Annotated in this window: 49 protein-coding genes and 5 tRNA genes (1 of these 54 cut by a window edge); 24 read left to right on the forward strand and 30 right to left on the reverse strand. The window is 68.0% G+C overall.

Translation table 11 applies throughout. The annotated features are described in order from the left end of the window. On the forward strand, positions 1-897 hold the 3' portion of the coding sequence (gene purM / locus ACFTS5_RS17175) for a phosphoribosylformylglycinamidine cyclo-ligase (protein ID WP_101464588.1). It extends 183 nt beyond the left edge of the window; only the last 897 of its 1,080 coding nucleotides appear in the window; its start codon lies beyond the left edge, outside the window; it ends in the stop codon at positions 895-897. 288 nt (positions 898-1,185) lie between these two features. Here purM and ACFTS5_RS17180 read toward each other — a convergent pair whose 3' ends face one another. From ACFTS5_RS17180 to ACFTS5_RS17195, 4 genes are all read right to left on the reverse strand, one after another. Continuing rightward, positions 1,186-1,413 (reverse strand): DUF3073 domain-containing protein, encoded by a 228-nt coding sequence (locus ACFTS5_RS17180; RefSeq protein WP_301904780.1) that lies wholly within the window; start codon positions 1,411-1,413, stop codon positions 1,186-1,188. A gap of 175 nt (positions 1,414-1,588) precedes the next feature. Continuing rightward, positions 1,589-2,539, reverse strand: a complete 951-nt coding sequence (locus ACFTS5_RS17185) for an asparaginase (protein WP_378631789.1) — start codon at positions 2,537-2,539, stop codon at positions 1,589-1,591. 67 nt (positions 2,540-2,606) lie between these two features. Beyond that, positions 2,607-3,266: an MOSC domain-containing protein gene (locus ACFTS5_RS17190; protein ID WP_378631790.1), complete on the reverse strand. Its 660-nt coding sequence runs from the start codon at positions 3,264-3,266 to the stop codon at positions 2,607-2,609. 11 nt (positions 3,267-3,277) lie between these two features. After that, positions 3,278-4,381, reverse strand: a complete 1,104-nt coding sequence (locus tag ACFTS5_RS17195) for a YgfZ/GcvT domain-containing protein (RefSeq protein ID WP_378631793.1) — start codon at positions 4,379-4,381, stop codon at positions 3,278-3,280. A 122-nt stretch (positions 4,382-4,503) separates the two neighbouring features. On the opposite strand from ACFTS5_RS17195, the gene ACFTS5_RS17200 reads away from it, so the two are divergent. The 5 genes from ACFTS5_RS17200 (at position 4,504) to cydC (ending at position 11,534) form a co-directional block, all read left to right on the forward strand. Further along, a complete protein-coding gene (locus ACFTS5_RS17200; protein ID WP_378631794.1) occupies positions 4,504-5,409 on the forward strand; it encodes an aminodeoxychorismate lyase in 906 nt (301 codons plus the stop codon). A gap of 135 nt (positions 5,410-5,544) precedes the next feature. Beyond that, positions 5,545-6,999, forward strand: a complete 1,455-nt coding sequence (locus tag ACFTS5_RS17205; protein ID WP_378631797.1) for a cytochrome ubiquinol oxidase subunit I — start codon at positions 5,545-5,547, stop codon at positions 6,997-6,999. Positions 7,000-7,008: 9 nt separating this feature from the next. After that, a complete protein-coding gene (gene cydB / locus ACFTS5_RS17210; protein ID WP_378631798.1) occupies positions 7,009-8,037 on the forward strand; it encodes a cytochrome d ubiquinol oxidase subunit II in 1,029 nt (342 codons plus the stop codon). Positions 8,038-8,040: 3 nt separating this feature from the next. Then, positions 8,041-9,906 carry a thiol reductant ABC exporter subunit CydD gene (gene cydD / locus ACFTS5_RS17215; RefSeq protein ID WP_378631801.1) on the forward strand — a complete coding sequence of 622 codons (1,866 nt, stop codon included), beginning with the start codon at positions 8,041-8,043 and terminating at the stop codon, positions 9,904-9,906. Between the two features lie 17 nt (positions 9,907-9,923). Then, a complete protein-coding gene (gene cydC / locus ACFTS5_RS17220) occupies positions 9,924-11,534 on the forward strand; it encodes a thiol reductant ABC exporter subunit CydC (RefSeq protein ID WP_378632455.1) in 1,611 nt (536 codons plus the stop codon). A gap of 330 nt (positions 11,535-11,864) precedes the next feature. On the opposite strand, the gene ACFTS5_RS17225 is transcribed toward cydC, so the two are convergent. The 6 genes from ACFTS5_RS17225 to ACFTS5_RS17250 form a co-directional block, all read right to left on the reverse strand. After that, the gene (locus tag ACFTS5_RS17225) at positions 11,865-12,557 is read right to left on the reverse strand and encodes an FABP family protein (protein ID WP_378631803.1); all 693 of its coding nucleotides are present in this window, start codon (positions 12,555-12,557) and stop codon (positions 11,865-11,867) included. A gap of 179 nt (positions 12,558-12,736) precedes the next feature. Beyond that, positions 12,737-13,042, reverse strand: a complete 306-nt coding sequence (locus tag ACFTS5_RS17230) for a DUF1416 domain-containing protein (RefSeq protein ID WP_056818727.1) — start codon at positions 13,040-13,042, stop codon at positions 12,737-12,739. 5 nt (positions 13,043-13,047) lie between these two features. Next, complete coding sequence (locus ACFTS5_RS17235; RefSeq protein WP_056818725.1) at positions 13,048-13,881, reverse strand: sulfurtransferase; 834 nt, start codon at positions 13,879-13,881, stop codon at positions 13,048-13,050. A 29-nt stretch (positions 13,882-13,910) separates the two neighbouring features. Then, positions 13,911-14,456 carry a DUF4395 domain-containing protein gene (locus ACFTS5_RS17240; RefSeq protein ID WP_378631806.1) on the reverse strand — a complete coding sequence of 182 codons (546 nt, stop codon included), beginning with the start codon at positions 14,454-14,456 and terminating at the stop codon, positions 13,911-13,913. Between the two features lie 272 nt (positions 14,457-14,728). Beyond that, positions 14,729-15,163: a thioredoxin family protein gene (locus tag ACFTS5_RS17245; protein WP_378631809.1), complete on the reverse strand. Its 435-nt coding sequence runs from the start codon at positions 15,161-15,163 to the stop codon at positions 14,729-14,731. Next, complete coding sequence (locus ACFTS5_RS17250) at positions 15,160-16,008, reverse strand: LmeA family phospholipid-binding protein (protein WP_378631811.1); 849 nt, start codon at positions 16,006-16,008, stop codon at positions 15,160-15,162. The genes ACFTS5_RS17245 and ACFTS5_RS17250 overlap by 4 nt, the downstream gene beginning before the upstream one ends. Positions 16,009-16,208: 200 nt before the next feature. Here ACFTS5_RS17250 and ACFTS5_RS17255 point away from each other — a divergent pair, with 200 nt between their 5' ends. The 6 genes from ACFTS5_RS17255 (at position 16,209) to pstB (ending at position 22,085) form a co-directional block, all read left to right on the forward strand. After that, complete coding sequence (locus tag ACFTS5_RS17255; RefSeq protein WP_101464573.1) at positions 16,209-16,973, forward strand: response regulator transcription factor; 765 nt, start codon at positions 16,209-16,211, stop codon at positions 16,971-16,973. 21 nt (positions 16,974-16,994) lie between these two features. Next, a complete protein-coding gene (gene mshD, locus ACFTS5_RS17260) occupies positions 16,995-17,903 on the forward strand; it encodes a mycothiol synthase (RefSeq protein WP_378631814.1) in 909 nt (302 codons plus the stop codon). A gap of 296 nt (positions 17,904-18,199) precedes the next feature. Continuing rightward, on the forward strand, positions 18,200-19,315 hold the full coding sequence (pstS, locus tag ACFTS5_RS17265) for a phosphate ABC transporter substrate-binding protein PstS (RefSeq protein ID WP_378631817.1): 1,116 nt from the start codon (positions 18,200-18,202) through the stop codon (positions 19,313-19,315). Positions 19,316-19,406: 91 nt separating this feature from the next. Then, a complete protein-coding gene (gene pstC, locus ACFTS5_RS17270) occupies positions 19,407-20,384 on the forward strand; it encodes a phosphate ABC transporter permease subunit PstC (RefSeq protein ID WP_378631819.1) in 978 nt (325 codons plus the stop codon). Then, positions 20,384-21,289 (forward strand): phosphate ABC transporter permease PstA, encoded by a 906-nt coding sequence (gene pstA / locus ACFTS5_RS17275; protein ID WP_378631822.1) that lies wholly within the window; start codon positions 20,384-20,386, stop codon positions 21,287-21,289. The genes pstC and pstA overlap by 1 nt, the downstream gene beginning before the upstream one ends. A 19-nt stretch (positions 21,290-21,308) precedes the next feature. Then, positions 21,309-22,085: a phosphate ABC transporter ATP-binding protein PstB gene (pstB, locus tag ACFTS5_RS17280; protein WP_101464568.1), complete on the forward strand. Its 777-nt coding sequence runs from the start codon at positions 21,309-21,311 to the stop codon at positions 22,083-22,085. 623 nt (positions 22,086-22,708) lie between these two features. On the opposite strand, the gene phoU is transcribed toward pstB, so the two are convergent. The 3 genes from phoU to dusB form a co-directional block, all read right to left on the reverse strand. Then, positions 22,709-23,374: a phosphate signaling complex protein PhoU gene (gene phoU, locus ACFTS5_RS17285; RefSeq protein WP_378631826.1), complete on the reverse strand. Its 666-nt coding sequence runs from the start codon at positions 23,372-23,374 to the stop codon at positions 22,709-22,711. 89 nt (positions 23,375-23,463) lie between these two features. Beyond that, positions 23,464-25,551 (reverse strand): LCP family protein, encoded by a 2,088-nt coding sequence (locus ACFTS5_RS17290; RefSeq protein WP_378631828.1) that lies wholly within the window; start codon positions 25,549-25,551, stop codon positions 23,464-23,466. Positions 25,552-25,797: 246 nt separating this feature from the next. Further along, complete coding sequence (gene dusB, locus ACFTS5_RS17295; RefSeq protein WP_378631831.1) at positions 25,798-26,952, reverse strand: tRNA dihydrouridine synthase DusB; 1,155 nt, start codon at positions 26,950-26,952, stop codon at positions 25,798-25,800. A 204-nt stretch (positions 26,953-27,156) separates the two neighbouring features. Here dusB and ACFTS5_RS17300 point away from each other — a divergent pair, with 204 nt between their 5' ends. Further along, positions 27,157-27,726 (forward strand): hypothetical protein, encoded by a 570-nt coding sequence (locus ACFTS5_RS17300; protein ID WP_378631833.1) that lies wholly within the window; start codon positions 27,157-27,159, stop codon positions 27,724-27,726. Positions 27,727-27,818: 92 nt separating this feature from the next. Here the strand turns inward: ACFTS5_RS17300 and ACFTS5_RS17305 are convergent, their stop codons facing one another. The 3 genes from ACFTS5_RS17305 to ACFTS5_RS17315 form a co-directional block, all read right to left on the reverse strand. After that, a complete protein-coding gene (locus ACFTS5_RS17305) occupies positions 27,819-28,775 on the reverse strand; it encodes an acyl-ACP desaturase (protein ID WP_378631836.1) in 957 nt (318 codons plus the stop codon). A gap of 230 nt (positions 28,776-29,005) precedes the next feature. Further along, the gene (locus ACFTS5_RS17310; protein ID WP_378631838.1) at positions 29,006-29,602 is read right to left on the reverse strand and encodes a DUF937 domain-containing protein; all 597 of its coding nucleotides are present in this window, start codon (positions 29,600-29,602) and stop codon (positions 29,006-29,008) included. A 138-nt stretch (positions 29,603-29,740) separates the two neighbouring features. Beyond that, positions 29,741-29,816, reverse strand: a tRNA-Lys gene (locus ACFTS5_RS17315). Between the two features lie 733 nt (positions 29,817-30,549). Between ACFTS5_RS17315 and ACFTS5_RS17320 the strand changes: the two genes are divergently transcribed. The 4 genes from ACFTS5_RS17320 to ACFTS5_RS17335 all read left to right on the forward strand — a co-directional run bounded on the left by ACFTS5_RS17320 (position 30,550) and on the right by ACFTS5_RS17335 (position 31,601). Beyond that, entirely contained in the window at positions 30,550-31,221 is a 672-nt protein-coding gene (locus ACFTS5_RS17320) for a TetR family transcriptional regulator (protein WP_378631841.1), read from the forward strand. A 91-nt stretch (positions 31,222-31,312) separates the two neighbouring features. Beyond that, positions 31,313-31,385, forward strand: a tRNA-Glu gene (locus ACFTS5_RS17325). Between the two features lie 38 nt (positions 31,386-31,423). Further along, positions 31,424-31,497, forward strand: a tRNA-Asp gene (locus tag ACFTS5_RS17330). A gap of 30 nt (positions 31,498-31,527) precedes the next feature. After that, positions 31,528-31,601: transfer RNA gene (locus ACFTS5_RS17335), tRNA-Phe, on the forward strand. Between the two features lie 62 nt (positions 31,602-31,663). On the opposite strand, the gene ACFTS5_RS17340 is transcribed toward ACFTS5_RS17335, so the two are convergent. From ACFTS5_RS17340 to ACFTS5_RS17370, 7 genes are all read right to left on the reverse strand, one after another. Beyond that, positions 31,664-32,353 (reverse strand): TetR/AcrR family transcriptional regulator, encoded by a 690-nt coding sequence (locus tag ACFTS5_RS17340; protein WP_378631844.1) that lies wholly within the window; start codon positions 32,351-32,353, stop codon positions 31,664-31,666. 7 nt (positions 32,354-32,360) lie between these two features. Then, entirely contained in the window at positions 32,361-33,347 is a 987-nt protein-coding gene (locus ACFTS5_RS17345) for an NADPH:quinone oxidoreductase family protein (protein ID WP_378631847.1), read from the reverse strand. A gap of 71 nt (positions 33,348-33,418) precedes the next feature. Beyond that, positions 33,419-34,465: a phosphotransferase family protein gene (locus ACFTS5_RS17350; protein ID WP_378631849.1), complete on the reverse strand. Its 1,047-nt coding sequence runs from the start codon at positions 34,463-34,465 to the stop codon at positions 33,419-33,421. Beyond that, entirely contained in the window at positions 34,458-35,240 is a 783-nt protein-coding gene (locus ACFTS5_RS17355; protein ID WP_378631852.1) for an SDR family oxidoreductase, read from the reverse strand. The genes ACFTS5_RS17350 and ACFTS5_RS17355 overlap by 8 nt, the downstream gene beginning before the upstream one ends. Before the next feature lies 1 nt (position 35,241). After that, positions 35,242-36,456 (reverse strand): acyl-CoA dehydrogenase family protein, encoded by a 1,215-nt coding sequence (locus ACFTS5_RS17360; protein ID WP_378631855.1) that lies wholly within the window; start codon positions 36,454-36,456, stop codon positions 35,242-35,244. A 15-nt stretch (positions 36,457-36,471) separates the two neighbouring features. Beyond that, complete coding sequence (locus ACFTS5_RS17365) at positions 36,472-37,293, reverse strand: SDR family oxidoreductase (protein WP_378631857.1); 822 nt, start codon at positions 37,291-37,293, stop codon at positions 36,472-36,474. 146 nt (positions 37,294-37,439) lie between these two features. Further along, complete coding sequence (locus tag ACFTS5_RS17370; RefSeq protein ID WP_378631860.1) at positions 37,440-40,673, reverse strand: carboxyl transferase domain-containing protein; 3,234 nt, start codon at positions 40,671-40,673, stop codon at positions 37,440-37,442. A gap of 252 nt (positions 40,674-40,925) precedes the next feature. Between ACFTS5_RS17370 and ACFTS5_RS17375 the strand changes: the two genes are divergently transcribed. After that, a tRNA-Asp gene (locus ACFTS5_RS17375) sits at positions 40,926-40,999 on the forward strand. A 62-nt stretch (positions 41,000-41,061) separates the two neighbouring features. Here the strand turns inward: ACFTS5_RS17375 and ACFTS5_RS17380 are convergent. From ACFTS5_RS17380 to ACFTS5_RS17390, 3 genes are read right to left on the reverse strand one after another with little or no spacing between them, the layout of a single operon-like run. Further along, positions 41,062-42,090 (reverse strand): hypothetical protein, encoded by a 1,029-nt coding sequence (locus ACFTS5_RS17380; protein WP_378631862.1) that lies wholly within the window; start codon positions 42,088-42,090, stop codon positions 41,062-41,064. A gap of 9 nt (positions 42,091-42,099) precedes the next feature. Next, positions 42,100-43,410, reverse strand: a complete 1,311-nt coding sequence (locus tag ACFTS5_RS17385) for a hypothetical protein (protein ID WP_378631865.1) — start codon at positions 43,408-43,410, stop codon at positions 42,100-42,102. Continuing rightward, the gene (locus ACFTS5_RS17390; RefSeq protein WP_378631867.1) at positions 43,410-43,727 is read right to left on the reverse strand and encodes a hypothetical protein; all 318 of its coding nucleotides are present in this window, start codon (positions 43,725-43,727) and stop codon (positions 43,410-43,412) included. The genes ACFTS5_RS17385 and ACFTS5_RS17390 overlap by 1 nt, the downstream gene beginning before the upstream one ends. Before the next feature lie 212 nt (positions 43,728-43,939). On the opposite strand from ACFTS5_RS17390, the gene ACFTS5_RS17395 reads away from it, so the two are divergent. Then, positions 43,940-44,626: a GAP family protein gene (locus ACFTS5_RS17395; protein WP_378631870.1), complete on the forward strand. Its 687-nt coding sequence runs from the start codon at positions 43,940-43,942 to the stop codon at positions 44,624-44,626. Between the two features lie 123 nt (positions 44,627-44,749). Next, on the forward strand, positions 44,750-45,469 hold the full coding sequence (locus ACFTS5_RS17400) for a polyprenol monophosphomannose synthase (protein ID WP_228536832.1): 720 nt from the start codon (positions 44,750-44,752) through the stop codon (positions 45,467-45,469). Positions 45,470-45,527: 58 nt separating this feature from the next. Here ACFTS5_RS17400 and ACFTS5_RS17405 read toward each other — a convergent pair whose 3' ends face one another. Then, entirely contained in the window at positions 45,528-45,962 is a 435-nt protein-coding gene (locus tag ACFTS5_RS17405; protein ID WP_378631873.1) for a DUF6069 family protein, read from the reverse strand. A gap of 152 nt (positions 45,963-46,114) precedes the next feature. Here ACFTS5_RS17405 and ACFTS5_RS17410 point away from each other — a divergent pair, with 152 nt between their 5' ends. The 3 genes from ACFTS5_RS17410 (at position 46,115) to ACFTS5_RS17420 (ending at position 48,515) form a co-directional block, all read left to right on the forward strand. Beyond that, positions 46,115-46,663, forward strand: a complete 549-nt coding sequence (locus tag ACFTS5_RS17410) for a hypothetical protein (protein WP_378631876.1) — start codon at positions 46,115-46,117, stop codon at positions 46,661-46,663. A gap of 93 nt (positions 46,664-46,756) precedes the next feature. Beyond that, the gene (locus ACFTS5_RS17415; protein WP_378631878.1) at positions 46,757-47,317 is read left to right on the forward strand and encodes a copper chaperone PCu(A)C; all 561 of its coding nucleotides are present in this window, start codon (positions 46,757-46,759) and stop codon (positions 47,315-47,317) included. Continuing rightward, positions 47,310-48,515, forward strand: coding sequence for a Dyp-type peroxidase (locus ACFTS5_RS17420; RefSeq protein WP_378631881.1), 1,206 nt, complete (start codon positions 47,310-47,312; stop codon positions 48,513-48,515). The genes ACFTS5_RS17415 and ACFTS5_RS17420 overlap by 8 nt, the downstream gene beginning before the upstream one ends. Before the next feature lie 39 nt (positions 48,516-48,554). Here ACFTS5_RS17420 and ACFTS5_RS17425 read toward each other — a convergent pair whose 3' ends face one another. After that, positions 48,555-49,967: an HAD-IB family hydrolase gene (locus ACFTS5_RS17425; RefSeq protein ID WP_378631883.1), complete on the reverse strand. Its 1,413-nt coding sequence runs from the start codon at positions 49,965-49,967 to the stop codon at positions 48,555-48,557. Then, complete coding sequence (locus tag ACFTS5_RS17430; RefSeq protein WP_378631886.1) at positions 49,967-52,384, reverse strand: glycerol-3-phosphate 1-O-acyltransferase; 2,418 nt, start codon at positions 52,382-52,384, stop codon at positions 49,967-49,969. The genes ACFTS5_RS17425 and ACFTS5_RS17430 overlap by 1 nt, the downstream gene beginning before the upstream one ends. A gap of 248 nt (positions 52,385-52,632) precedes the next feature. On the opposite strand from ACFTS5_RS17430, the gene ACFTS5_RS17435 reads away from it, so the two are divergent. Further along, entirely contained in the window at positions 52,633-53,928 is a 1,296-nt protein-coding gene (locus tag ACFTS5_RS17435; protein ID WP_378631889.1) for a salicylate synthase, read from the forward strand. Positions 53,929-54,034: 106 nt separating this feature from the next. Here ACFTS5_RS17435 and ACFTS5_RS17440 read toward each other — a convergent pair whose 3' ends face one another. Beyond that, positions 54,035-55,261 carry a helix-turn-helix domain-containing protein gene (locus tag ACFTS5_RS17440; protein WP_378631891.1) on the reverse strand — a complete coding sequence of 409 codons (1,227 nt, stop codon included), beginning with the start codon at positions 55,259-55,261 and terminating at the stop codon, positions 54,035-54,037. Positions 55,262-55,616 lie beyond the last annotated feature (355 nt).

Below are 55,616 nucleotides of genomic sequence, written 5' to 3' on the forward strand. Positions count from 1 at the left end.
CCGCTGCTGGCCGCCTCCACCGACGGTGTCGGCACCAAGATCGCCGTCGCCCAGGCCCTCGACAAGCACGACACCGTCGGGCTCGACCTGGTCGCCATGGTCGTCGACGACCTGGTGGTGTGTGGCGCCGAGCCGCTGTTCCTGCAGGACTACATCGCCATCGGCAAGGTGATCCCGGAGAAGGTCGCCGAGCTGGTCTCCGGCATCGCCGAGGGCTGCATCAAGGCCGGTTGCGCGCTGCTCGGCGGCGAGACCGCCGAGCACCCGGGTCTGATGGATCCCGATGATTACGACCTGTCCGCCACCGGCGTCGGTGTCGTCGAGGCCGACGCGGTCCTCGGCCCCGACCGGGTGCGTCCCGGCGATGTCGTCATCGCGATGGGCTCCTCGGGCCTGCACTCCAACGGCTACAGCCTGGCGCGCAAGGTGCTGCTCGACATCGACCGGATGTCGCTCACCGGTTACGTCGAGGAGTTCGGCCGCACCCTCGGTGAGGAACTGCTCGAGCCGACCCGCATCTACGCCAAGGACTGCCTGGCGCTGATCGCCGAAACCGATGTGCGCACCTTCTCGCACGTCACCGGTGGTGGCCTGGCCGCCAACCTGGCGCGCGTGCTGCCCGCCGGTCTGGTGGCCGAGCTGGATCGTGGCACCTGGAACCCGGCGCCGGTGTTCAAGATGATCGCTCAGCGCGGCCGCGTCGAGCGGATCGAGATGGAGAAGACGTTCAACATGGGCGTCGGCATGGTCGCGATCGTGGCGCCCGAGGACGCTGACCGTGCGCTGGCGGTGCTCACGGCCCGCCACATCGACTGCTGGACGCTGGGTCAGGTCAAGAAGGCCGCCGATGTCGAAGCGCCGCGTGCGGTGCTGCTGGGTGATCACCCCAGGTTCTGATCTCCGCTCCGTACTGAGCCGGGTCGCGATGGTCGCGACCCGGCTCACGTGCGTCCAGGGTTTGTTCCGGCCACTGAGTGGCTAACCCATACCCGGAGGGTTTTTACCCGTCGGCTCGGGGTGGTCGGGGCCTCGAGGCGGCGACACGACGAGCGTCCTGTGTATGGCACAGGACGCTCGTCGCGTATTCAGGTATTCGCCGTAACTGCTACTGCGAGCCTGTCGTCACTCACCGGAGAACGGCTGGAAGGGGGAGGCCGACAGGCCTCCCCCTTCGTCGCTGTCAGGTCAGCGGCGCCAGCTGTCGTAGCCGTCGTCCTCGTCGTTCCAACGAGACGGCGACTCGTCCGCATCATGCTCATCGGACAGCACTGCACTACTCCTGGGTTGGGAGTAGGGCGGAGCATCGCTATCCGACAGCTCGCGCTGAAGGCTCGCGAAGTCGGTCGGCGCGGAGCTGTACTTGAGCTCACGTGCGACTTTGGTCTGCTTTGCCTTAGCCCGGCCACGGCCCATGGCTGACCCCCTCGCGTCACTGCGGGGCGGCCTGGGGTTTGTTGGCGGCCCCGTTCGAATTAATACTCTTCCTGACAGACACTTTAGCGTGTGTCAGAGCGTCGCGCTCCCAGGAGTGGGTGAAGACCTGTCGAAGCGCCCCGGTTTGCCCCTTCTTCGCCCAGACCGCCCGGTCTCAGATGACTCCCGGAATCGCGCGGATCACACCGACTCTGGCGTCGCCGCCGAACACCGCGGTGGCCGCGAGCTGAGTGTGCTGATCGGTCCACTCGACGCCGAGTTCGCGCAGAATCGCCAGCGTCAGAGGCATCCGGGCCCGATCGTGACCGTCTTCGATCTTGTACGCGAAGGCCCTTCCGTCGGGTAGCGCACCCGCGTGCACGCCGTCGGCGCCGATCTTGCAGAACAGTCCCGGGGTCGCCGACATGGCCAGCAGATCCGGGCCGCTCGTGCCGGAAATCACTCGTGGATTCGCTCGAACGGCATCGGCGATCCGGCGCGGCGCGGTGCCGGACTCGGCCGTGGTGAAGCCGGCGAAGGCGCGCGCGAGGTTGATCAGCGAGACGGGCACGATCGGCAGGCCGCAGCCGTCGATGCCCAGATCGGTCTCCGGTTCGCCGGTGACGTCGGCGACGGTGGCCAGGACCGCTTGCTGCAACGGGTGCTCGATCTCGAGGTATCCGGTGCGCGGCCAATCGTTGATCGCGCAGGTCGCCAACATCGCGGCGTGTTTGCCGGAACAGTTCATGTACAGCGGGTTCGGGCCTGCGCCGGTGATCGCGGCGGCGCGGGCCTTCTCCTCGAAGGGCAGGTCGGGTGGGCAGGCGAGGTCGCCGGCGGTGAAGCCGAAGCGGTCGAGCAGGCGGCGGACGAGGGCGATGTGGTCGGGTTCACCGAAGTGGGAGGCGGTGGCGATGGCGAGTTCGTTGTCGTCGACGGGGTCGAAACCGTTGCGCAGCAGGGCCAGTGCCTGCATCGGCTTGTTGGTGGAGCGCGGGAAGATCGGGCCGTGGATCTCGCCGAGTTCGAGGGTGGGGGTGCCGAAGGCGTCGAGGATCACGACCGAACCGCGGTGCACGCACTCACGGAAGCCGGATCGCACGACTTCGACCAGTTCGACACTCATGCTGTCTCCCTTGGGCATGCTCGGGCGCCCTGCGTGGTTACGCGAGCCGCCTCCGGGCGCTGACCGCTCATGCGCGGACCTCCACGGTGCGGGTTCGGGTGTGGCGGTCGATCTGCATGCGGACATCGGCGGAGATGGTCGGTTCCTCGGCGCGCAGGCGCTCGAGGCGGGCGGGGTCGGCGCCGGTGAACAGGTCGCGGACGGTGATGCCGTGTTCGGGGACGTGGACCACGCGGACTTCGTCGCCCGCGCCGATGGTGCCCTCGGTTAGGACCCGGAAGTAGGCGCCGGTGTCGGATCGCAGGGCGAAGCGTTTGACCCACCGCTGCTCGCCCGACCACTGCTGGAAAGTCGCGCAGGGCACCCGGGGCGCGCTGACCTCGAGCAGGCTGTCGCCGATCGCCCAGTGCGCGCCGAGCACCGCATCGCTGACCGGGAGGCCGGTCAGGCGCAGGTTCTCGCCGAACCAGCCCGCGGGCAGTTCGCGGTCGAGTTCGTCCGCCCAGCGGCGGGCGTCTTCGTCGGCATAGGCGTACACCGCCTGGTCGATGCCGCCGTGGTGGGCGGTGTCGCAGACGTGGTCACCGTGCAGGCCGAGGGCGGCCACGGCTACCCGACCGTCGACAGGACGCTTGTCGATGGCCGTGCGACCGACACGGGTGCGCACCTCGATCTCGGCGTGGACGACGCACACGGCCTCGACGCGGCCGGTATCGCCGACGCGCATGACCGGACGGTTCATCGCCCGCGCAACCGGTTGACGGCGGCGCGCCCCGCCTGCTCGGTGTCGTCGGCGGGGACCGAGTCGGGGTCGATGGCCGCGGCCATGCTGCCGACCACCAGTTCGGTGCCCGCGGGGACCGATCGCTTGATCAGAGCCAGGGCGATCGGGCCGAGTTCGTAGTGGTCGACGACGGTGCCGAGGCGGCCGACGGTGCGGCCGCCCGCGGTCACGTCGTCACCGGTCGCCGGGCGCTCGTCGGCCGAGCCGTCGAGGTGCAGCAGCACCAGATTGCGCGGGGGCTTGCCGAGGTTGTGGACCCTGGCCACGGTTTCCTGGCCGCGGTAGCACCCCTTGTTGAGGTGGACGGCCCCGTGCTCGTCGATGCCGCCGATCCAGCGGGCCTCGTGCGGGATGGTGCGTTCGTCGGTGTCGACGCCGATGCGCGGCCTCAGCGATGCCACGCGCAGCGCCTCGTAGGCCCACATGCCCGCCGGCGCGGCACCGGCCTGGGTGAGCTTGCTCCACCAGGCCGACAGCTCGGCCCGGGGCACGATCAGATCGAACGAGTCCGGCATCCGCCGCAGGAATCCATCACCGGGCAGCGCGGCCGCTTCGTAGATCTCTGGCAGTCGCGCGATCCCGAGAGCGTCGAGCAGCGTGTCCGCTCGCGGGCCCAGCAGGCTCAGCACGGCGTGATCCGGCGCGTCCTGCGGCTTGGCGTCGGCCCAGAACACCATCTTCTGGAGGAACGCCAGCAGCTCGGCGCCGCGGTCGGCCTCGGTATCGAGCCACAGGGTGCCGTCGAGGTCGGTGAGAACGAAGTGATTGAGCACCCGGCCGTTGAGATCGAGGTCGAGAGTCTCGGCGCTGTGCGCGTCGGGCAGCGCGGCGATGTGCTGGCTGGTGATGGTGTGCAGCCAGCTCAGGCGCTCGGCGCCGGTGATCGTGGCGACGCTGCGATGGGAGCGATCCACGACCGCGACCCGCTCCGCGGCGGCCTTCTGCTCACCGAACGGATCACCGTAATGCCAGGCGACCGCGGCGTCCGGGGTATCGGGTGCACCCGCGACGGCACCCGGAGTATGGAGAACAGGACTGGGGGAGACGACCTGTGACACGACACCCACTGTAGGCGCGTCTGCCGACACGTGCCGCACGTGGTCGTCTTCGCGGCGCGCGTCGCGAGTGCGATTCGGAGCAGCCATAGGCATAACAGAGCGATAACGCCTACGCTCGGCGCATGGGAGAACGGGTTCTTGTGACACTCGACGGGACGGTCGCTGACGCGAACGTGCCGTCGCTTTATGCCGACGACATCGGCGCACTTCGCGGCGATGGCGTATTCGAAACGATTTTGGTGCGCGGCGGCACGGCCACCGCGCTGGAATTCCACCTGGCGCGGCTGCGTCGCTCGGCGCAGGCGCTGGAACTGCCGGAGCCGGGCCTGTCGAGGTGGCGCACCGCGGTGGAACTGGCCGTGAAGGAATGGGGCTCGGAAGAGGAAGGAATGTTGCGGCTGATCTACACGCGCGGCCGCGACTCGGAATTCGACGCGCCGCGCTCGGAACTGGCACCGGAGGATCCGCAACCCACCGCGTATGTGCTCGTCTCCCCGGTACCCGCGCGGGTCGCGACGGCGCGCGCCGAGGGCGTGAAGGTGATGTCGCTGGCGCGCGGCATCTCGGTCGACCTCGCGCAGGCGGCGCCGTGGCAGCTGCTCGGCGCGAAGACGCTGTCGTACGCGACCAACATGGCCGCGCTGCGGTTCGCGCGGCGGATGGGCGCCGAGGACGTGATCTTCCACAGCACCGAACACAAGGTCCTGGAGGGCCCGCGCTCGACGGTGGTGATCGCTCGCGGCAAGCAGCTGATCACCGTGCCCGCCAAGAGCGGCGTACTGCCCGGCGTCACGCAGCGTGCGCTGTTCAACGTGGCGGAGAAGTCCGGCTGGGAGTGCAAGTACCAGACGCTGTTCACCGCGGACCTTTTCGACTGTGACAGCATCTGGCTGCTGTCGAGCATCACCCTCGCAGCGCGGGTGAACCAGCTCGACGGCATTCGCTTGTCGGCGCCCGACAACGCTCAGGAGATCATCGACATGGTCGACCTCGGGATCGACCGGCCGGGGACCATCGGAGACTGGTGATCCGTGTGTGGGGCACGGGTGGGCGTGCCCCTGCGGGAAGGGTTTCCGCGTGCCGTGGCGGTTGTCACGCTCGAACGGGGTGATTCCGGGCGTACGATCTACTACAAGTTGTCGTAGTAGATCGGTGGAGGTCGGATGGACACCCTTGATGTCTCCCGGTGGCAGTTCGGGATCACGACCGTCTACCACTTTCTGTTCGTTCCGCTGACCATCGGGCTCGCGCCGCTGATCGCGATGATGCAGACCGCCTGGGTGATCACCGGCAACGAACGCTGGTACCGGCTGACCAAATTCTTCGGCAAGCTGTTCCTGATCAACTTCGCCCTCGGCGTCGCGACGGGCATCGTGCAGGAATTCCAGTTCGGGATGAACTGGAGCGAGTACTCCCGCTTCATCGGCGACGTCTTCGGCGCGCCGCTGGCTCTGGAAGCGCTGATCGCCTTCTTCATGGAGTCGACATTCATCGGGTTGTGGATCTTCGGGTGGACCCGGCTGCCCAAGCTGGTGCATTTGGCGACCATCTGGATCGTCGCCATCGGGGTGAACGCTTCGGCGTACTTCATCGTCGCCGCCAATTCGTTCATGCAGCATCCGGTGGGCGCCCGGTACAACCCGGAAACCGGACGCGCTGAGCTGGAAAGCATTGCGGCGCTGCTGACCAACAACACGACATTGGCCGCGTTCCCGCATGTGGTCGCGGGCGCGTTTCTCACCGCGGGCACCTTCGTGGCGGGTATCGCGGGCTGGTGGATGGTGCGCAACGCGCGCAGCGGCGATTCGGTGAAACGCGAAGAGGCGCGGACGATGTGGCGGCCGGTAGGGCGATTCGCCCTGGTGGTTGTGGCGCTCTCCGGCGGCGCCTTGATCTTCACCGGCGATATTCAGGGCAAGCTGATGTTCGAACAGCAGCCGATGAAAATGGCTTCGGCGGAATCGTTGTGCCACACGGCGACCGACCCCGACTTCTCCGTTCTCACCGTGGGCACGCACAACAATTGCGACGGTGTGATCCACGTGCTCGAGGTGCCCTATGTGCTGCCCTACCTCGCCAAGGGCGAATTCAGCGGCGTAACGCTCGACGGTGTGGTGGATCTGCAGAAGACCTACAACGTCGCGTACGGGCCAGGGGACTACCGGCCCAACCTGTTCGTCACCTACTGGTCCTTTCGCGCCATGATCGGGCTGGCAGGCGGGTCGGTGCTGCTGCTGTTGGCCGGGTTCTGGGTGACGCGCGGTGGCCGGGTGCCGGATCAGCGATGGTTCTCCTGGCTGAGCCTGCTCGCGATCCCCACACCGTTCCTGGCCAACAGCGCGGGCTGGGTGTTCACCGAGATGGGGCGCCAGCCGTGGGCGGTGGTGCCCAATCCGACCGGCGATCCGAATATTCGAATGACGGTGCAGCAGGCGGTCTCCGAACACTCGGCCGGGACCGTGATGTTCTCGCTGGCGGTGTTCACGCTGCTCTACGGGGCGCTCGCGGTGGTGTGGTTCTACCTGATGCGGCGGTATGTCGTGGCCGGGCCGGACACCAAGGCGCACGCCGAGAGTTCGGACAGCACGGACACTCCCCAACTTTCCTTCGCGTACTAGGAGCCGACGATGGATCTGCAACAGTTCTGGTTCCTCCTGATCGGTGTGCTGTTCACCGGTTACTTCGTGCTCGAGGGATTCGACTTCGGCGTCGGCATGCTGATGCCGATTCTCGGCAAGGGGTCCGATACCCGCAGGCGCGTCGTGCTCAATACGATCGGCCCGGTCTGGGACGGCAACGAGGTGTGGCTGATCACCGCCGCCGGTGCGCTGTTCGCGGCGTTTCCCGAGTGGTACGCCAGCATGTTCTCCGGGTTCTATCTGGCGCTGCTGCTCCTGCTCGTCGCCTTGATTCTGCGGGTGTGCGCGATCGAATACCGGGGCAAGATCAACGATCCGACATGGCGGGTCTGGTGCGATATCGGGATCGGGATCGGGTCGTGGATTCCGGCACTGGCCTGGGGCTGGGTGTTCGCGAACATGGTGCGGGGCGTGCCGTTGAACGCGGACAGGCAGATCGCCGGCTCGGTCGCGGATCTGCTCAGCCCGTACGCCTTGCTCGGCGGGCTCACCACCGCTGTTCTCTTCGCGCTGCACGGTGCGGTGTTCCTGGTGCTCAAGACAGCGGGCGAGGTTCGCACCGATGCCTTGCGGATGGCCAGGTTGCTGCTGATTCCCACCGCGGTGGTGGTCGGCGGATTCGGATTGTGGACGCAGCTCGCCTACGGCGCCGGCTGGACCTGGATCGTGCTGGTGACCGCCGTGCTCGGGCTCGCGCTCGCCGCGGTGGCGAATTTCGCGGGGCGTGACGGTTGGGCCTTCGTCGGCACGACGCTCGGTGTGGTCTCGGCGACGGTGTTGATCATCGGGTCGATGTATCCGAATGTGCTGCCGTCGACCATCAGCCCGCTCTACGACCTCACCATCCACAATGCGTCCTCGTCGCCGTATACGTTGAAGGTGATGAGCTGGGCGGCGTTGCTCGCTACGCCGGTGGTGCTGATGTATCAGGGGTGGACCTATTGGGTTTTCCGGCAGCGGATTCGGGTGGAACAGATTCCGCCGCCGGTGGGTCTGCCGCGCAGCGGTAAGGGCTGACCGATGACGTCGGCCTTGTCTCGCGACATAGTCGCTCGTGAAAGGTCGGACGCTGTGGTGTCGGAGAGCTCGTCGCAGGAGGGACCGGAGACGCCGAGACGGTCGAGGCGCGGGCCGGTGGATCCGCGGCTGTGGCGGTACGCGCGGTCGGCGCGGCCGCATCTGGTGATCGCCGTCGCGCTGGCGCTGGTGATCACGGCGACGATCGTGGTGATCGCCCTCGTGCTGGGGCGGGTACTCGCCGGGGTCATCACGGATCCGGGCCGGCGTGAGTTCGGTGCGTGGACCACGGAATTGGTGGTCCTGGCGGTGGCCGTCGCGGTGCGGGGGCTGGCGAGTTGGTGGCAGGCACGGTTGGCTCATCGCGCCGGAAGCGCGGTGGTCGCGGAGCTCGAGACGGCGGTGCTGCGGGCCGGCGCCGAACTGCCACCGCGGGAACTCGACGTGCGGCGAACGGAGATCGCGGTCGTCGTCGGCAACGGTCTCAGCGGATTGCGTGGGTGGTTCACCGGCTATCTGCCCGCGCTGTTGCTGGCCTGTCTGGTTCCGCCGGTGGTGCTGGTGGTCATCGCCCTGCACGACCGGACCTCGGCGCTGATCGCGGTGATCACCGTGCCGTTGATCCCGGTGTTCATGGTGCTGATCGGGCTGCTCACCCAGGGGCGGGCCGAGGCGACGCTCGCCGCGACCACGCGGTTGTCGGACCAGATCCTCGATCTTTTCGCGGGCATGCCCACCTTGCGCGCGCTCGGGCGCGAGGGTGCGGACGGGCCCTCGATGGTGAATCAGGTCCAGGCCCTAGGAGATTCGCTGCGGCAGCGGACCATGCGCGCGCTGCGGATCGCGTTCCTTTCCTCGATGGTGCTGGAAAGTCTCGCGACGCTGAGTGTCGCGTTGATCGCGGTCGCGATCGGGCTGCGGTTGGTGTTCGGGGAGATGGCGTTGTACAGCGGGCTGGTGGCGTTGATTCTCGCGCCGGAGGTGTACTGGCCGCTGCGTCAGGTGGGTGAGAAGTTCCACGCGGCGCAGGACGGAATGGCCGCAGCCGACCGGGCTTTCGCGGTACTCGAACCGGAGCGCCGGCAGGGCGAAGCTGTGCCCGCTCGCGCTGCCTGGGGTGAGGTCGTCGGATCCGGTAGCCGGACGGCGCGCGAGTCCGGCCCGTCCGCCGCGGGTGTCGGACCGGCGCGAATCACCGTGCGTGGACTGTCTGTTGTCGCAAGGACGGGCACTGCGCCCGATCAGTTGACGGCCGTGCTCGAACCCGGACTGGTGACCGTCTTGACCGGGCCGAACGGGTGCGGGAAATCGACTACGGTGCAAGCGATTCTGGGGCTGATCCGACCCGACGAAGGCGCCGTCTTCGTCGACGGAATCGATGTGCGCGAACTCGACCCCGATCGCTGGTGGAGCCGGATCGCCTGGCTACCGCAGCGACCCGTGCTCGTTCCCGGGACATTGCGTGAGAACGTCGAACTGCTCGGAGCCACCCCGGACCCGACCGCCGATGATCTTCGAGCCGTGAGCGCCGCGACAGGATTCGAGAATGTGCTGGCCGAACTCCCCGACGGCTGGAACACCGTCGTCGGCCGGCACGGCACCGGCCTCTCCCTCGGTCAACGCCAGCGCCTCGCCCTCACCCGAGTGCTCGCCGTTCACCGGCCGATTCTGCTCCTCGACGAACCCACCGCCCACCTCGATCCCGAGAGCGAGCAACGCGTGCTCACCACCCTGCGCGACTACGCCGCCGCCGGTGCGACCGTTGTGGTCGTCGCACACCGCCCGACGGTGCTGGCAGCGGCTGATGCGGTGATCGAGGTAGTCGCGGCGGACGCGCCGTCGATGGACAAGGTGGGGGCGGTCTCGTGATCGGCGATCTGCGACAGATGTGGCGGCTGCTCGCGTTGTCACCCGCACGGGTCGCGGTGGCGATCGCGTGGGGAGTGGCGGCCCTGGGCAGCGGGCTCGGGTTGGCCGCGCTCGCCGCGTGGTTGATCGCGCGGGCCTGGCAGATGCCGCCGGTGCTGGATCTGAGCGTCGCGGTGGTCGCGGTGCGGGCGCTCGGCATCTCGCGAGGCTTGTGCCGGTACCTGGAGCGGCTGGCCACCCACGATGTGGCATTGCGGGCGATGACGACCGCTCGCACGTCGGTGTATCGCGCGTTGGCGCAGTCGGATGTCTGGTGGCGGCGAAACCGGAGCAACTCTTCAGACGGTTCGAGGCGCGAGTTGCGGCGCGGGGACGTGTTGGTGCGGACCGGTGCCGATATCGACGATCTCGGTGCTGTGGTTGTGCGAGTGCTGGTGCCCGTGGCGGTGGCGGTGGTGTTGTCGCTGGCCGCGGTGGGGCTGATCGCCGTCATCTCGCCGCTTGCTGCCGTTATTCTCGCTGTGGCGCTGGGGGTTTCGGGGGTACTCGCGCCGTGGTTGTCGGCGGTGGCCGCGCGCGACGCCGAGCGGGCGGTGCGGGCCGATCGGGCCGAGTTCACCGCCGAGGGGCTCACGGTGCTCGACCATGCGGCCGAGCTCCGGGTCGCGGGGCGGCTGGATGCGGCACTCTCGGTGGCGCACAGGGCTTCGCAGCGCGCGGTGATCGCCGAGGATTCGGCTGCCTCGCGGAGTGCGTGGGCGGCTGCGGCCACTCCGCTGTCGATCGGGGTGAGTGTGTTCGGTGCGCTGCTGGTCGGCATCGCCGCCTACGGTCCGACCGGTGGGCTCCCGGGCGGCATGACCCCGATGGCTCTCACGATCCTCGTCCTGGTGCCGCTGTCCGCGTTCGAAGCCGTGGGCGCGCTCCCCGCCGCCGCGACAGCTCTCACCACCTCCAGGGCCGCTCTGCACCGGCTCCGCGGCATCTCGGCGGCGGCACCGGTTACGGACAGCGACATCGGTGCGGACCGCGAGCGGATCGCCATGCGGGTACCGATGCCGGAAGGGCGCCGGGTGGTCGTTGTCGGACCGAGTGGGGCGGGGAAGACGACGTTGCTGATGGCATGGGCGGGGTTGTTCGATACGCCCCGGGACGGTGTCACGTTCTTCGCGGAGGACGCGCATCTGTTCGGCACCTCGATTCTGGAGAACCTGCGGGTGGCGCGTGGTGACCTCACCCTCGACGAGGCCGAAAGCGCCCTGCGCACAGTCGGTCTCGGGCCGTGGCTGGATACGCTGCCGGACGGTCTGCACACCTCGCTCACCGCGGGCGCGGCCGCCGTATCCGGTGGTCAGCGCCGCCGCATCCTGCTGGCCCGCGCCCTGGTGGCCCCGGCGCACACCCTGCTCCTCGACGAGCCGACCGAACACCTGGCCGCCGCCGAAGGCGATCAGCTGCTGCTCGACCTCCTCGACGCGGACAGCGGTCTCGTGGCTCCGGATCGCACTGTCGTCGTTGTCACCCACCAACTCCCGCGCGGGCACAGAGCCGACACCGTCGTCACCGTCGATGCGAACGGCACCTGTCACCTCGAGCATCATCACGCCACGACAGCTTCGGCGACCTGACGCATTCACCCAGGTCAGAACCGCAATTAAATCAATTGCCGAGCGCGCCGGGCGCGGATAGATTCATCAGTACACAAGAGAGGAGGTGGTCTGAAGAATGTATGTTCATCGGATGCGTGAGGTGGCTGCCCGCTAGCAGCTCCACTGCGGGAGATTCCCCAGCGGTGCGCTGAGCGAATCCCAGGCAGTCACCCGACCCCCGAGCCCCCGGAAGATCCAACCGGGACCATCGCGTTCACAGATCGCGGTGGAACGGCTCGGGGGTCGCTCCATTTCACCACGAGAACGGCCCGCCCAGAAGTGTTCTGGACGGGCCCTTCGCGAAGAATCTCAGCCGATGTAGCGGACCAGCCGCGCCGACAAGCGGGGGACGAGCGCGCCGTCGGGGTCCACGCGTTCTTCCACGTAGGCGAGGTCGCCGTTGTCGACGATGCCGTAGAGGCGTTTGGCGCCGCCCACCACCGCGCCGGAGGTGCTGCGGATGGAGACGTCGGTCGCGAGCTCCCAGGACGCCTGGTTGCGGGCCTTGCCGTAGTACAGCTCGATGACGCCGTTGCTGTGGGTGAGCAGGAGCTCGAGCAGCTCGTCGGTGCCCTCACCGCCGACCCGCCAGTAGCCGCTCTCGCGCAGGTCCGGGCCGGTGTACTTGCCGTCCGCGTCGAGCTTCCAGGTCTGCGATTCCCAGGCCAGGTAGTCGCCGCCGTCGTGGGAGACGATGATCTGCTGGCCGAAGCGGTAGTCGCCCTCGGCGGGGTGGTGGCCTTCGCCCTCGCCGCGCCACACGCCGACCAGCGGCAGCAGGGCCAGCATGGCGTGGTTCAGATCCGGGCCGAGCCGCAGATTGGCCGTGTCCTCGGGCAGGGGGAGGCCGGGCAGCACCGAAATGTTTCGGGCGCCGGTTTCCTTCGCCCGTTCGGCGGCGACGTTGACTGCCTCGTCGCCGCTACGACGCTCGGCCGGAGCGCCTTGCTCTGTGCTCGCTCGCTCGGCCGGTTCGTTACCTTCGCCAGCGAGCCCGCTCATGACTCGGTGAAGAGCCGGTAGAAGACGTACAGGCCGAACCAGCCGATGAGAATCGACACGGCGACAAGGAGTACCTCGAAGAAGATGACCACAATCGGAGTCTAGCCAGTCCTCGCAACAGATACGAAAACGGCCCTGGTAGTTCCCGCACAGGAACTACCAGGGCCGTTGTGAGCTTCTTACTTGGCGACCGCGACGTCGACGGCGTGAATGCCGGCGCCCTCGGGGCTGATCTCGGCGGAGCCGTTGCCCGACGAGCTCAGCGCGCGCAGGGTCCACGAACCCGGCGCGGCGAAGAAGCGGAAATCACCGGTGCCCGAGGCCACGACCTCGGCGGTGAAGTCACCGTTGCCGTCGAGCAGACGCACGAACGCGCCGCCGACGGGCTGGCCGTCGGTGCTCAGGACACGGCCGGTGATGACCGTTTCCTTCTCCACATCGACGCCGGCCGGAATGGCCTGTCCCTGGGTAGGTGCTGCACACATATTGATTACGCTCCCAACTCGATAGGCGCTCCGACGAGGGAACCGTATTCGGTCCAGCTGCCGTCGTAGTTCTTGACGTTCTGGTGGCCGAGCAGCTCCTGCAGCACGAACCAGGTGTGCGAGGAACGCTCGCCGATGCGGCAGTAGGCGATGGTCTCCTTCTCGCCGTCCAGGCCCGCGTCCTTGTACAGCTCGGCCAGGTCGGCGTCGCTGCGGAAGGTGCCGTCCTCGTTCGCGGCCTTGCTCCACGGCACGTTGATCGCGCCCGGGATGTGGCCGGGACGCTGGCTCTGCTCCTGCGGCAGGTGCGCGGGGGCGAGGATCTTGCCCGAGAACTCGTCGGGGCTGCGCACGTCGACCAGGTTCTTGGTGCCGATGGCCGCGATGACCTCGTCACGGAAGGCGCGGATGCTCAGGTCGGGAGCGGCGGCCTTGTACTGGGTGGCCGGGCGCGAGACCGCGTCACGCGAGAGCGGACGACCGTCGAGCTCCCACTTCTTACGGCCGCCGTCGAGCAGCTTGACGTCGTTGTGGCCGTACAGCTTGAAGTACCAGTAGGCGTAGGCCGCGAACCAGTTGTTGTTGCCGCCGTAGAGCACCACGGTGTCGTCGTTGCCGATGCCGCGCGCCGAGAGCAGGTCGGAGAACTGCTCCTGGTTCACGAAGTCGCGACGGACCTGATCCTGCAGGTCGGTCTTCCAGTCAAGGCGGATGGCGCCTTCGATGTGGCCACCCTCGTAGGCGGAGGTGTCCTCGTCGACCTCGACGAAGACGACGCCGGGGGCGTTGAGGTTCTCTTCGGCCCAGTCAACGGAGACCAGGACATCGGAGCGAGCCATGTTGTTCCTTTCAGAGACGTGCAAGGGGGTCAGTTCGGTGCCGGAGCGGCGGAGTTGGACTCAGGCCCGGAGGAGGCAGCTTGCGTAACCACGGAGGGCCGGCCAGTTCCGCCAATGTGTGGAGCTGACCGGCGGAAGCGAGCTACCAGCGGATAGATCTGGCAGCCCAGGCAGACCCCGAACGCCGCGTTCAAGAACGCCGCGAACAGGGCGAAGCCGGCGAACACCGCGCCGACGATCGAGGAGCCGAGCGCGAAGCCCAGCAGGGAGAGACCGGCGAACACGAAGCCGAGCGCTTGCGCGAAACGCAGCGGCGGCACGGGCTCGGTCTCGGTGGGCGGACCATTGCGCGGCGCGACGAACGCGGCGTAGATCCGGCCGTAAGGGTGCTTGGCGGGGCCACTGATCGCGCCGATCGCGAAGACGACGGCCTGCAGGCCGATCAGGATCGCGGCCGCGGCGGTCGAGAAGGCGCTGACGAGAAGCACGAGAACCAGCACGCCGGTGGTGATCCAGGCCACGAAACGCGGCCCGCGGACATCGACGCGAGGGGGAGATTCAGAGGAACGGGTCATTGTGCGAACTCCTGGGCTTGTGTAAGTCAGGGGGATCTGCCTGGTCACCGGGGGATCTAGAGGATCACTCGCACGGCGGGCATAGATCGACGTCAGAAATCTCGGGAGAGAAAAAGCCGATCGTTCAGCAGCACAGGCAGCAACAACCACCGAGGCGACACAGATCAACTGTGCGGCGTCGGGTGAGCATCAGCTCGTGGTCGGTTTGCACGAGAAGTAGTTTACCCGGTCATACCGGAGAATGTCTCGGCCCCCCTGGATATGGGGCTAGATCACACCGTCAGGGGCTCGAGGGCGGTGCGAAGGTCGCCCGCCTTGGGGACGCCGGAGATGCGGAAGCGCTCCTTGCCCTCGGCGTCGAAGACGAAGGTCGTCGGCAGCGAGAGGACATTGAGCTCGCGGGCCAGCGCGGGATCGGCGTCGATGTCGATCTCGATGTCGCGCGGGGCATTCGGGGACTCCGACAGGTCGGCGGTGACGCCGGCGACGACCCGGCGGACCGCGTCACACGGGCCGCACCAGTCGGCGGAGAAGTGCAGCACCGCGGGGGCCGCACCGGTCACGCCGGCGGCGTCGAGCAGGCGGGCGCGCTGCTGGGTCTCGGGGTCGAGGGTGGCGGGACGAACCTGTCCCTGCCTGCGCGACAGGTAGAAACCGACCGCGACGGCGGCCGCGATGACGGCGGCCAGGATGACGATCTCGATCATGGTTGCTGCAATCGGTCCAGGTCGATGGTGACGTTGCGGCCGACACCCTCGACAACGATCTGGCCGCCGAGCGCCGACACCTCGGTCGGTGCGACACCGAACGGCAACTCCTTGATATCGATCGTACGGCTGAAGCGGGCGAGCACCGCGGCGTGATCGGTCTCGGGGATCTTCGAATCGGTCTTGACCGCGGCGGTGGTGTCGACCGTGCTGGTGGTGTCGGTGTAGAAACCGGTCGCCTGGATACGGACCTTGTCGCCCTCGAGCAGCAGGTCGGCCTGGATCTGCACCGGCACGCGGGTCGCGGAACTGGACGGGGTGACACCGGCGGGCAGGACGCGGCCGTTCGCCGCGGTCGGCAGGGTGCCCTTGAGGACGAGGACGCCCGCGGTGGTCATTCCCGACCCGCCGGAGCCGCCCGTGCCGTCGGACTTGTCGGCCGGCGGGGTGTGGACCTGCAGGTCCGGGATGCCGAAGAGTTTGCCGAGCTCGGTGGGCTCGAAACGCATCAACGCGTCGATCCGGTCGACCTGCGCCGTGCGCGCCGCACCGTCGAGCAACTCGCTGGCCGTGGCGTGCAAGCCCTGCAGCTTGGCCTCGATGCCGACCTCGCCGGGGATGTCGGGCCGCACGGCGCGGGCACGGATCGTCACGTCGTCGTAGCGGCCGCTCATCGCCTGGGCGGCGAACGGGAATCCGTGGAACGTGACTTCCGGGTCGGCGGACAGATCCGCGCCCGCCCGCAGTTGACGGGAGACGTGGTACTCCGAATAGGCGGCGGCGCCGAAATCGATGACCACCGCCAAACCGGCCAGGCAGAGAAGCCCGATGATCAGCTTGCGCATGCTCTGACACTAGCGGCTGGCGCCGGGGGTCGCGGGCCCCTGGTCCCACCGAGGCGAGGGCGAAGAACACAAAACGGACGCCGTGTTGCGAGGTAGTGGCTGTAGAGGCGCTAATGTTGCACACGACTTAACCTGTGTTTCGGCGACGTAGCTACGCGGCTGCTGTCGTCCGCGGAGCAACGAGATAGGAGGAGAGCCCCATGGAGCTGCTCCTACTGACCTCCGACCCCAACCCCGACGCGGTCCTGCCGTCGTTGACGCTGCTGGCGCACAACGTCCGGCCCGCGCCGACCGAGGTGTCGTCCTTGCTGGAGGCGAGTAGCGCCGATGTCGCGCTGGTCGATGCCAGAACCGACCTGGCCGCCGCGCGCGGCCTGTGCCGGCTGCTGGGCAGCACCGGGTCCTCTGTTCCGGTGGTTGCGGTCCTGACCGAGGGCGGCCTGGTGGCCGTCAACGCGGATTGGGGCCTGGACGACATCCTGCTGCCCGGGACCGGCCCCGCCGAGCTCGACGCGCGCCTGCGGCTGCTGGTCGGCCGCAACGGTGGGGTCGCCAGCCCGGAGAACACCGGCAAGATCACCCTGGGTGAGCTGGTGATCGACGAGGGCACCTACACCGCGCGCCTGCGTGGCCGCCCGCTCGACCTCACCTACAAGGAATTCGAGCTGCTCAAGTACCTCGCGCAGCACGCGGGCCGGGTGTTCACCCGCGCCCAGCTGCTGCAGGAGGTCTGGGGCTACGACTTCTTCGGTGGTACCCGCACCGTCGACGTGCACGTGCGGCGCCTGCGCGCCAAGCTCGGCACCGAGTACGAGTCGCTGATCGGGACCGTGCGCAACGTAGGCTACAAGGCGGTGCGCCCGGCCCGGACGGCCACGGCCAAGGGGGAACCCGCGGTGACCTTCGTCGACGAGGACATCGACGGCGACGACTCCTTCGCCCCGCTCAACGGCACCGCGCAGTAGCAGCGCACCGAGGAGATGGCGATGCCGGACACAGCAACCCTCACCTGGACCGATCGGATCGAGCCCGACACCGCGAACAAGGTGCGCGCACTGCTCGACCGCGCGGCTGCCGCCGACGGTGTCGCCCCGGTCTCGGAGCAGGCGGTGCTGTCCCTCGGCGAAGCCGATCCGTCGACCCGGCATCTGCTGGCGATCCGCGCGGGCGAGGTGGTGGGCTACGCGAATCTCGTTGCGGCACATGGCGAACATCCCGCGATGGCCGAGGTCGCCGTCGACCCCGCCGCACGTGGCGCCGGCATCGGCGCCGACCTGGTCCGTGCCGCACTGGCCGAGGGTGGCACGGGCGCCAGGGTCTGGGCGCACGGTGACCTGCCCGCCGCCACAGCGCTGGCGACCGGACTCGGACTGGTCACGGCTCGCGAGCTGTGGCAGATGCGCCGCTCGCTGGCAACCCCGGAGCTACCGGAACTCGAGCTTCCGCGAGATCTCATCCTGCGCACCTACGCGGGCCCCGTCGACGACCTCGAGATCCTGCGGGTGAACAACGCGGCATTCGCCTGGCACCCCGAACAGGGCGGCTGGACCGAGCGCGATATCGCCGCTCGTCGGGCCGAGTCCTGGTTCGAACCGGCTGGTCTGTTCCTGGCGTTCGACGCCGCGGACCCGAACCGCCTGCTCGGTTTCCACTGGACCAAACAGCACCCGGACGCCGCTCCCGCCGGTGAGGTGTACGTGGTCGGGGTCGACCCGTCCGCGCAGGGGCGTGGCCTGGGCAGACTGCTCACCCTGGCCGGTCTGCGACACCTGCGCGCGGCCGGCTCCACGGAGGTCCTGCTCTACACCGAGGCCGACAACACCGCCGCCGTGAACACCTACACCAAGCTCGGATTCGCGCCCGCCCACATCGACATCGCGTACTCCCTGCCCTGATGCGAGTCACCTCACATCCGAGGTGAATTCTGGTGCGCGAGGAGAATATTGCGCGGATGACCGGGTAAGCGCGAGTAAAACTGGGGCTAACGTCACATTCGCGGCATTGATCGCGCCGGGCTGTTCATTCTCCGTTAACCCACATCGGGCCAACTGTCAACCGGACGACCTTAGGTTACTTCTGGGCGGCACAGTCGTCGCCTGGTGCGCGCATTCCTCGGGGATAGCGAGCACCAGCCAGCCTCGCTCGGGCCGGTGAGGGACCGAGTGAGACACCCAGCATTGTCGGAGGAAAAGTGAACTTCAAGCGCACCAGTGCCCTGGTCGGCGTCTTCGCCGTGGGCGCCATGACCCTGGCCGCCTGTGGCAGTGACGACAACACCACCAGTGGCGATGCCAGCAATGCCGCCAACACCAGCGTTGCCTGTGGTGGCAAGAAGGCGCTCAAGGCGTCCGGTGCCTCCTCGCAGAAGAACGCCATGGAGCGTTTCGTCGCGGCCTACGAGAACAACTGCGACGGCTACACCCTGAACTACACCTCGAGTGGCTCGGGCGCCGGCGTCAACGAGTTCCTCGGCGCCCAGACCGATTTCGGTGGCTCCGACTCGGCGCTGAGCTCCAAGAAGGAAGAGCCGGCCAAGGCCGCGGAGCGTTGTGGCGCTCCCGCGTGGAACCTGCCGACCGTCTTCGGCCCGATCGCCATCACCTACAACGTCGACGGCGTCACCGACCTGGTGCTCGACGGCCCGACCGCCGCCAAGGTGTTCAACGGCTCCGTCGCCACCTGGGATGCCCCCGAGATCAAGGCGCTCAACCCCAACGCCAAGCTCCCCTCGGAGAAGATCGCCGTGATCTTCCGCTCCGACGAGTCGGGCACCACCGACAACTTCCAGCTCTACCTCGACGCGGCCTCCGACGGCGCGTGGGGCAAGGGCGGCGGCAAGACCTTCAACGGTGGCGTCGGCGAAGGCGCCAAGGGCAACGAGGGCACCTCGGCCGCCATCAAGAGCACCAAGAACTCGATCACCTACAACGAGTGGTCCTTCGCCAAGGCGCAGAACCTGTCCATCTCGCAGATCGTCACGTCCGCGAGCAAGGACCCGGTCAAGCTGTCGGCCGAGTCGGCCGCCAAGGCCATCGACGGCGTGAAGATCAAGGGTGAGGGCAACGACCTCGTCCTCGACACCAGCTCGTTCTACAAGCCGACCGCCGCCGGCTCGTACCCGATCGTCATGGCCACCTACGAGATCGTGTGCTCCAAGTACGCCGACGCCGAGACCAGCAAGGCCGTCAAGGCCTTCCTGACCTCGGCCGTCACCAACGGCCAGTCCGGTCTGACCGAGGCGGGCTACGTGCCGCTGCCCGACGCGTTCAAGACCAAGCTGACCACCGCGATCAACGCCATTTCCTGATCGCATCCTGGCCATGACCATGCACCCTGAGGTGACCGCAGTGGGCTCGTCGAATTCGACGAGCCCACGGGCGGCCGGAGATACTGCGAATATGCCGACCGAACCGAAAATCGACAAGGCCCCTGACGGGGGTCGTACCGGCCGCCTGAACGCCGAGACGATCTTCCGGTGGACGGCCACCGCGGCCGGCGCGACGATCGTCGCCGCCATCGCGTTGATCGCGCTGTTCCTGCTGATCCGCGCGGTTCCCTCGATCAGGGCTGACGAGGTCAACTTCTTCACCAGTACCGAATTCTCGACCGGCGACGCGAACAACCTGCGCTTCGGTATCCGCGACCTGTTCATGGTCACGGTGCTGAGCTCGGTGTTCGCGCTCGTCGTCGCGGTGCCGATCGGTGTCGGTATCGCGCTGTTCCTGACGCATTACGCGCCGTCGCGGCTGGGTAAGCCGCTCACGATGCTGGTCGACCTGCTCGCCGCGGTGCCGTCCATCGTGTTCGGTCTGTGGGGCTTCCTGGTGCTGGCACCCAAGATCGTGCCGGTCCAGGAATTCCTGAACGAGAACCTCGGCTGGTTCTTCCTGTTCTCCCACACCGAAGGCGGAATCTCGATCAGCGGTGGCGGCACGATCTTCACCGCCGGCGTCGTGCTCGCTGTCATGATCCTGCCGATCATCACCTCGGTGTCTCGTGAAGTGTTCTCGCTGACTCCGCGTGCACACATCGAGGCAGCGCAGGCGCTCGGCGCGACCAAGTGGGAAGTCGTTCGCATGACTGTCCTGCCGTACGGCCGCAGCGGTGTGATCGCCGGTTCCATGCTCGGCCTCGGCCGTGCGCTCGGCGAGACGATCGCCGTCCTCGTCGTGCTGCGGACGGCTTCGGTGCCCGGCACCTGGTCGCTGTTCGACGGCGGCTACACCTTCGCCTCCAAGATCGCCTCGGCTGCTTCTGAATTCAGCGCCCCGCTGCCGACCGGCGCCTATATCGCCGCAGGCTTCGTCCTCTTCGCGCTGACCTTCGTCGTCAACGCACTGGCCCGCCTGGCCTCCGGTGGAAAGGTGAACGGCTGATGACCACCACAACGACCCTCGACAAGCCGGTAAAGGCTCGGACCTTTCGTGAGGTCAGTACCGCCCGGCGGATCAAGAACAACGTCGCCACCGGCCTGGTCACGCTGTGCTTCGTCATCGCGCTGATCCCGCTGGTGTGGGTGCTCGGCCTGGTGGTCACCAAGGGCATCACCGCGATCGCGTCCGCTGACTGGTGGATGAACTCGCAGAAGGGCATCCTGCCGGATCAGACCGGCGGCGGCGTCTACCACGCGATCTACGGCACGATTGTGCAGTCGCTGGTCGCCTCTGTCATCGCGGTGCCGCTGGGCATCATGGCCGCGGTGTACCTCGTCGAATACGGTCGCGGTCGGCTCGCCAAGGTGACGACGTTCATGGTCGACATCCTGGCCGGTGTGCCCTCGATCGTCGCCGCGCTGTTCATCTTCGCGCTCTGGATCGCCACTTTCGGCATGCCGCAGAGCTCCTTCGCCGTCTCGCTGGCGCTGGTGCTGCTGATGCTGCCGGTGGTGGTGCGCAGCACCGAGGAAATGTTGAAGCTGGTGCCCGACGAGCTGCGCGAGGCTTCCTACGCGCTCGGTGTGCCGAAGTGGAAGACCATCCTGCGGATCGTCGTCCCCACGGCGGCGCCCGGCATGATCTCCGGCATCCTGCTCGCCGTGGCCCGCGTCATGGGTGAGACCGCGCCGGTGCTCGTGCTGGTCGGCTACAGCAAGTCGATCAACCAGAACATCTTCGACGGCAACATGGCCTCGCTGCCGCTGTTGATCTACCAAGAGCTGGCCAACCCGGAGGCTGCCGGCCGCGAACGCGTCTGGGGTGCGGCGTTCACGCTGATCCTCATGATCGCCCTGCTGTACCTGGCTGCCGCCGGCGTCAACAAGCTGCTCACCCGGAACCGATAGAAGCGAACGGAATACTCAGATGGCCAAGCGGATCGACGTCAAAGATCTCAACATCTATTACGGCAGCTTCCACGCCGTGGCGAATGTGGAACTGACCGTGCTGCCGCGCAGCGTCACCGCCTTCATCGGTCCCTCCGGCTGTGGCAAGTCCACCGTGCTGCGCTCGCTCAACCGCATGCACGAGGTGACCCCGAACGCCCGCGTCGAAGGTGCCGTGCTGCTCGACGGCGAGGACATCTACAGCTCCTCGATCGACCCGGTCGGCGTGCGTCGCACCATCGGCATGGTGTTCCAGCGCCCGAACCCGTTCCCCACCATGTCGATTCGCGACAATGTGGTGGCCGGGCTCAAGCTGCAGGGCGTGCGCAACAAGAAGGAACTCGACGAGGTCGCCGAGCGCTCGCTCAAGGGCGCCAACCTCTGGAACGAGGTCAAGGACCGCCTCGACAAGCCCGGTGGCAGTCTCTCCGGTGGTCAGCAGCAGCGTCTGTGCATCGCCCGCGCCATCGCGGTCTCGCCCGACGTCCTGCTGATGGACGAGCCGTGTTCGGCCCTGGACCCGATCTCCACCCTGGCGATCGAGGACCTGATCACCGAGCTCAAGAAAGAGTTCACGATCGTCATCGTCACCCACAACATGCAGCAGGCCGCCCGGGTGAGCGACCAGACCGGTTTCTTCAATCTCGAGGCCCAGGGCAAGCCCGGCAAGCTGATCGAGATCGACGACACCGAGAAGATCTTCTCCAACCCCACCCAGCGCGCCACCGAGGACTACATCTCCGGCCGCTTCGGTTAAAGAGCACAGGCAAAGCCCCGCACTCCTTTCAGAAGGAGTGCGGGGCTTTGCTGTGCAACTCAACGGGAGTCCACGCAAAACGCTCGACCGGGAAACCTCGGCCGAGCGTTTTGCGTGATCTAGCTACCGCCTGTTATCAGCGGTGTTGCGACGATCCCAGAGTGTGAATGCCTATCAGGCAATGATCCATCCGTACGCGCCCTGGCCGTATGAATAGCACAACCACTTCGTCCCGCCCTCGTACTGAACGTCGCCGACGTGGTACGCATCGCAAGGCGCTGTCGGCGCGGCCGCAGCTTGCGGGGCAAGCAACGTCGCGGTCAAGATCGTGGCGGCACCGAGCAGTGCACCAGAAAGCAATCGTATTGCCATCGCGAATCCTCTTCCATTTCAATAGATCCCCACAGAGGTTGCGCTGTTTCCAACCCCCCTTGTTACGTAGCCTACCGAACCGTGTTGGCGGAAACAATGGCTGTCGATAATCGAAATGACCAGGGCGGCAGCAGAATCCGGCCAAAAAGGGTCGACTACCTGCACGGTTTTGCCCGACGCGTTCGAGCGATTTTCGTTGTGCGGCCGACACGAAAAAGCCCCCGCGGTGGGCGGGGGCTGACTCGCGGTTCTCAGCTGGTCTCGACATCCTCGTCGCCGGGCAGGACGCCCGTTACCAGGAAGATCACGCGACGGCCGATCTCCACGGCGTGGTCGGCGAAGCGCTCGTAGTAGCGGCCCAGCAGGGTGACGTCCACCGCGGCGGCCACGCCGTACTTCCAGTCCCGGTCCATCAGGAGGGTGAACAGGTGGCGGTGGAGGTCGTCCATCGCTTCGTCGTCCTGGTTGAGCTGGGCGGCGCGCTCGGGGTCGCGGGACTCGAGTACCTCTTTGGCGCCCGCGCCCATGTTGACCGCGATGCGGCCCATCTCGGCGAAGTAGCCGTTGACCGACTCGGGCAGGGCGTGAGCGGGGTGGCGGCGGCGGGTCACCTTGGCGACGTGCAGCGCGAGCGCGCCCATCCGGTTGACGTCGCCCACGATCTGGATCGCGCTGACGACCTGGCGCAGGTCGCCCGCGACGGGGGCCTGCAGTGCGAGCAGCGCGAAGGCCTTCTCCTCGGCCTCGGTGATCATCACCGAGATCCGATCCTGCTCACCGATGACCTGCTCGGCCAGACCCAGGTCGGCCTGCAGCAGTGACTGGGTGGCCTGTTCCATGGCCTGGCCAGCGAGACCGGCCATCTCACCAAGGAGGTTGGCGAGGTCGGCCATTTGCTCGTTGTAGATGACACGCATGATTGCAGACCCTAGTGGGTACCCGGACCCCTGTCACCCAACGCTGGGTTAATGCCACGTGGCAGTGTCGTGGCAGGTCAGCGGCTGCCTTACTTGCAGGTGTCGTCGGCGGCGTTCATGTGCTCCAGGTCGGAGGGCAGTGCGACCGGGGCCGCGCTGTGCGGCTGCCCCATCGGCACGGACGGCAGTTCGGTGCCGACCGGTGTCGCCGTGCGGACCGTGCCCGCGAAATCGGTGCCGACCACCACTTCGATGATGCTGCCCAGCTCGTTGGCCTGCTCCAGGACCGCGCCCGGGATCGCGCTCGCCACGGTGGCGGCCTCGGCTTCCAGACCCGCGGCGTAGCGGATCGTCGAGGTCGACGCGGTACCACCGGAGTAGTTGCCGGTGTTGTAGATCCCGAAGCCCTGGTAGCTGAGCTTGGAGGCGACCGTCTTGGCCGCGCCCACCGTGCCCGAACCGTTGGACACCAGCAGCGACATCGTGCTCGGGGCCACCGCGTACTGCTTGGGCGCGGCAGGGGCCGGCGACGGGGCCGAACTCTGTACCTCGGGGGCCTTGGTCTCACCGGGCAGCGGCTGGTCGTCGATGACGGCGCGGAAGATGGCCTTGATGTCGGATTCGCGCGGAATCTCGTTGCCGTAGGAGGTGGTGCCCGCCGTCGGGATGGTCAGGAACGTCACCGCGCCCGCGTCCATCTTCTGCAGGGAACGGCCGAGCAGCAGCAGGTCCTGGGGCGTCACCTTGTCGACGAAGGTGTGGGCGGTGAACGCCTGGATGAACCCGTTGAGCTTGCCCGGATCGAAGAGCACCTTGCTCGACAACGCCCCACGTAACAGCGACGCGAGGAAGCGCTGCTGGCGGTTGATCCGGTCGTAGTCGCTGCGTTCCTCACCGACCACGTGCCTGGCGCGCACATAGTTGAGCGCGGTCTCACCGTTGACCCGCTGCTTGCCCGAGGTCTCTAGCACCGGGCCGAGGACGCCGTCGATGATCGGCTTGGTCGAGCACACCTCGACGCCACCGATCTGATCGACCATGGCCTCGAAACCGGCGAAGTCGATGCCGATGAAGTGGCCGATGGTCAGGCCCGACATCTTGCGAATCACGTCGACCAGGCACTTGGGCCCGCCGCGGGCGTAGACGGCATTGAGCTTGTCGCTCATGGCCGACGGGAGTTTCTGGTCGGTATAGGTGGCCGTGTCGTTGTCCCATTCCGAGCACACCGGACGGGAGACGTCCAGGTCGCGCGGGAACGACACGACCACCACACGCGAACGGTTCTTCGGGATGTGCACCAGCATCGCCGTGTCGGCGCGGGCGCCCTCGGTGTCGGCGGCGGAGCCCGCGCCCATGTCGGCGTTGACGCCAGCTCTGGTGTCGGTGCCGACGATGAGGTAATTCTCGTCGCCCAGTTGCATATCACCGTCGAGCACGTCGCCGGTGGCGCCGCCGCCGAGTGCGTCGACCTGGGTGAAGCTGCTGTTGGTGGCTTGGAGGTAGCTCCAGCCGCCGCCGGTGATCACCAGCGTGAGCACCGCGACGAACGTGAGCGTGACGCGCCCCGCCATCCGGGCCTGCTTGTTCCGGCGCTCTCCTGTGCCCGCACGGCCGTCCGGGCGACGTGGCGGTGCCGCGGACGCGGATTTGACCGGCCGGGCGCGCTCGGGCTCGGCGGCGGGGTTCACCGTGGGCAGGATGTCGGTGGGCGGATCGACCGGACCGCCCACCCGCCGGGCCGGGACGGCGGTGCGTACCGGCTCCTTCGACTGGGCGGGCAGCGCGGTGGTCGCGGTGCGGTCGGCGGGGGATTCGGCTCGGTGGGGTGGGTTGCCCGCGATGTCGTCGACGACGGGGGAGCCGTCGGTGCGGGGGGCGATGTCGGGACGTGGGGTGGGGCGCGGCGCCTGTTCGCGGGCGCGGCGGCCCGCGCGCGACGCGGGCTCGGCGCTCTCGGCGGGCGGAACGCGTCTGCCGCGCCTGGTTCGTTCGCTGTCGACCCGGTTCACCAGGTCGGCCACCGTCAGCGGCGCGGAACCGGCGTCCGGCGTCGCGTCGGCGTGACGCGAACGTCGCGAGCCGTTTTCCGGTTGCTCGGTGGGTTCGGCCGTCGGGTATCGCTCCCAGGGGGCGCGATTTCCGGGCCGGGGCGTACGCCCGCGCCGATCGTCACCCACCAACGAACCTCACTTCTCTATCTGGCGCAGCCTGCGCGTCACCGCCCGGCTCCGATTCGAACCAGAGTCGAACGATCCCGCAATGATAACGATTCCGCCACGAGAGGCCACTCCAGTGCACACGGGAATCGCTGACGATTTGATTGCGAAGCTCGAATCGCCGACGAAAAGCCCTGCTCGAGACAGTGTGTTCGGAGGAAACCGCAGCGGCTTACGAATTGATGTCGACCCGTTATCGGTGGCTGGTCAGCCGCCGCTGTGCATCACATCGGCCGCGGCCGGGACGGTGTCGTCCTCCGGGTCGTCGAGCCAGCCCTCCGGAAGCACCACCTTGGTCTGCGGCGAGCCCTGCCGTCCGCGCGGCCCGAGCGCGTCGGTGGGGAACGGCACGGCCGGGTCGAGCTGCCCGACCAGGTCCTCGATCTGCGACAGCTTCGACACGGTGGCGAAGCTGCGCCGCAGCTGCGAGCCGACCGGGAAACCCATCAGGTACCAGGCCATGTGCTTGCGGATATCGCGCATGGCCTTGTCCTCACCGTCGTGCTCGGTGAGCAGGGTGGCGTGGCGCACCAGGATCTCTCCGACCCGGCCGAGCGTCGGCCCCTCCGGGATCGGTTCGCCGCGCAGGGCCGCGCTGAGTTCGGCGAACAGCCATGGCCGGCCGAGGCAGCCGCGGCCGACGACCACGCCGTCGCAGCCGGTCTCGTTCATCATCCGCAGGGCGTCGTCGGCGGTGAAGATGTCGCCGTTGCCGAGGACCGGGATGGAGGTGACGGTTTCCTTGAGCCGGGCGATGGCCGACCAGTCGGCCGCGCCCGAGTAGAGCTGGGCCGCGGTGCGCGCGTGCAGCGCCACGGCGGCGGCGCCCTCGGCCTCGGCGATGCGGCCGGTGTCGAGGTAGGTGTGGTGGTCGTCGTCGATGCCGATGCGGAACTTGAAGGTCACCGGAACGCCGGCCGGTTCGGCCGCGGCCACCATCTCACGGACGATATTGGCGAACAGCCTGCGTTTGTACGGCAGCGCCGAACCGCCGCCGAGCTTGGTCACCTTGCGGACGGGGCAGCCCAGGTTGAGGTCGATGTGGTCGGCCCAGCCCTCGCCGACGATGATCCGCACGGCCTCGCCGAGCGTCTTGGGATCCACCCCGTAGAGCTGCATCGAGCGCGGATGTTCGTCGGCGTCGAACGACATCATGTGCAGCGTCTTCTCGTTGCGCTCGACCACCGCGCGGGCGGTGATCATCTCGCACACGTAGATCGAGGTCGCGCTACCGAACTCCCGGCACAGCCTGCGGAAGGCACGGTTGGTGATGCCCGCCATCGGCGCGAGCACAACCGGCGGATCGACCGGGTAGGGCCCGATCCGCAGCGCGGTGGGCGCCTGGGGCAGCGTGGTAGTCACGCACACGATTGTCTCATCCGCCCCGATGTGATCGATCTCGCGTCCTGCTGCTTATCCGCGGGTCATCGCCGCCACTGCGACCGAGATGACACCGTTTACCTGCTACGCCGTGTCCGGAACAGGTCCGCGACGTCAGTAGCCTTACTCTGCTGGCATCGTCGCCTCCGGCGGTGCGCTGTCCCCACGTAATCGGAGAAGACCCCCATGGAAGACGCCACCGACCTGACGAAAACCCCTGCCACGCCCGACAAGGGCACGGTCGCCGTGCGCGTCTCGTCGCTGGTGGGCGGTGCCGTGATCGCCGTCCTCGCGATTCTCGCGCTGGTGCTCGGCGTGCTGCTCGGCTCGGCCCGTTCCGAGATCTCCGACATGAAGGAGCAGGCCGCCGACGACGCGAAGGCCGAACAGATCGCCCTCGACTACTCGGTCGGCTCGGCGACCCTGAACTACCAGGACGTCAACGCCTGGGTCGCCAAGCTCAAGGCCGGAACGTCGCCCGAGCTGTCGAAGAAGTTCGATGCCACCGGCGCGAAGCTCGAGCAGATCATCATCCCGCTGAAGTGGACCTCCACCGCCACGCCGATCACCGCCAAGGTGCTCTCGCACGAGGGCGAGGTCTACAAGGTCGCGGCGTTCGTGGACGTGAGCACCATCAACGCGCAGAATCCCGACGGCCTGCGCAACACGGTCACCTACAACATCACCGTCGACGCGGGCCAGGACTGGAAGATCACCGACGTCGGCAGCGCCGACGGCGCCCTCCCGATGAAATAGTTCGCGAACCTGGATCGCCGGACATCGGTAGACATCCACACAAAAAGCGCTGCGCACCTTGATGATCAAGGTGCGCAGCGCTTTGTTGAAACCTAAACTGCGACCATTTCGCGGCGCTTGGCTTCGCGAGCGAGCATCTTGTCGCGCTGCTCCTCGAACTTCAGCACGTCCTGGCCCAGCTTGTCCAGGAAGCCCGCCAGCCGCTCACGGGTGGCCTCGCCACGCGCGGTGAAGTCGGTGCGGTCGAAGACGTTCCACTTCTTGAGCACCGGCTGCACGACCTCTTCGAGGTGCTGACGCAGGTCGTAGATGCCGTGCTTGGCCATCAGCACGCCGTTGCGGCGGAAGTTCGGCATGCCCGCGCCGGGCATCTGGAAGTTCTCGACGATCATCGAGATGGCCTCGATGGTCTGGTCGGGGCTCAGGTCCATCGCCGCGCCGCAGAGGTTGCGGTAGAAGATCATGTGCAGGTTCTCGTCGGCGGCGACGCGCTGCAGCATGCGGTCGGCGATCGGGTCGTCACAGACCTTGCCGGTGTTGCGGTGGCTCACGCGGGTGGCCAGTTCCTGGAAGGTCACGTAGGCGACCGAGTGCAGGAAGCCCGCGTCGACCTCGGCGGGGGAGGCGAAGCCGTTGGTCATGTGGATCATCCGGGCCTCTTCGAGGGCGACCGGGTCCACGCCGCGGGTGACAACCAGGTAATCGCGCATCACGATGCCGTGCCGGTTCTCCTCGGCGGTCCAGCGACCCACCCAGGTGCCCCAGGCGCCGTCCTGGGAGAAGTTCTCGGCGATCTCACGGTGGTAGGACGGCAGATTGTCCTCGGTGAGCAGGTTGGTGATCATGGCCGCCTTGGCGACCTCGCTGAGCTTGGACTGCTCAGGATCCCAGTCGATGCCGCCCATGGCGGCGAAGTTGCGGCCCTCGTCCCACGGGACATAGTCGTGGGGGTGCCACTCCTTGGCCAGCGACATGTGCCGGTTGACGTTTTCCTCGGCAACCGGCTCCAACTCCGTGAGCAGTTCGAGTTGAGTCAGATCCCTTGCCATGTAAAAACCCTTCGCTGTCGTGCTTGCGGTCGAACGTCGCGATGCGGCCATACCTTACGGCACCGTAGGTGTGATGCGAAACGCAACAGAGCGGTTTTCCGACGATGTTGAGCAACGCCACAACTCGTCAGTAGATCCGATGGTCGTGCTGACGAGTCTAGGTGCTCGGCCCGCAGCATAGGGACTATCGCTGCGGGCCTCGCGACGTTAACTACAGGTAGATGAACATCTCAGCGCTTGCCGCCGAGCAGGCCGCCGAGCACGCTGCCCAGCGCACCTCCCGCGTTCTTCGACAGGGCGTCGCCGATCATTCCGCCGAGCCCGCCGGTGTTGCTGCTGCCGCCGAGCAGGCCGCCCAGCAGATCGCCGAGACCGCCGCCGGAGGCCTGCGTCTGCTGCGGTGCCGGTGCTGCGGCGCCGCCACCGCCGGTGAGCTGTTTGGCCAGGTAGGCGAGCACGATCGGGGCGAGAATCGGCAGCAGCTTGCCGATGAGGTCGTTGCCGCCGGTTCCGCCGCCCGCGCCGAGCGCGCTGATGACGGTGTTCTTCTCGTCACCGAAGACGTTGTCGACGATCTTCTCGCCGTCGCCGACGTCCACCTGCTGCAGATTCACCGCGCCTGCGCCCTCGACGAGGCCGCCGTGGTTGTCGAGCGCGCCGAGCAGTGCGGCCGCGCCCTGCGGCTGGGCGGCGTTGGCCTGGAGGCCGCCGAGCAGCGTCGGCAGCGCGGCCTGCACGGCCGTGGTGGCGGTCGCCTGGTCGACGCCGAGCTGGTCGGCGATCTGGGCGATGGGTACTTGGGAGAGCAAATCGTCGAAGGAAGTCATCTCACTCCGCCTGAGGTAGTGGGCGCCCGGAAGCCCGGGTCGCGCTCAGGGTAGGTGAATCCGCGCACGAAACCCCTGGTTTCGGCGGCGTCTGCGGGTTGGCGCGTCGCCACGTGACGATGGTCACGGTAGTAGTCGTGGTGCCCCCTGTAGGACTCGAACCTACGACCTAGTGATTAAAAGTCACCAGCTCTACCAACTGAGCTAAAGGGGCGCGCAGCGGAGTCTAGCGGACGCTGTGCCGAAGGACCGAACAGTGGTCCCCGGGTCGAGTCGCGGGCGGCTGATCGCCGCTGGTGGCGGCCGGTAACAACGTGGACGTGGGCGACGATTCCCGGTAAACACCCGGTGCCCCAGCGGTGTTCGCGTTACGGGTTGCGTATGGTCATCGAATACTGTTGTATCGCAACATCTTTCGACAAGCAGGGGTGCAGCAGCGATGGAGAGGTCCAAGGTGGGCGCCGGTCTCGCGACCGTTCGGCGAACGTCGGCGGTGCCGGCGCGGTGGTCAACCGGGCTGCGCGCCTATGGAATTCGTACCCGAAGTAATCATTCCGGTTGCGCTTCGTTTGCTGGTTTGGATAACCGGATCGGATGTTCGGATGGGTACTCCAATCGCCGCGTGTCGACTCGCGAATACGGGTACGGTGATCGCCTGGTGAATTTCGAAACAATCACCGGTGCCGCGTTTTCCGTGGCTCCGGTGCAGGGTGTGGCGTTTCGGGAATTCACCGGCAGATCGCAGGCCGAGGTGATCGCGATGGGTGCGCGAACTCCCGGCAAAGGGGTAGTCGTTACCGCAGGAGGAGGCGGTTCTCACTGGTGGCGGGGCCGCTGTGCGAGGCACCGCGGGTCTTTCATACCGAAAGTTTGAATTAAAACCACAATTCGCACCAACGGTCTGTATTCGACCGTCGGCGTCGAGAAGGTTCGGAGGCGTTTCGAGCATGGCACGGCAGCAAGAGCGGGCGCGCCGGACACGCGCGGCGATAATCAAGTCCGCGGCCGTCGAGTTCGGGAAGAGCGGATATGCCGCGGCATCGCTCAACCGCATTCTGGAAGGTTCGCGCGCCACCAAGGGCGCGATGTACTTCCACTTCGACTCCAAGGAAGACCTGGCGCGCGCGGTCCTCGAGACCGCGGTCGAGCGGTACCGGACCTGCGCGGAGCGCTGGCTCGCGCGCGCCGACCTGGGTCCGCTCGACGTGCTGCACGGCATGGTCGACGAGATCGCCCTTCGCCTGGAGCACGACACCATCGTGCAAGCCGAGTACCGCCTCGTGATCGAACCCGACTTCCATCGCGACACCGGCAACGGCGGCGGGCGCATCGTCGGCCGCGCCACCCGCGTGCTCGCGGTCCGCGCCATCGACGACGGCCAGCTGCGCGCCGACGCCGACCCCGACCGCTTCACCCGGACCCTGTCCGCGGCGCTGGCAGGCCAGCGCTATCTGGTCGACCCGATCTCCAACGGCTCCGCCGCCGACCTGCGCGCCCGCTTCGCCGAGGTGCTGGAGGTTATCGTGGAGGCGATGGCCACCCCGCTGTGGATCCAGAACTTCCGCACCGAGGGCTGGCGGGAGCAAGCACGCCTGGATGACCTCGGTTTGGGCGCCTGACCAGGCGATTTGGAACTCTGCGCACACCTGTCATAAGCTATGCGAGCTCCCAACGGAAACGTTGAAGCCGCCCCGGAGAGATTCGGAACGAGCCCCCTTCGTCTAGCGGCCTAGGACGCCGCCCTTTCAAGGCGGTAGCGCGGGTTCGAATCCCGTAGGGGGTACAGTCTTCAGACTGTGTCTAGCAGTACTGCAGAAGCATGGCCCTGTAGCGCAGTTGGTTAGCGCGCCGCCCTGTCACGGCGGAGGTCGCGGGTTCGAGTCCCGTCAGGGTCGCACGTAGTACCAGAGCAATCCGGTACTTCCGGCCAGGTAGCTCAGTTGGTACGAGCGACCGCCTGAAAAGCGGTAGGTCGCCGGTTCGATCCCGGCTCTGGCCACCTTCGATCCCCTCACCAGACAACTCGGTGAGGGGATTTTTTCGTTCGACCGCGCCGGTCGGTCAGTTCTTCAGCGGCATCCGCAGCGCGTTCGCCCAGAGCCGGGTCACCGTGAAGACGAGCTCCTCGATCGGGAGCGGCTTGCCGTCGAGGAGCCCGTCGCCGGTGACGAAATAGTTGAAGGCCAGCCTGCTGACCATCCCCGACAGCGCCCGTGAGGACAGCATCGGGTCCAGTTCGGGATCGGCGAGACCGCGCTGCTGGAGATCGGCGATGCTGCGGGCATTGCGGCGGATGAACGCGTCGGCCCGTTCCTGGCGGAGCTTGCTGAACTCGGGATCGATATTGGCGACCTGTTCGAGCAGTCCCATCAACTTCGCGTTGCGCTTGTAGGCCTCGAAGTACGCCAGATTGCTGGCCTCGATGATCGACACGGGATCGTCGTCACCCGTCACGTGCTCCATCCCGGGGTGCATCATGTCTTCCTGGGCGTGCTCCAGGATCGCCGCGAAGATCTCCTCTTTCCCGGCGAAATAGGTGTAGAAGGTGCCCGAGGAGCATTTGGCCTCCTGGGTGATGTCCACGAGCCGGGCATCGAGATACCCCATGCGCTCGAACACCTTCCGTCCCGCGTCGATCAGCGCTGTCCTGGTTCGCAGCCCCCGCGGCGTGGCGGGCAGCTCGCGCAGCAGCGAGGTGCGCGCCATCGAGGGTGGCGCGCTGTCGCCTGCGGTCTCCGCACGTCGTTCCATGCCCTATTTATAGCCGGGGGTGGAAGACGAGCCTGCCGACGGTGTCGCCGTCGCCGAGGCGGCCGAGGCCGTCGGGGACGTCGCCGAGCGAAAGGCGTTCGCTGATCAGTGGTCTCACCTCACCCGCCGCGGCCAGCCGCGACAGCTCGGCGTGGCAGTCGGCGATCGCCTGCTGGTTGTACTGCTTGTAGAGCCCCCAGTGCAGGCCGATGATCGAGTAGTTCTTGATCAGCGCGTGGTTGAGCGCGGGCTGGGGGATCGTGCCGCCCGCGAAGCCGATCACCAGGATGCGACCCTCGAAGGCGATGCATTTGGTGGACTTGGCGTAGGCGTCGCCGCCGACCGGGTCATAGATCACGTCGGCGCCACGGCCGCCGGTGAACTCCTTGACGATCGGCACGAAATCCTCTGTGCGCCGATCGATCACGAGGTCGGCGCCGAGGCGGCGGCAGTAGTCGGCCTTGTCCGGCCCGCCGACGACACCGATCACCCGCGCGCCCGCCGCCTTGCCCAGCTGCACGGCGGAACTGCCCACGCCACCCGCGGCGGCGTGCACCAGCAGCGTCTCGCCGGGTTGCACCCGAGTGCGCCGGTGCAGGGCGAACCAGCTCGTCTGATAACCGATGACCAGTGCGGCGGCCTCGGCGTCGTCGAGGGAGTCCGGTGCGGGAAACGCGCTGTCGGCATCGAGCACGGCCAGCTCGGCGAACGCGCCACCGGGCAGGTTCGTGGTGCCGACGATCCGGTCACCGACCGCGAAATCGGCGCCGTCGCCGACCGCCACCACCTCACCGCACAGTTCGACGCCGGGCGTGAACGGCAGCGGCGGCTTGACCTGGTACTGCCCACGACACAGCAGCACGTCGGGGAAGTTGGCCGGCGCCGCGAGGACACGCACGAGCACCTGCCCCGGTCCGGCGACCGGATCGTCGATGTCGTTGAACTGCAGCACATCCCGTGGTTCGCCGAGTTCGGTTACCTGCCATGCTTTCATCGCCGATCAGTCCTTCGGTCCGTCGGCGACGAAGACGACCTGGCCGGCGACGGTCTCGATAGCCGTGCGTGTCATGTCTGCTCCTGTCCGGATGTGTTCGTGAGGTCGAGTGCCTTGTGCACGATCGCGTCGATGCGTTCGACGGTCGGGGTGCCCGCAGCGGCCCTGTTCTGCGGCGTGTCCCGCGCTCGGCGCAGCACGCCCTCGGCGATGACGGCGAGTTTCCACAGCCCGAAGGCGTGCCAGTAGCGCAGGGCGGCCGGGTCGCGCCCGGTCAGCGCGAGGTAGGCCGCCGACATCTGCGCGCGGTTCGGGAAACCGGGCAGCGCCGACGCGGGAAAGTCGCCGCCGGTGTTCTCGCCCGGTTCGGTCCAGTAGGCGAGCAGGCTGCCCATGTCGGCCAGCGGATCGCCGAGGGTGGACAGTTCCCAGTCCAGCGCGGCCACGACTTCGCCGGTGTCGTGGCTGGTGATCACGTTGCGCAGGTGGAAGTCGCCGTGCACGAGGGTCACCTCCCGCTGCTCCGGGATGTCGGCGGTCAGCCTGCGGGTGAGCTCGTCGAGCTCCGGCAGCTCCCGGGTCTTGGATTGCTCCCATTGCCCGCCCCACCGTTTGAGCTGGCGGGCGGCGTAGGGCTTGTGACTCGCCAGATCGGCGAGGCCGACGGCGGTCAGGTCGACCGCGTGGATCTTCGCCAGCGTGCGCGGCAGTGATTCGGCGATGGCCCGGCGACGCTGGGGGGTCAGCGATTCCACGATCGCCATGGTGTCGACCACCTGCCCGTCGACGAATTCCATCAGCACCATCGGTACCTCCGACACCGCCGGATCGTCGACGACACCGAGAATCCGCGGCACCGGGACATCGGTGGATTCGAGCGCCGCCATGATCCTGGCCTCGCGCACCACATCGTGCGCGGAGGCGAGCAGGTGCCCCAGCGGCGGCCTGCGCAGCACCCAGCGGCGGTCCGCGTCGTCGCGCACCAGGTAGGTCAGGTTCGATTGGCCCAGGCCGATCCGGTCGAAACGCAGTGGCGCGGTGTGCTCGACGCCGATCGCGGCGAACCATCGTCCGATGGCGACCGGGTCGACGCCGACCACCTCGTGCGCGTCAGGCACCGACCGAGGCTCCGCTGCGGAACGGGGCGACGTCGCCGAGCCGCTGGCCGCCGTCGATCACCATGGTTTCGCCGGTGATCCAGCTCGCCGCGTCGGAGACCAGGAAGGCCACCGCGGCGGCGACGTCGTCGGGCTCGCCGATCCGGTCCAGCGCGGTCGAGGCCGCGAGCTCCTGTTCCTGCTCCTGCCACAGCGCTTCGGCCAGCTTGGTCCGCACCACGCCCGGCGCGATCGCGTTGACGCGCACCTTCGGCGACAGTTCCATCGCCAACTGCTTGGTCAGGTGGATCAGCGCCGCCTTGGACGCGTTGTACAGCCCGATGTTCGGCTCGAGACTCAGGCCGCCGATCGAGGTGGTGTTGACCACGGCGCCGCCGTGCTCGCCCATCCACGCGCGGGTGACCAGCTGCGTCCACAGCACGGGAGCCCACAGATTCACGTCGAAGATCTTCGCGAAGCGGGCGTGATCCTGGTCGATCGTCGGGCCGAACGCCGGGTTGGTGCCCGCGTTGTTGACCAGGATGTCGACGCTGCCGAACCGTTCGATGGTCAGCTCGACGCAGCGCCGCGCGGCGTCTTCGTCCACGACGTGCGCGCCGACGCCGATCGCGGTGCCGACGATCTGTGCCGCGGCCGCGTCAGCGGATTCCTGTGTGCGCGCGGTCAACACGACGTTCGCGCCCGCGGTGGCCAGCGCCTGGGCGATCGCCAGTCCGATGCCCCGTGAGGCGCCGGTGACGATGGCGGTGCGGCCGGTGAGATCCAGTCCGGTCATATCAGTTGCTCTCCTTGTACTTGCGCAGTTCCTGCCGTGCGATGGCACGCTTGTGGACTTCGTCGGGGCCGTCGGCGAGCCGGAGAGTGCGCAGGTGCGCCCACGCGGCCGCGAGCGGGAAGTCGTCGGTGACACCGCCGGCGCCGTGTACCTGAATGGCTCGGTCGACGACCTTCAGCGCGATGTTCGGCGCGGCCACCTTGATGGCGGCGATCTCGGTGCGCGCGGCCTTGTTGCCGACGGTGTCCATCAGATGCGCGGCCTTGAGCGTGAGCAGCCGGATCATCTCGATCTCGATGCGCGACTCGGCGATCCAGTCCTGGATGTTGGCGTTGTCGGCGATGGGCGTGCCGAAGGTGACCCGCGCCTGCGCGCGCTTGCACATCATCTCCAGCGCGCGTTCGGCCATCCCGATGCTGCGCATGCAGTGGTGGATGCGGCCGGGTCCGAGCCGGGCCTGGCTGATCGCGAAACCCTCGCCCTCGCCTTTGAGCACGTCGGTGGCGGGCACGCGCACGTCGGCGAAGTCGATCTCGGCGTGGCCTTCGCGTTCCTGGTAGCCGAAGACCGGCAGCCCGCGCAGGATCGTGACGCCCGGCGCGTCGATCGGGACCACCATCATGGTCTGCTGACGGTGCGGCGCCGCGGTGGGATCGGTCTTGCCCATCACGATCATCACTCGACAGTTCTTGTGCAAGGCGTTGGTGGCGAACCACTTTCGGCCGTTGAGCAGGTAGTCGTCGCCGTCGCGCACCATCGACAGTTCGATATTGGTGGCGTCGGAGCTGGCCACCCGCGGTTCGGTCATCGCGAACGCCGACGCCATGGTGCCGTCGAGCAGCGGCTTCAGGTACTTCTCTTTGTGCTCCTCGGTGCCGAACAGCTCGAGCACTTCCATGTTGCCGGTGTCGGGGGCGTTGCAGTTGCAGGCCTCGGCGGCGAGGTGGCTGCGGCCCATGATCTCGGCCAGCGGCGCGTACTCGAGGTTGGTGAGGCCGGGGCCGCGCCCGGGGTGCGGGTGGAAGAGGTTCCACAGGCCGCGCCGCTTGGCCTCGGCTTTGAGCTCTTCGAGGACGGGCGGCTGGAAATGGGGGTCGCCGGATTCGCGCATCTGCGTCTCGTAGACGGCCTCAGCCGGGTAGACGTGCGCGTCCATGAAGTCGAGCAGGTCTTCGGAATACTTCTTCGCGCGATCGCTCAGATCGAACAGTGACATGGCTTTGTCTCTCGCTCAGTGGGTTTCGGCCAGCAGCGACGACTGGTAGCGACGCATGCCGCGTAGCCAGCGGTCGTAGTCGGCGCCTTTGTGGCGGTACATGTCCAGCACCTGTGGGTGCGGCAGGATCAGGAAGTCCTCGGCGTCGACGGCCGCGAGCACGATGTCGGCCACGTCGGCGGGTTCGAGGACATCGCCCGCCGCGACGACGGCCCGGGTCGCCGTGGCGCCGAGCTCCTCGCCCGAATTCTGGCCCGCGTACAGCAGTTTCGTGTTGACACCCATCGGGCACAGGCAACTGACGCGCACGCCCTGGTCGCCGTAGGTGACACTGAGCCACTCGGCGAACCCGACCGCGGCGTGCTTGCTCACCGAGTAGGTGGCCGAACCGATCTGGGTGAGCAGTCCCGCCGCCGACGCGGTGCTGACGAAATAGCCCGCACCGCGTTCGACCCACTCGGGCACCAGCAGCCGCGCGGCACGGATGTGGGCGCGCAGGTTCACGTCCAGCGAGCGGTCCCACTCGTCGTCGGTGACGTCGAGTCCGGCGGCGCCGACGATGCCCGCGTTGGCGAAGTACAGATCGACGGGCCCGAAGTGCTGCTGCGCCACCGCGATCAGACCGCGGATCTCCTCGGTGACAGCGGCGTCGGCGCCGACGCCGACGGTAGTGCCGGGGTGATCGGCGTTGATCCGCTCCGCCACCGCCAGCGCGGCGGGCTCGTCGAGGTCGGCCACCACTACCTTCGCGCCCGCCGCGGCCAGTGCGGCGGCCAGCGCGGCGCCGATGCCCGCGCCGCCACCGGTCACGATGGCCACTTTGTCGGTAACTCTCATGAGAATCCTTCCGTTCGATCAGTGGCTGCTCGGTGAATCCGCAGTCCTGAATCTATTGAAAGTTGACGTCAACTTCAAGTCTGAGCGCATGCTCGGTGTGACCGGCTGGAAATATGCCGTAAATCACACAGAGAGCGAAGGGGGTATCAAATGGCCGAGCTGTCCCACGACCCTCCGCGCGCCCGGCCGTCGACGAGGGTGGCGATCCAGGTGCGGGTGTCGGCGGGGTCGATCACATCGTCGAGTTCGAAACCCGTGGCAGCGGTGAGCGCCTTGCCCTGCTGGTAGGCCATGGCGAGCAATTGCTGGAACAGCGTCTCGCGCTCGTCCGGATCCGTAACGGCGGCGAGCTCTTTGCTGAAGCCGAGCCGAACGGCGCCCTCCAGCCCCATGGGCCCGATCTCGCCGGTGGGCCAGGCGACGGTGAACCGCGGCGCGTGGAAGTGGCCCGCCGCCATCGCCATCGCGCCGAGTCCGTAGCCCTTGCGCAGGATGATGGTGCCGAACGGCACGCTCAGTTGCGCGCCGAGCACGAACAACTTGCTGAACCGGCGCACCGTCGCGGTCTTCTCCGCCTCCGGTCCGACCATGAAACCCGGTGTGTCACACAGGGAGACAACCGGCAGCCCGAACGATTGGCACAGCGTGAGGAACTCGCCCATCTTGTCGGCGGCCTCGGCATCGATCGCACCGCCCAGGTGGTGGCTGCTGTTGGCGATCAAGCCGAACGGTTCGCCGTGTACCCGCACCAGCGCGGTGACGACGCCGACCCCGTAGTCCGGCCGCAGCTCCAGCGCCGAGCCCACGTCGACGATCGCGTCGATGGCGCGGTGGATGTCGTAGGCGCGCAACCGGTTCTCCGGCACCACGTGCCGGGCCAGCCGTGGATCCGGTGCCTGGACATCGTCGACCCTGCCCTGGAAGTAGCCCAGGTACTGCTTGGCCAGTGCCACCGCGTGCGCCTCGTCGCGGGCGACCAGGTCGACGACACCGTTGCGTCGCTGCACCTCGACCGGGCCGATGTCCTCCGGGCGGCAGGCGCCGAGCCCGCCGCCCTCGATCATCGCCGGTCCGCCCATGCCGATATTGGCGTCCGGCGTCGCGATGATCACGTCGCAGACACCGGCCAGGGCGGCGTTGCCCGCGAAGCAGCGGCCGGACACGATCGTCACCAGCGGCACCTTGCCGCGTAGCGCGCCGAGCGCGCGGAAGGTCGTCACGTCCAGGCCCATGCCGGTCCCGTCGGTGTCGCCCGGCCTGCCGCCGCCGCCCTCGGCGAACAGCACCACCGGAATCCGCTTGCGTTCGGCGAGTTCGAAGGCGCGGTCGGTCTTGGCGTGGTTGTTCTTGCCCTGGGTGCCGGCGAGCACGGTGTAGTCGTAGGAGACCACCACTGCCTCGGCGTTGCCGAAGCGGTCGGCGCCGATGGTCGCCAAGCCGGTGACCAGGCCGTCGGCGGGGGTGTTGGCGATCAGGTCCGCTTCGGCGCGTCTGCTGCGTTGCGCGGCGAACGCGAGCGCGCCGTATTCGACGAAGCTGCCCTCGTCGACCAGGTCGGCGATGTTCTCCCTGGCCGTGCGGCGACCGAGCCGGTGCCGTTTGTCCACGGCCGCCGGGCGGGACTCGTCCAGCGTCACGAGGTGCCTGGCGCGGATTTCGTCGACATCGGCGCGAACGCGGTCGGGATCCAGCTCGGTGTGCGCGCCGCCGGATTCGTCCGCGCCGGTGCGGGTGATGATGACCAGCGGATCGCCCGGCGCGACGACCTGGCCGGGGCGGACCAGCACCCGGACGGCTCTGGCGGCATCGGGTGAGGCGGCCACGTGCTGCATCTTCATGGCCTCGAGCACGGCGAGCTGACCGCCCGCGCCGACGTCGGCACCCTCCTCGGTTACCTCGACCACCGTGCCCGCGAGCTGAGCGCGCACGGCCTCCTGCCCTGGATACAGCTCGATCGCGGTGATCGCGACCTCGGGCTGATCGGTCTGCGCCGCTGCCGCCAGTTCGGTCAGCCGCTCGGTGAGGAAGCCGGTGGTGGCGAGTCCTGACTGGAAGGTGCTGTCGGCGAGGATCTCGCGCAGGAACGAGATGTTCGTACCGATGCCGGTCACGGTGAACTCGGCGAGTGCCGTCGCGGCCTTGCGGGCGGCGGCGGGGAAGGACTGTCCGCGGGTGCGGGTGATCACCTTGGCCAGGAGCGAGTCGTAGCGCGGGCTCGGGGTCAGCCCGGAGCGGCCGAAGGTGTCGACCCGCACGCCGGGGCCGGTCGGCGGTGCGAAGGTGGTCAGGGTGCCCGCGGTCGGCACCGTCGAACCGTCGGCCGTCATCGTTTCCATGTTGACCCTGGCCTGGATCGCGATGCCGTCGGCGGCGGCCGGCTCGCCGGTGGAGCCTGTTCCGGTGGAGACGATTCCGCTCGGCAACCCCAGTTCGCCGAAGGGCGTGCCCTGGGCGATCGCGAGCTGCACGGCGACCAGATCCACGCCGGTGACCTCCTCGGTCACGGTGTGCTCCACCTGGATTCGCGGATTCACCTCGAGGAACACGAATTCGCTGTCGGAGACCAGGAATTCGACGGTGGCCAGCCCGCGATAGTCGACGTGGGCGCACAGCCGGGCCGCCGCCGCGTGGAGTTCTCTGCGCCGGGTGTCCGAAAGTCCCTGCGCGGGCGCGATTTCGAGCAGCTTCTGATGCCTGCGCTGCACACTGCAATCGCGATCGCCCAGTGCCAGCGCTGTGCCGCCGGTGGCGACGATCTGGACTTCGATGTGCCGGGCGTTCTCGAACAGCGTCTCGGCGAAGACCGCCGGATTGCCGAAACCGAGCCGCGTTTCCGCGGCGCACTGCCGGTACGCGTCGTCGATCTCCTGCGCGCTCCGCACCACCCGCATGCCGCGGCCGCCGCCACCGGCCAGCGCCTTGATCATGATCGCGCCGGGACGCGTGCCGAAGAACGCGTGAACCTGCTCGACGGTGGTCGGTCCCTCGGTCGCCGGCAAGACGGGGACGCCGGCGGCCACGGCGGTCGCGCGGGCCGAGGACTTGTCGCCGAACAGGTCGAGCACCGAGGGATCGGGGCCGACGAACGTGACGCCGTCGGCCGCGCACGCACGGGCGAACTCGGCGTTCTCGCTGAGGAATCCATAGCCGGGATGCAGGTAGTCGGCGCCGGATTCCTTGGCGGCGGCCAGGATCGCGGAGTGGTCGAGGTAGGACGTCGCGCCGGTGCCCGTCAACCGGATCGCCTCGCCCGCCGCGTGCACATCGGGATTGTCGGCGTCGTCCTCGGCGTACACCGCCACGGTGTCGATACCGAGCTCGGCGGCGGTGCGCAGGACGCGCAGGGCGATCTCGCCGCGGTTGGCGATGAGCAGCTTCACTGGATGTCCTCGGATTCGGTGGCGGTGCGGGTCGGGCCGGGGGCTCGATCAGCGCCACCAGCGCGCCATCGGCGAACACGGACCCGCGCTGCCCTTGCGCGCCGACCCGCCCCGCTCCCGCGCCTCGCTTGTGGTCACCGTCACAAGTGTTATTGACGTTGACGTCAGTGTCAACACGCGATTCGCCGCCTGACCTGTTCGGTTACCGAAACCGATGCCCACCGGGTAATATCCCCCGACGTAACGATGCAAGGCCCTGTAGCGCAGTTGGTTAGCGCGCCGCCCTGTCACGGCGGAGGTCGCGGGTTCGAGTCCCGTCAGGGTCGCAACACGGCAAAGTCCCCCACACCGATCCCGGTGCGGGGGACTTTCGCGTTCGAGGACGTGCTCAGATGCGGTGGTCGATGCTGGTGATGCGGTACCGGCCGGGAGCTACCTCGGTGGTGCGCATGACCTGGTCGATCTTCTCGGTGGTGGCGTCGCCCGGCCATTTCTGGTGGATGGTGACGTTCCAGAGGGTGGGGTCGGCGGCGTCGGCTTTGGTGATGTGGACGCAGTATTTGACGTCGAGGGGCAGCGAGCCGATGCCTTCGGCCAAGGCCGAGGCATTGCCCACATGCGCGTTGTCGGTGACGAACGAACGGGCCTTGGCGGCGTCGCGGTCGACGTAGTAGCTGTATTCGAAGCCGAGGATGGCGCCCTCGGGGCTGGCGGTGTCGCCGCGCTCGGCGCTGATGGTGATCGAGGGAGTGCGGAAGGACTCGCAGCCGGACAGGGCGTGGGCGGGGAGCGGGGGAACCACGGTGGACGTGGTCGCCCGCGAGCCAGGGACGGCGGCCTGGGTGGTGGTGCTCGTCTTGTCGGCGGGGCCGAGAAAGATGGTGGCGGCCACGCCGAGCACGACGACGAAGGCGAGCGCGCCGACCACACCCTTGATCGCGGCGGCGGCCTTCGCCCGGCCGCCGCTGTCGTCGTAGCGTTCGTCGTCGAAGTTCTTGCGGGGCCGCCGTGCGATCTGGCCGCCGCCGCCGAAGTCCTTGAGTCGCGGCAATACCGGCATCTCTACGTGGTCGCCGCTCTGTTCGGTGGCGGTGGCGGTGGCCCAGTCGTTCCAGTCGACATCGTCGCCGCGCTGTGTCTCGACCGGCGCGTCGCCGTCGTTCCAGTCGTTCCAGTCGCCGGTGAACCCGTCGTCGTCGGCGGGGTTTCGATATACCGGCTGGACGGGTGCGGGCTCGAACGGGTCGTTGCTGTCGAACGGTTCCGGGTCGGGTGGCGGCCAGGTCTCGGGGTTCGTGCCGATCGTCTGCGGCTCGGCCTCGCGTCGCCGCCTGCGGCGCCGTTTGCCCTGCGGGCGACGGCGACCGGGCGGCGTGGCATCCGGCGACGTGAAGTAGGCACCGAACGGATTCTCCATCCGGGGGTCCTACGCCGGCGCCGGGACGACTCCCGGTTGACCGTGTTTAGGTGCGGCGGAGGGCTTCTCGGTCTCCTGATCCTGCTGCGGACGGCTGCCGGGCGGAACCACCCCGCCCTGCATCGGCTGCTGGGCCGGCGCCGGTGTGCTCGGAGCCTGTTGGGGCTGTTCGGTTTTCGGCGTCTGGTTGGACTGGAACGGCGCGGACGGCGCGGGGGTATCCGGCTTCGCCGACGCGCCACTGTCGCTGTTCGCCCCGGCGCCGGTGTTGGCGCCACCGCCGGAGCTGGTACCGCCGCCGGTGCTGGCGCCGCCACCCAATCCGCCGAACAAGGTGTTCGTGCCGGTGCCGCCGCCGTTGGTCGACGGCGCGGCGGGTGTGGTGCCCGCGGGGGAGGTGGAGGTGGTGCCCTCGGTACCGGTGACATTCGCGGCGAGAGTGTCGATTCCGGTCGTCGCCAACTCGGAGCCCTTGTCGATCCCGTGCATCGCGACTTCGGCGATCTTGTCGATCAGATGCGTTCCGAAGGTGACACCGGCGTCGATCGCCGCGGTTCCCAAGGACACCCCACCGTCGATCAGGGCCTCTTGCAACGCGATCTGCGCCGCTGTCGCCGGATCGATGTTGTCGTCCTCGTCATCCCACGAGGAGTCGTCCCACGACGACGTATCGGATCCGCCGGTGCCGAGTACATAGACCCCGGGCGCCACCTCCGTCGCGCCGGTGGGCACGGTTACCCCGTTGGTCCCGCCGAGATCGCTGGTGAGCCCCTTGGTGTCCCGGGTGTACTGATCCATCTCGGTGCTGGCATTGCCCACCACCCCGACCGCTTCCGAAATGGCCTCCTCGGCCAGCTCGACGATGGCGTCCAGGTTGTTCTCGTTCACCGCGGGCGCGGCCTTCTTCGCCTTGGCCCGGAAGTCGGCGATGATCGCGTCGACCTTGGCGGCCGCGATCGACTGTGTCGAATACGCCTGCCCGAGCAGCGAGCTCAAACTGGTCCCACGATCGGCCGCGGCCGAGACCTCGGTCGCGGTCTGCCGCAGCGCGGGCGTGGCCGGTGCCGCCGTCTCGGTCGACTCGAGCGCGTACAGCCCGAGCCGATGCGGGTCTTCGGTAGCCGTGGTCGCGGCGGACGCCGACGTCAGCGCGGCGACGACGGACGCGTCGGGATCGGCGGAAGTGTTGCTGCCCAGCGATCTCCGCAACTCGAGCAACGGCACTTCGAGCAGCGCGATCACCGGCTCGATCTTCGCCTCGGCCTCGGCGGGGGTGATCGTGCTGACCGTGGTCTCGGTGACCAGCGATTTGGAACGCATCACGCCACCTCTCCCTCGGCTGCCCGCAGATCGCCCGCCAGCCCGGAATCGATCCCGGTCACGCTGGCGCCGAAGCGATTCAAGATGTCCTGATAGGCGGTGACCAGGTTGCCCGCCGTGCTCAGTGTCGACGCGTGGTCGCCCGCGGCCTGTGTCCAGGCGGCGGCGAATTCACGCCCGAGCACGCCGAGCCCGGACAGGTCGACCCCGGCCGCGGTCGTCGTATCTGTGGCCGCTGTGCCAAGAAGTTCGGAAACCCGAGCTGCCGCACGCTGATAAGCGTCGAGCGCTGACGGGTCGAATGACATTTCTGCCACGATGTCTGCCCCTTCACGATCGCGGATCCCGGCACAGCCGGTGCTGAAAAGCGTAACCACCCAGCGCCGTTTGCGGGGGAGTCCAGTCCAGATGGCAGGATCGATCTCGAGACCGCGCAGGTCAAGGACTTTCCACACGATGTCCGGGTGGTGCTGGTGTGACTGACGGGTCGGCGATCGAAATATGACCGGCGAGTAGGGTCAGCCACGTCATGGATGGGTATCGACTGTTGGCCCTGCTCGGGTTCGCTCTGCTCGACGCGCTCGACGTGCTGCTGGTGGCGATCACCACGGCCGTGGTCGCCGACGCCAGGCTGACCCGGCGCTCGCCGATGACAGGTGTGCTCAGCTTCCTCGGCGGTGTTTTCGCGATCTCCGTGGTCTTCGGCGTGTGCACCGTACTCGGCATCGACTTCCTGGTCCGGCTCCTCGACTTCGAGCTGACCCCCACCCTGCGGTACTGGGGTGAGCTGGTGATCGGCCTGGTGCTGATCGCGGTCGCCGCGCTACCGGTGGACACCACCGTGTCCACCGGTGGTCGCTGGGTCGAGCCGGTGCGCAAACACCCGTGGCTGATGGGCGTGATCGGCTTCACGCTGGGTCTGGCGAAGGTGCCGACCTCGGTGCCCTACCTCGCGGCCCTGGCACTGCTGTCCGCACAGCGCCCGCTGCCGGTGGTGTGGCCGGTGATCGTGGCCGGTTACTGCGCGATCGCCCTGATCCTGCCGCTGGTCGTGCTCGCTGTCGCCATGCGGCGGACACCGCGCGCGCGGCGGGTATACCGCCTGCTCGTGCGGGGCATCACCCGCTTCGGGCCGCCGGTCATCCGGGTGCTTTTCGTTGTGTTCGGCCTCGGATTGATCATCGACGCGCTGGTCCACGCGGGTCGGCTGTGGTGAGCGCCCGCACGGCCACTCAGGAAAGCGTCAGGACCATCGAGTACCGTCATAACGAATCGATGACATGCCCCGTGCCCGCATCCTGGGCCGCGGGGCTATCCAGGTGAGCAGGGAGGGCGACCCTTGAGGGTTACCGTTGTTGTGCCGACCTACAACGAGCGGGAAAATCTGCCGGTGGCGGTGGAGCGGCTGACGGCTCTGCCGGTGTCCGATCTGCACGTGCTGGTCGTAGATGACAATTCACCCGACGGCACGGGTGATGTCGCCGACAAACTGGCCGCTGAGCTGCCGAATGTGGTGAGCGTGCTGCACCGCACCGAGAAGGACGGCCTCGGTCGCGCCTACATCGCGGGCATCACCGCGGCGCTCGACGAGGGTGCCGACGTGGTGATCCAGATGGACGCCGATCTGTCGCACCCCGCCGAGGTGATCCCGTCGATGCTCGAGAAGCTGAGCTCCGACGATGTCGGCGTGGCGCTGGGGTCGCGCTACGTGCCCGGTGGTTCCACCGCCGCGGAGTGGAAGTGGTATCGCAAGGCCCTGTCGGCCTGGGCCAACTTCTACGTGAACCTGATCCTGCGCCTGGGCGTGAAGGACGCGACCGCCGGTTTCAAGGCCTGGAAGGCCGACACCCTGCGCGCGATCGACGTGGCCTCGATCCGTAGCAACGGCTATTCGTTCCAGGTCGAGATGAACTACCGCGCGATCAAGAAGGGCTACACGATCGCCGAGGTGCCGATCCGCTTCGAGGAGCGCACCGTCGGCGCGTCGAAGATGAGCCTGAAGGTGCAGCTCGAATCGGCGCTCATGCCGTGGAAGCTGCTGTTCGGTCGCTCGGTCTAGAAACCGGCACGCGAAAGGCCCCGCCGTTCCTCGGCGGGGCCTTCGCTGTGTGTTCGGGTCACTTCGCGGTGATGCCGCGACGCACACCTTCCAGCGCGATCACCATGACCGGCACCAGCACCACGTGCATCACCGACAGGGCGATGGTGGAGGCGGTGTCGAAGTCGGCGGCCACGGTCAGCCCGATGGTCGCGATCGACAGCACCGATCCGACCACGGCGGCGGTCCGCAGCACGCCGGTCCACACGTAGGACAGCAGCACGGCGACGGTCAGCCCGATCAGCACCGGCACCGCCGACATCATGATCACGCCGCCGGGTGCGGCATCGGTGACCTTGCCGTCGGCGATCGTGGTGAACGTCCCGCCCGCGGCGGCGCCGACGGCCCAGACGATCAGGTTCAGCACCACGGCGGTGGCAGCGGCGCCCAGCACGGCCACGGGCCGGTTCAGTGCGGGAACGGTGTAGGTGGCGGGGGCGGTGGTGGTGGTCATGATGTTCTCCCTCATTCGGTGGTGAGACCATCATCAAACCCAAACAATGGTTAAGGTCAAGTCCTTCTTCGGAATTCGGGTGCGGCGCCGATGAGATCCCGGTCATACGCCCTGATCCCGATATCTACGACACGTAGTCGTAGCATGGCTGAGTGCGTTCACCGACGGATCACACCGCGCGCTTACGCGGCGCCGCGGTGGGTGCCGCCTCCGGTGCGGTCGCCGTACTCGCGCACGGACTCGGGGGCGCTACCGCCCTTCCCGCCGGCTCGTCGATGGTCCTGCTGTTCGCCGCCTGCGCCCTGATCGGTGTCGTGGTCTCCGCGCTGCCACGCGGGCACAGTCCGGTTTCGACCATGGCGGTGCTGGCTGTCGGCCAGTGTGCCGGGCACACCGCGATGTCGCTGGGACATGTCCAGCACCATCCCCTTTCGGCCGCGATGGTGCTCGCGCACCTGGTCGCGATCCCGGTCGGCGCGATCGCGATTCGCGCCGCCGAAGTCGGCGTACGCCGGGCGATCACCAGCGTGCGTCAGCTGGTTCTCGTGGTGGCCGGGGTCGTGTGCCCTCCCGCGCGTCCGGTCCGGCTACCCGCCGCCGACGAGCGCGCGGTAGTCCGGCAACTCCTGCTGCGACCGGATATCGGGCTGCGTGGTCCGCCCCGAAGGGGCGCGACCGCACTCACCCCCGTACCGGCGTAGCGCGACGCCGCTGAATCCCACCGTCCCGGTGGATGATTCGCTGTGCCTGCAGACCGGTCCGGGGCCCACCTCACCCGATGATCGGAGTTCTTCATGTCCGCGTACACGCGTACCCACCTGCGTTCACCCCGCGCTGCCCGCCGTCTCGGCGCCGCGACCGCACTGTCTGTCCTCGCCCTCTTCGCCACCGCCTGCTCGGGTTCCGAACCCGCACCCGATGCCCCCGCATCGGCGGGTGACCGGATCACGATGAGCGACCAGTGGATCAAGGCCGCCGACTCCGGCATGTCCGCCGCTTTCGGCAACCTGCGCAACACCGGGGACGCGCCGGTCACCCTGGTCGCCGCGACCAGCCCGGCCTCGGACCGGGTCGAGATCCACGAGGTCGTGCCCGACAGCACCGGGGCCAAGACCATGCGTCCCAAGGAAGGTGGCATCACCATCCCGGCGCACGGTGAAGTGACACTGAAGCCCGGCGCCGAGCATCTGATGTTCATGGATCTGAAGCAGCCATTGCGTACCGGTGCGCAAACCTCGCTCACCCTGACCTTCTCCGACGGCTCGAGCACCGTCATCAGCGCCCAGGTGCGCGATTTCGCCGGCGGCAAGGAGAATTACACGCCGGGCTCCGAGAACCCCACGCACGGTGGCTGATCCGCATGCCGGGCTCTCCCGCCGCCGGTTGCTCGGTGGGGGAGCGGCGGCAGCGGGTGTCGTCGGCGCGGCCGGAATCGGCTGGGGCGCGGCCGGTCTCCGGGATCGGGAACGAGAACCCGACGTCGGGCGCGAGGTTGTTCCGTTCTACGGCACGCACCAGGCCGGCATCGAGACGACGCCACCCGGTCACGTGGCTTTCGCCGGTTTCGACCTCGCGCCCGGGGTCGGACGCGAGGACGTCATCGGCCTGCTCCGGATCTGGACCGACGACGCAGCGCGGCTCACCCAGGGCGTTCCCGCGCTGGCCGACACCGAACCGGAACTCGCGGCCCGGCCTGCCGGGCTCACGGTCACGGTCGGTTTCGGTCCCGAGCTGTTCACCGTCACCGGTCTCACCGCACGACGACCGCGGTGGCTGCGGCAGCTGCCGCCGTTTCCCGTCGACCGGCTGGAGCCCGCCTACACCGGCGCGGACCTGGTACTCCAGGTCTGCGCTGGGGAAGCGACGACGGTCGCGCACGCGGTGCGGGTGCTGTCCAAGCATGTGAAGTCGCTGGTGACGGTGCGGTGGGTGCAGCGCGGCTTCCGGGACGCGCCACGCGGCCAGACCATGCGCAACCTCATGGGCCAGGTCGACGGCACCGTCAACATCACCCCGCGCACGGTCGACTTCGATCGTCTGGTGTGGGACGACGGCGCGTCGACGCCGTGGCTGACGGGCGGCACCTCGCTGGTGCTGCGCCGGATCGCCATGGATCTGGACCGCTGGGACGAACTCGACGCCGACGGCCGGGAACTGACCGTCGGCAGGAAGGTCACCACCGGTGCGCCGCTCACCGGCACCGCCGAGAACGACGAACCCGATCTGGCGGCGGTAGACCGCAACGGCATCCCGGTGATCCCGCCGTCGTCGCATGTCGCCCGCGCCAGGCACACCCACGACGGTGAACGGTTCCTGCGGCGCGGTTTCAACTACGACGAGGCGCCCGCCCCGGGGCAGCTGTCGAATTCGGGACTGCTGTTCGTCGCCTATCAGCGCGACGTCGACGCCCAGTTTCTGCCTGTGCAGCAGCGGCTGGCGGAGTTCGACGCGCTGAACGAATGGACGACACCGGTGGGCTCGGCCGTCTTCGCGATCCCGCCCGGCGTCCCCGCTGCCGGGAACTACCTCGGACAGCAATTGTTCGAGAGCTGAGAGAGTCCGGCCGGGCGCACTCCACGCCCGGCCGGAATCTCAGTCGGGTTCCGGCCAGTTCAGCAGGGTGGTTTCGAACAGCTGTCGCACGCCTTCCACCTCGGCGTCCATGTCGGCCGGGTCCCAGCCGGAGACGTCGATCGGCGCCAGCACCGCCACGTCGACGATGCCGGGCCGGGCGATCGGTGAATCCCGCCAGGCGATCTCGCCGGCGTTGCGAACGACCACCGGGATCACCGGCACGCCCGCCTGGATGGCGATATGGAAGGCGCCCTTCTTGAACGGACCGACGCCGGGGGTGAACGAGCGCGTTCCCTCCGGGGCGACCGCGATCGAGAGCCCGTCGCGCAGGGTCGAAACGACCGGGGCGAGTGCGGCTTTCGCGCGCTCGGTGTCGGTGCGGTCGATGAAGGTGACCCCGACGAACCGCATCAGCGGGCCGAACAGGGGATGGTTGGCGAGTTCCTTCTTGCCGATGCCGGTTACCGCACCGTCGAGCACCTTCGGGACGATGATCACGTCGAACTGGCTCTGGTGGTTGAACAGGAACACTGCGGGCCTGGGTGCGCGGGCGTTCTCGGCTCCGACCACGCGCAGCTGTACGTCGATCGCGCGCAGGGTGGCGGTGGTGGCGTCGTGCATGAGCGCGTCGGCCATCGTCTGGCGTTTGCCGGTGTAGGACTTGCGAAGTACGCCGATCAGCGCACCGCCGATGAGCCCGGCGAATCCGGCGATGGTGCGCAGGTAGTCGACGGGGCGTGGAGCCCGGCGCAGCCGGAACGTCAGGATGGGCCAGTCGTTGCCGACGGCGATCGCGGCCAGCGCCGGGTCCGGGTCGACCACGGTCGGCCGGGTGGCGAGTTCGAGCAGGGGCAGGTCGGTCACGCTGTCGGCATAGACGTAGCCGATCTCCAGGTTCGCGGCGAATTCGGCTACCGCCGTGGCTTTTCCGGCGCGCCACACCGGGGCGCCCGCCGGGTGGCCCGTGAGAACACCGTCCTGGACGGCGAGCTCCGTGCACACCACGTTGTCGATGCCGAGCCGCTCGGCCACGGGCCGGACCTGGAATCGGGTGAGCTCGCTGACCACGATCACGGTGTGCCCGGCCAATTGGTGCGCGCGGACGAGCTGCCACGCCTCGGGAAACAGCCGCCCGTAGATCTCTTTGGCGAAAGCCTTGCGGCCCAGCTGCTCGAGCTCGGATTCCGTGGCGCCCGCCCAGGTCTGTTCCACGGCGTGCAGGAACCGTCCGTAGTCACCATCGGTGCCACCGCGCTGGATGCCGCCGAGCAGGGTGGCCAGGCGTCCGTCGCCACGACGGAACACCTTGCGTGCCAGTCCACGTCGTGGCAGGCCGTCGACTACGGTGCCCCCGAAATCGAACACCGCGGCGATCCGCGCGCCCTGCGGACCCGACCGGATCGCGGACACTGCTTCGGCGAGTGTGCTCATCAGTTCGTGTTCCTGTTCGACGGATCGAGCGAGGCCGCCCGGGCGATGCGTTCTCCGAGATCACGCAGCTGGTCGGCGAATTCCTGGCGCTTGCTGATCAATTCGGCCTCGGCCCCTGTGTCCGCGGGCGCGATGAGGCCGTGGTTGTCGGCCAGTTTCCACGCACTGGTGAACAGTTCCGACGACACCGATTCGGGGCTGTGCAGCCGCTGCTGCAACAGCATCTGCTTGCCGACCGCCACGCATTCGTCGATGAATTCCTTGCGATCGATCGTCGCGTCGGCAGCGCGGGCGACCAGACGCTCGGCCACCACCAGCTGCGCGTCGAAGAACGATCGCAATACCCGGTGGGCCATCACGAACCCGGATTCGGTGACAGCGCCGAGGAATTGGCGATCCAGCCGATCGTCGGGGGTGTGCTCGTCCCATTCGGGCACGATGAGGCGCACTTCCTCGATGATCTGTTCGGCGAACTCCTGCCGTTCCGGGAAGAAGAATTCGAACTTGAGCAGATCGCGCAGCGCGAAGGCCGCCTTCCATGCCGCCCGCAGCGGATCGTCACCCGGCTGTTCCACCGCGGTCAGGGCGGCCAGCTCGAGGATGGCCCGGTTGACGAACCAGTGCACCGCGCTGTTGCGGTAGAACGCCGCCTCGAGGTGTACCCCGGGTTCGATCGCGTACACCGGCTCCAACCCGCCGCGGTACACGGTGACAACACCCGCGAGCGCGAGCTGCTCGAGCACCACCCGTAGGCCCTGTTCGTCACGCAGCGTGGACAATTCGCCGCTCGGCAGCCCGCGCACGGCGATGTAGCCCAGCACCGGGTCGAGCACCGTGCGCACCTGCCCGAGGGTGAGCGCGCGTTCGTGCACGCCCAGCAGGGCCAGGGTGACCAGCGCGTTGACGGTGATCGGGGTGACCGCGTTGATGCCGACCGCGACGTCGAAAGCCAGGCGCTGCACCGCTTTGTGCTCGGCGTCGGCGACGGCTTTCTCGTCGGGAACGGTGGCGGAACCGGTCTCGGTATCGCGCAGCGGAATGGTCACCGGGCGCTGATCGAGGGGGTCGCCGTGCACGCCGAGGCGCTCGCGTGCCGAAAGAGCCTCGCCGAAGCGCACATACACCCGTCCCGCCGAGTGCTGCTGAAGCCGGACATATTTCGCGAGCCAGCCGATGCCCTCGGCCTTCTTCGTGCCGCCTGCCTGTTCGCTCGCGATCGCCCCGAGCTCGTTGAGCCGCTCGTAGGTGATCGAGACCGGCACCAGCATCACGTCGTCGACGCGCCGCGAACGGACCGCGGCGGCAAGGTAGTTGAGTAGTCCGTAACGCGGCGGGCGAAGCTTGCCCGTCCTGGTGCGCCCGCCCTCGAAGTACCACTCCATATTGAATCGCTTGGCCAGCAGGTAGGCGAAGTACTCCTCGACGACCGCCTTGTAGACCTCGTCGTCGCCGAAGCTGCGCCGGATGAACACCGTGCCTGTGCGTCGCGCGATCGGTCCCATCGGCCAGAAGTTGAGGTTCGCGCCGCCGATCACGTGGTTGGGTGGAAAGTCGTTGCGCGCCAGCACATCGCCCAGCACGAACGCGTCGACATAGGAGCGGTGCGAGGGCAGGAACACGAGCGGGTGCTTGCGGTTGAGCTTGCGCAACGCGTCGAGGCCGCGCAGATCGGTGTCGACCTTCCAGGTCGAGGCGTGTACCGGTCGCATCGCCTGGGTGAACAGGTCCGAGACCAGCCGGCTCTGCGCGGCGACCAGCTCGCGCAGCGCCTTCTCCGCGTTGCGGTACACCTGGTCGGGTTCGGAGCCGATCTCGTCGGCGATGTAGTCGAGCTTGCGCTGGAATTCGGGGGAGTCGAGGATCTCCTCGGCCACCAGCTGGGGCACCTTGTATCGATCGCCGATGACGGTGCGTTCGGCACGTTCGAGCGCGACCACGGCGGCGCGCACGACCGCACGCGCGAACGGATCCGCCGAGCCCGCGCGCAACAGTGCCGCGGCCTCGGGATTGTTGGTGCGCAGCGCGCTGAGCCGGGCGGGTGCGCCGACCAGCACGCGGTGGCGGTCGGGTTCGGTGCGCAGCAGCCTGCGCTGGACGAGCCGGTTGGGTTTGCGCGGATTGGTGAGCATCGCCAGGTCGGCGAAGGTCACCCGGCGCACGCCGTCGCGTTCGGGCGGCAGCCACAACACCCGGACGGGCACCACCAGCGGGTCGTCGTGCCTGCCGACAAGGCGTTTGGTGATGGCCTTGGCGTCGAGGTCGAGCTGGGTCACCGGGGCCGTGGAGTCGATCTCCCTGCCGAGACCACCCTGGGCGATCCAGTCGCCGATCACTGCGCGTTCGACGCCGGAGGCCGCGTCGACCAGGGCGACCACCGAGTCTGCCTGCGGGCCGCGCCGCCCACCTTTGTCGATCATTGCTCCATTCAAGCCGCAGATCTGGTTCGGCGCACCGAACTCGGTCCACAGCGCGTTGCGCGACGCGCGGACAGCGGGCGATGTCCGGTGCGCGCGGCAGTGCTGGTGGTTTGCCCGCTGGAGCGGAAGTGGCGAAGAATACCCAACACGGGTCTGGTCAAACGGCGAGGTAATGCTAACCTAACCAAGCAAAGTTAGGTCAGCTTTACCTTGGAGGATCGTTGTCGTCGACGGAACAACCCGTACGGGTGGAGTATGTGACCGACCCGGCGGCAGCGATGTCACGTCTGGCCGTCTCGGATCGATTCGGTGAGTACGTGATGTACGAACAGCCCGGTGTGTGGGTGTTTGCCGCCGATCCGCTCGGCAGCGTCGAGCTCGATGCCGGTGAGCTGCGCACTGTCTGGGGCGGTGAGACCACCGCACGCGCCTGGACCGGCAGCCCGGCCACCGCCATCGATACCGCGCTGGCAGGCCTGCCGCTCGACGGCCGCAACGCCTACGGCTGGATCGGCTTCGAATTCTGCGCCTACTCGCTGTCGGCGACGCACTATCTCAATCCGCTGACCTCGTTGGCGCACCTGATGATTCCGCGAATCGAGGTGCGCGTCGACGCCACCGGCGTGCGGATCAGCGGCGCCACCCCGAGCGAGGCGTGCGACATCCACGATCTGATCGCCGGCTCGCAGGGCGTGGACCTGCCGGTGCCGACGCCGGTCGACGTGCGATCCGACTCGACGAACTACGAACAGCGCGTGGCCACGGCGGTCGCCGAAATCCGTTCCGGCAGCTACCAGAAGGTGATTCTGTCGCGCAAGGTCGAGCTGCCGTTCCCGGTGGACGTGCCGGCGACCTATCGCCTCGGCCGGGCCAACAACACCCCCGCCCGCTCGTTCCTGCTGCGGCTGGGCGGGCTCGAAGCGGCCGGGTTCAGCCCCGAGCTGGTGGCCTCGGTCGACGACGATCGCATCGTCACCACCGAACCGCTGGCGGGTACGCGGGCGTTCGGGCTCGGTGCCGAAGCCGATGATGCCGCCCGCGCCGACCTGCTCGCGGACCCGAAGGAGATCGTGGAGCACGCGATCTCGGTGCAGACCTCCTTCGCCGAGATCGCGGAGGTGGCCGTGCCGGGCACGTCCGCGGTCTCCGATTTCATGGCCGTGCGCGAGCGCGGCAGTGTGCAGCACCTGGCGTCCACCGTGCGTGGCACCCTGGCCGCCGACCGCACCGCGTGGGACGCGCTCGAGGTGCTGTTCCCGTCGGTGACCGCCTCCGGTATCCCCAAGCGCGCGGGCGTCGACTCGGTGTTCCGCAACGATCACGATCCGCGTGGGCTGTACTCCGGTGCGGTGGTCTGCGTTTCGCCGACCGGCGCGTTGGAGGCGACGCTGGTGCTGCGGGCGATTTACCAGACCGGTGAGGGTGCGTGGTTGCGCGCCGGCGCCGGAATCGTGGGGCAGTCGCGTCCCGAGCGTGAGTTCGAGGAGACCTGCGAGAAGCTGGGCAGCGTGGCGCCTTACGTGGTCAAGGCCTACAAGGGCTGACCGCTCGTCGCGACTTCTGCCGGAGAGACATTCCAGGCCCGGCGGGTAAATCCGCCGGGCCGTCGTTGTCGGTGCGGGTGCCTCGCGACCCGCTGGTGAGCCTCGGTCAGGCCGTGACACCGAGCCGTCCCGCCAAGGCGCGGGACTCGCGCTCGTTGAGCCGACCGCCGTTCGTGACCAGTTCGGCGACGAGCGAGCGCGCCAGCGGGTGGCACCTCATCGACTCCTCACTAACGGCGGTACCCGTGCGCAGCGCGCCGAGCGTGCCGAGCCAATCCCGCTGTTGCGCGTACGCGCGGGACAACTCCAGCCACAACCGCGACCGGCGGTCGACCGACGGCACCGCGTCCGGGTCGACGACGCTCGCCGCGTCGAGCGCGCTCCCGGACTTGCGCAAGTCCACCTGTACCGACACCGCGCTGATTTCGGTGTTCGCGATGCCGAACAGCGTCCACGGGTGCGCCGATCCGGCGGGCAGGGCGCGCGCCATCCCTATTGCCTGATCTATCCCGCGCAGCGCGTCACCCTCCCGGCCGATCCGGGCGGCGGTAATCGCGCCGTGCAACTGACAGGCACCCCAGAGCGCTTGTGCATCCTGGTCGCCGTCTAGGTGCGGTTCGAGTAGCGCGACGGCGTCGGACGCGAGCCGGTAGGCGTCTTCCTCGCGGCCTGTCGAGCGCCAGACGTTGCCGAGTACCCACGACGCGGACGCGAGCGTCACAGGGTCGTCGGCGATCTCGGCGGCCGACATGCAGCGGTCGGCGGCGAGCCATAACAGCGGGGCGTCGGCGACCCACGCAAGGACTTGTTCGGACAGGGCGTAGGCACCCGACAGAGCAACAGCAGCGGCGCGGCGTTCCTGCCCGTCGAGGGTGCGCAGTGCGCGGCGGCCGTCACGGATGAGTTCGGGCAGCATCGCGCCCGCGTCTGCGCGGGGCGTAGCCGATGTGTGCCACAGACGCCAAGCGCGCTCGACCCGCGCGCCGAGCTCGACAGTGTCGATAAGCGACGGCGACGGGGTGAGGTCGACACCCTCGATCGCCTCGCGGATCGCGGGAACGACGGGGTGTCCGGCGCGGCGGGAGATGCCCACCAACAACTCATGGTCCCCGGTGATCTCGGTCAGGTCCCGCACGCCGAGTGCCTGCCCGATCTTGAGCAGCATCTCAAGCCCCGGCGGGTGCTGTAGGCGGCCCTTCTCGACGTCGCGTAGCCAGTCCTCGGACCGGCCGACGAGACCGGCGACGACGGCGCGGGTCCGGCCGGTGCGCGTGCGAATGTTCTGGATGCGCTCGCCTATCGCGCGGGCGGCGAGTTCGTCAGGAGTCGGCATTGCGGCCTGCCTTCTTCGCGGGATGGGACCGCCTCGCGGATACCCCCGGCCCGTCGGCCGGGGGCGCTGTCCTCCGCGAAGAGGTCACCTCAGGATAGGGCCGCTGGTGACGTCTCACCAGGGACTTAGGTAGGGGGAATCCCCCTATCTCGCACGGTGGTTCGTCGCTACCGGTTCGCTCGGCGCTCGGCGCTCAGGATTCACACAGCCCCACCGCCGGGGTATGTCGGGCAAGAATGCTCGGCACGTCGGGCGTAGTGAGCTGCGCGGACGATGGCGAAATGCTCGCCGGCGGTGGGCGCACACCCGATACGCATCCAGCACCACCAGGGGGACCCGTGACACTCGCCCAGCG

Origin of the sequence: Nocardia sp. NPDC056952 (genome assembly GCF_042674185.1) — a bacterium.
In the GTDB taxonomy this organism is placed as follows: Bacteria; Actinomycetota; Actinomycetes; order Mycobacteriales; family Mycobacteriaceae; genus Nocardia.

Bases quoted from the DNA above. Each gene is read 5' to 3' on its own strand.
- ACFTS5_RS17180 (WP_301904780.1), bottom strand. From the start codon at position 1,413: ATGGGCCGTGGCCGGGCTAAGGCAAAGCAGACCAAAGTCGCACGTGAG.
- ACFTS5_RS17185 (WP_378631789.1), bottom strand. From the start codon at position 2,539: ATGAGTGTCGAACTGGTCGAAGTCGTGCGATCCGGCTTCCGTGAGTGC.
- ACFTS5_RS17190 (WP_378631790.1), bottom strand. From the start codon at position 3,266: ATGCGCGTCGGCGATACCGGCCGCGTCGAGGCCGTGTGCGTCGTCCAC.
- ACFTS5_RS17200 (WP_378631794.1), top strand. From the start codon at position 4,504: ATGGGAGAACGGGTTCTTGTGACACTCGACGGGACGGTCGCTGACGCG.
- ACFTS5_RS17205 (WP_378631797.1), top strand. From the start codon at position 5,545: ATGGACACCCTTGATGTCTCCCGGTGGCAGTTCGGGATCACGACCGTC.
- cydB (WP_378631798.1), top strand. From the start codon at position 7,009: ATGGATCTGCAACAGTTCTGGTTCCTCCTGATCGGTGTGCTGTTCACC.
- cydD (WP_378631801.1), top strand. From the start codon at position 8,041: ATGACGTCGGCCTTGTCTCGCGACATAGTCGCTCGTGAAAGGTCGGAC.
- cydC (WP_378632455.1), top strand. From the start codon at position 9,924: ATGTGGCGGCTGCTCGCGTTGTCACCCGCACGGGTCGCGGTGGCGATC.
- ACFTS5_RS17225 (WP_378631803.1), bottom strand. From the start codon at position 12,557: ATGAGCGGGCTCGCTGGCGAAGGTAACGAACCGGCCGAGCGAGCGAGC.
- ACFTS5_RS17230 (WP_056818727.1), bottom strand. From the start codon at position 13,042: ATGTGTGCAGCACCTACCCAGGGACAGGCCATTCCGGCCGGCGTCGAT.
- ACFTS5_RS17235 (WP_056818725.1), bottom strand. From the start codon at position 13,881: ATGGCTCGCTCCGATGTCCTGGTCTCCGTTGACTGGGCCGAAGAGAAC.
- ACFTS5_RS17240 (WP_378631806.1), bottom strand. From the start codon at position 14,456: ATGACCCGTTCCTCTGAATCTCCCCCTCGCGTCGATGTCCGCGGGCCG.
- ACFTS5_RS17245 (WP_378631809.1), bottom strand. From the start codon at position 15,163: ATGATCGAGATCGTCATCCTGGCCGCCGTCATCGCGGCCGCCGTCGCG.
- ACFTS5_RS17250 (WP_378631811.1), bottom strand. From the start codon at position 16,008: ATGCGCAAGCTGATCATCGGGCTTCTCTGCCTGGCCGGTTTGGCGGTG.
- ACFTS5_RS17255 (WP_101464573.1), top strand. From the start codon at position 16,209: ATGGAGCTGCTCCTACTGACCTCCGACCCCAACCCCGACGCGGTCCTG.
- mshD (WP_378631814.1), top strand. From the start codon at position 16,995: ATGCCGGACACAGCAACCCTCACCTGGACCGATCGGATCGAGCCCGAC.
- pstC (WP_378631819.1), top strand. From the start codon at position 19,407: ATGCCGACCGAACCGAAAATCGACAAGGCCCCTGACGGGGGTCGTACC.
- pstA (WP_378631822.1), top strand. From the start codon at position 20,384: ATGACCACCACAACGACCCTCGACAAGCCGGTAAAGGCTCGGACCTTT.
- pstB (WP_101464568.1), top strand. From the start codon at position 21,309: ATGGCCAAGCGGATCGACGTCAAAGATCTCAACATCTATTACGGCAGC.
- phoU (WP_378631826.1), bottom strand. From the start codon at position 23,374: ATGCGTGTCATCTACAACGAGCAAATGGCCGACCTCGCCAACCTCCTT.
- ACFTS5_RS17300 (WP_378631833.1), top strand. From the start codon at position 27,157: ATGGAAGACGCCACCGACCTGACGAAAACCCCTGCCACGCCCGACAAG.
- ACFTS5_RS17305 (WP_378631836.1), bottom strand. From the start codon at position 28,775: ATGGCAAGGGATCTGACTCAACTCGAACTGCTCACGGAGTTGGAGCCG.
- ACFTS5_RS17310 (WP_378631838.1), bottom strand. From the start codon at position 29,602: ATGACTTCCTTCGACGATTTGCTCTCCCAAGTACCCATCGCCCAGATC.
- ACFTS5_RS17320 (WP_378631841.1), top strand. From the start codon at position 30,550: ATGGCACGGCAGCAAGAGCGGGCGCGCCGGACACGCGCGGCGATAATC.
- ACFTS5_RS17340 (WP_378631844.1), bottom strand. From the start codon at position 32,353: ATGGAACGACGTGCGGAGACCGCAGGCGACAGCGCGCCACCCTCGATG.
- ACFTS5_RS17345 (WP_378631847.1), bottom strand. From the start codon at position 33,347: ATGAAAGCATGGCAGGTAACCGAACTCGGCGAACCACGGGATGTGCTG.
- ACFTS5_RS17355 (WP_378631852.1), bottom strand. From the start codon at position 35,240: ATGACCGGACTGGATCTCACCGGCCGCACCGCCATCGTCACCGGCGCC.
- ACFTS5_RS17360 (WP_378631855.1), bottom strand. From the start codon at position 36,456: ATGTCACTGTTCGATCTGAGCGATCGCGCGAAGAAGTATTCCGAAGAC.
- ACFTS5_RS17365 (WP_378631857.1), bottom strand. From the start codon at position 37,293: ATGAGAGTTACCGACAAAGTGGCCATCGTGACCGGTGGCGGCGCGGGC.
- ACFTS5_RS17380 (WP_378631862.1), bottom strand. From the start codon at position 42,090: ATGGAGAATCCGTTCGGTGCCTACTTCACGTCGCCGGATGCCACGCCG.
- ACFTS5_RS17385 (WP_378631865.1), bottom strand. From the start codon at position 43,410: ATGCGTTCCAAATCGCTGGTCACCGAGACCACGGTCAGCACGATCACC.
- ACFTS5_RS17395 (WP_378631870.1), top strand. From the start codon at position 43,940: ATGGATGGGTATCGACTGTTGGCCCTGCTCGGGTTCGCTCTGCTCGAC.
- ACFTS5_RS17405 (WP_378631873.1), bottom strand. From the start codon at position 45,962: ATGACCACCACCACCGCCCCCGCCACCTACACCGTTCCCGCACTGAAC.
- ACFTS5_RS17415 (WP_378631878.1), top strand. From the start codon at position 46,757: ATGTCCGCGTACACGCGTACCCACCTGCGTTCACCCCGCGCTGCCCGC.
- ACFTS5_RS17425 (WP_378631883.1), bottom strand. From the start codon at position 49,967: ATGAGCACACTCGCCGAAGCAGTGTCCGCGATCCGGTCGGGTCCGCAG.
- ACFTS5_RS17430 (WP_378631886.1), bottom strand. From the start codon at position 52,384: ATGATCGACAAAGGTGGGCGGCGCGGCCCGCAGGCAGACTCGGTGGTC.
- ACFTS5_RS17440 (WP_378631891.1), bottom strand. From the start codon at position 55,261: ATGCCGACTCCTGACGAACTCGCCGCCCGCGCGATAGGCGAGCGCATC.